At 66.3% G+C, this 55,939-nt stretch carries 54 protein-coding genes (2 of these 54 cut by a window edge); 37 read left to right on the top strand and 17 right to left on the bottom strand.

Annotated features, from left to right (window positions below; translation table 11 throughout):
- The 5 genes from BJF92_RS10650 to BJF92_RS10635 form a co-directional block, all read right to left on the bottom strand.
- Positions 1–256 carry the start of a glycoside hydrolase family 127 protein gene (locus BJF92_RS10650; RefSeq protein ID WP_075634758.1) on the bottom strand. The gene continues 1,670 nt to the left of window position 1, outside the view, so 256 of the gene's 1,926 nt are visible here — the first part of the coding sequence; its start codon is at positions 254–256; its stop codon lies beyond the left edge, outside the window.
- A gap of 89 nt (positions 257–345) precedes the next feature.
- On the bottom strand, positions 346–1,215 hold the full coding sequence (locus BJF92_RS10645; RefSeq protein ID WP_075634726.1) for a carbohydrate ABC transporter permease: 870 nt from the start codon (positions 1,213–1,215) through the stop codon (positions 346–348).
- Entirely contained in the window at positions 1,215–2,168 is a 954-nt protein-coding gene (locus tag BJF92_RS10640; RefSeq protein ID WP_075634725.1) for a carbohydrate ABC transporter permease, read from the bottom strand. Before BJF92_RS10640 ends, BJF92_RS10645 begins: the two co-directional genes overlap by 1 nt.
- 162 nt (positions 2,169–2,330) lie before the next feature.
- Complete coding sequence (locus BJF92_RS25135; RefSeq protein ID WP_143523992.1) at positions 2,331–2,639, bottom strand: hypothetical protein; 309 nt, start codon at positions 2,637–2,639, stop codon at positions 2,331–2,333.
- Between the two features lie 12 nt (positions 2,640–2,651).
- Positions 2,652–3,908 carry an ABC transporter substrate-binding protein gene (locus BJF92_RS10635; RefSeq protein WP_075634724.1) on the bottom strand — a complete coding sequence of 419 codons (1,257 nt, stop codon included), beginning with the start codon at positions 3,906–3,908 and terminating at the stop codon, positions 2,652–2,654.
- Between the two features lie 330 nt (positions 3,909–4,238).
- On the opposite strand from BJF92_RS10635, the gene BJF92_RS10630 reads away from it, so the two are divergent.
- The 7 genes from BJF92_RS10630 (at position 4,239) to BJF92_RS10600 (ending at position 10,298) form a co-directional block, all read left to right on the top strand.
- Positions 4,239–5,243: a LacI family DNA-binding transcriptional regulator gene (locus tag BJF92_RS10630; RefSeq protein WP_245294720.1), complete on the top strand. Its 1,005-nt coding sequence runs from the start codon at positions 4,239–4,241 to the stop codon at positions 5,241–5,243.
- 222 nt (positions 5,244–5,465) lie between these two features.
- Complete coding sequence (locus BJF92_RS10625) at positions 5,466–6,278, top strand: GntR family transcriptional regulator (RefSeq protein ID WP_075634722.1); 813 nt, start codon at positions 5,466–5,468, stop codon at positions 6,276–6,278.
- Positions 6,275–7,063, top strand: a complete 789-nt coding sequence (locus tag BJF92_RS10620) for a transporter substrate-binding domain-containing protein (protein WP_075634721.1) — start codon at positions 6,275–6,277, stop codon at positions 7,061–7,063. The genes BJF92_RS10625 and BJF92_RS10620 overlap by 4 nt, the downstream gene beginning before the upstream one ends.
- A gap of 76 nt (positions 7,064–7,139) precedes the next feature.
- Positions 7,140–7,811 (top strand): amino acid ABC transporter permease, encoded by a 672-nt coding sequence (locus BJF92_RS10615; RefSeq protein WP_075634720.1) that lies wholly within the window; start codon positions 7,140–7,142, stop codon positions 7,809–7,811.
- Positions 7,808–8,467, top strand: a complete 660-nt coding sequence (locus BJF92_RS10610) for an amino acid ABC transporter permease (RefSeq protein WP_075634719.1) — start codon at positions 7,808–7,810, stop codon at positions 8,465–8,467. The genes BJF92_RS10615 and BJF92_RS10610 overlap by 4 nt, the downstream gene beginning before the upstream one ends.
- Positions 8,445–9,176 carry an amino acid ABC transporter ATP-binding protein gene (locus tag BJF92_RS10605; RefSeq protein ID WP_075634718.1) on the top strand — a complete coding sequence of 244 codons (732 nt, stop codon included), beginning with the start codon at positions 8,445–8,447 and terminating at the stop codon, positions 9,174–9,176. Before BJF92_RS10610 ends, BJF92_RS10605 begins: the two co-directional genes overlap by 23 nt.
- A gap of 204 nt (positions 9,177–9,380) precedes the next feature.
- Positions 9,381–10,298 carry a cation diffusion facilitator family transporter gene (locus BJF92_RS10600; protein WP_425356464.1) on the top strand — a complete coding sequence of 306 codons (918 nt, stop codon included), beginning with the start codon at positions 9,381–9,383 and terminating at the stop codon, positions 10,296–10,298.
- A gap of 61 nt (positions 10,299–10,359) precedes the next feature.
- On the opposite strand, the gene hutC is transcribed toward BJF92_RS10600, so the two are convergent.
- Complete coding sequence (gene hutC / locus BJF92_RS10595; protein WP_075634716.1) at positions 10,360–11,088, bottom strand: histidine utilization transcriptional repressor HutC; 729 nt, start codon at positions 11,086–11,088, stop codon at positions 10,360–10,362.
- A 73-nt stretch (positions 11,089–11,161) separates the two neighbouring features.
- Entirely contained in the window at positions 11,162–12,511 is a 1,350-nt protein-coding gene (locus BJF92_RS10590; RefSeq protein WP_075634757.1) for a formimidoylglutamate deiminase, read from the bottom strand.
- Positions 12,512–12,702: 191 nt separating this feature from the next.
- On the opposite strand from BJF92_RS10590, the gene hutI reads away from it, so the two are divergent.
- The 5 genes from hutI to BJF92_RS10565 are packed head-to-tail and all read left to right on the top strand — an operon-like array spanning position 12,703 to position 18,652.
- Positions 12,703–13,953 (top strand): imidazolonepropionase, encoded by a 1,251-nt coding sequence (gene hutI, locus BJF92_RS10585; RefSeq protein ID WP_075634715.1) that lies wholly within the window; start codon positions 12,703–12,705, stop codon positions 13,951–13,953.
- A complete protein-coding gene (gene hutH, locus BJF92_RS10580) occupies positions 13,950–15,485 on the top strand; it encodes a histidine ammonia-lyase (RefSeq protein WP_075634714.1) in 1,536 nt (511 codons plus the stop codon). Before hutI ends, hutH begins: the two co-directional genes overlap by 4 nt.
- Positions 15,486–15,488: 3 nt before the next feature.
- Positions 15,489–16,289 (top strand): N-formylglutamate deformylase, encoded by an 801-nt coding sequence (gene hutG, locus BJF92_RS10575; RefSeq protein WP_075634713.1) that lies wholly within the window; start codon positions 15,489–15,491, stop codon positions 16,287–16,289.
- 13 nt (positions 16,290–16,302) lie between these two features.
- A complete protein-coding gene (hutU, locus tag BJF92_RS10570) occupies positions 16,303–17,988 on the top strand; it encodes a urocanate hydratase (RefSeq protein ID WP_075634712.1) in 1,686 nt (561 codons plus the stop codon).
- 40 nt (positions 17,989–18,028) lie between these two features.
- Positions 18,029–18,652 carry a HutD/Ves family protein gene (locus BJF92_RS10565; RefSeq protein WP_075634711.1) on the top strand — a complete coding sequence of 208 codons (624 nt, stop codon included), beginning with the start codon at positions 18,029–18,031 and terminating at the stop codon, positions 18,650–18,652.
- Between the two features lie 175 nt (positions 18,653–18,827).
- Here the strand turns inward: BJF92_RS10565 and BJF92_RS10560 are convergent, their stop codons facing one another.
- The 3 genes from BJF92_RS10560 to BJF92_RS10550 all read right to left on the bottom strand — a co-directional run bounded on the left by BJF92_RS10560 (position 18,828) and on the right by BJF92_RS10550 (position 21,741).
- Positions 18,828–19,427: a HupE/UreJ family protein gene (locus BJF92_RS10560; protein ID WP_075634710.1), complete on the bottom strand. Its 600-nt coding sequence runs from the start codon at positions 19,425–19,427 to the stop codon at positions 18,828–18,830.
- Between the two features lie 358 nt (positions 19,428–19,785).
- Positions 19,786–21,060: an NAD(P)/FAD-dependent oxidoreductase gene (locus BJF92_RS10555; protein WP_075634709.1), complete on the bottom strand. Its 1,275-nt coding sequence runs from the start codon at positions 21,058–21,060 to the stop codon at positions 19,786–19,788.
- 15 nt (positions 21,061–21,075) lie between these two features.
- The gene (locus BJF92_RS10550; protein WP_075634708.1) at positions 21,076–21,741 is read right to left on the bottom strand and encodes a haloacid dehalogenase type II; all 666 of its coding nucleotides are present in this window, start codon (positions 21,739–21,741) and stop codon (positions 21,076–21,078) included.
- Positions 21,742–22,043: 302 nt separating this feature from the next.
- Here BJF92_RS10550 and BJF92_RS10545 point away from each other — a divergent pair, with 302 nt between their 5' ends.
- The 6 genes from BJF92_RS10545 to BJF92_RS10520 all read left to right on the top strand — a co-directional run bounded on the left by BJF92_RS10545 (position 22,044) and on the right by BJF92_RS10520 (position 29,951).
- Positions 22,044–22,886 (top strand): GNAT family N-acetyltransferase, encoded by an 843-nt coding sequence (locus BJF92_RS10545; protein WP_425356463.1) that lies wholly within the window; start codon positions 22,044–22,046, stop codon positions 22,884–22,886.
- Between the two features lie 115 nt (positions 22,887–23,001).
- Positions 23,002–24,375, top strand: a complete 1,374-nt coding sequence (locus BJF92_RS10540; protein WP_075634706.1) for an aspartate aminotransferase family protein — start codon at positions 23,002–23,004, stop codon at positions 24,373–24,375.
- Positions 24,376–24,722: 347 nt separating this feature from the next.
- On the top strand, positions 24,723–26,324 hold the full coding sequence (locus tag BJF92_RS10535; RefSeq protein ID WP_075634705.1) for an ABC transporter substrate-binding protein: 1,602 nt from the start codon (positions 24,723–24,725) through the stop codon (positions 26,322–26,324).
- A 173-nt stretch (positions 26,325–26,497) separates the two neighbouring features.
- The gene (locus tag BJF92_RS10530; RefSeq protein ID WP_075634704.1) at positions 26,498–27,448 is read left to right on the top strand and encodes an ABC transporter permease; all 951 of its coding nucleotides are present in this window, start codon (positions 26,498–26,500) and stop codon (positions 27,446–27,448) included.
- Positions 27,448–28,296 carry an ABC transporter permease gene (locus BJF92_RS10525; RefSeq protein WP_075634703.1) on the top strand — a complete coding sequence of 283 codons (849 nt, stop codon included), beginning with the start codon at positions 27,448–27,450 and terminating at the stop codon, positions 28,294–28,296. Before BJF92_RS10530 ends, BJF92_RS10525 begins: the two co-directional genes overlap by 1 nt.
- Positions 28,296–29,951, top strand: a complete 1,656-nt coding sequence (locus BJF92_RS10520; protein WP_075634702.1) for an ABC transporter ATP-binding protein — start codon at positions 28,296–28,298, stop codon at positions 29,949–29,951. The genes BJF92_RS10525 and BJF92_RS10520 overlap by 1 nt, the downstream gene beginning before the upstream one ends.
- A 48-nt stretch (positions 29,952–29,999) precedes the next feature.
- Here the strand turns inward: BJF92_RS10520 and BJF92_RS10515 are convergent, their stop codons facing one another.
- The gene (locus BJF92_RS10515) at positions 30,000–30,479 is read right to left on the bottom strand and encodes an Lrp/AsnC family transcriptional regulator (RefSeq protein ID WP_075634701.1); all 480 of its coding nucleotides are present in this window, start codon (positions 30,477–30,479) and stop codon (positions 30,000–30,002) included.
- A 226-nt stretch (positions 30,480–30,705) separates the two neighbouring features.
- On the opposite strand from BJF92_RS10515, the gene BJF92_RS10510 reads away from it, so the two are divergent.
- The gene (locus BJF92_RS10510; RefSeq protein ID WP_075634756.1) at positions 30,706–32,028 is read left to right on the top strand and encodes an NAD(P)/FAD-dependent oxidoreductase; all 1,323 of its coding nucleotides are present in this window, start codon (positions 30,706–30,708) and stop codon (positions 32,026–32,028) included.
- A 25-nt stretch (positions 32,029–32,053) separates the two neighbouring features.
- Here the strand turns inward: BJF92_RS10510 and pcaQ are convergent, their stop codons facing one another.
- Complete coding sequence (gene pcaQ, locus BJF92_RS10505; protein WP_075634700.1) at positions 32,054–33,022, bottom strand: pca operon transcription factor PcaQ; 969 nt, start codon at positions 33,020–33,022, stop codon at positions 32,054–32,056.
- A gap of 119 nt (positions 33,023–33,141) precedes the next feature.
- Here pcaQ and pcaD point away from each other — a divergent pair, with 119 nt between their 5' ends.
- From pcaD to aroQ, 11 genes are all read left to right on the top strand, one after another.
- The gene (pcaD, locus tag BJF92_RS10500) at positions 33,142–33,939 is read left to right on the top strand and encodes a 3-oxoadipate enol-lactonase (RefSeq protein WP_075634699.1); all 798 of its coding nucleotides are present in this window, start codon (positions 33,142–33,144) and stop codon (positions 33,937–33,939) included.
- A gap of 1 nt (position 33,940) precedes the next feature.
- On the top strand, positions 33,941–34,390 hold the full coding sequence (gene pcaC, locus BJF92_RS10495; RefSeq protein WP_075634698.1) for a 4-carboxymuconolactone decarboxylase: 450 nt from the start codon (positions 33,941–33,943) through the stop codon (positions 34,388–34,390).
- Entirely contained in the window at positions 34,387–35,127 is a 741-nt protein-coding gene (pcaH, locus tag BJF92_RS10490) for a protocatechuate 3,4-dioxygenase subunit beta (protein WP_075634697.1), read from the top strand. The genes pcaC and pcaH overlap by 4 nt, the downstream gene beginning before the upstream one ends.
- Before the next feature lies 1 nt (position 35,128).
- A complete protein-coding gene (gene pcaG, locus BJF92_RS10485; protein WP_075634696.1) occupies positions 35,129–35,749 on the top strand; it encodes a protocatechuate 3,4-dioxygenase subunit alpha in 621 nt (206 codons plus the stop codon).
- A 5-nt stretch (positions 35,750–35,754) separates the two neighbouring features.
- Complete coding sequence (locus tag BJF92_RS10480) at positions 35,755–36,819, top strand: 3-carboxy-cis,cis-muconate cycloisomerase (protein ID WP_075634695.1); 1,065 nt, start codon at positions 35,755–35,757, stop codon at positions 36,817–36,819.
- Positions 36,820–37,233: 414 nt separating this feature from the next.
- Positions 37,234–37,902: an amino acid ABC transporter permease gene (locus BJF92_RS10475; protein ID WP_075634694.1), complete on the top strand. Its 669-nt coding sequence runs from the start codon at positions 37,234–37,236 to the stop codon at positions 37,900–37,902.
- Positions 37,903–37,912: 10 nt separating this feature from the next.
- A complete protein-coding gene (locus BJF92_RS10470) occupies positions 37,913–38,563 on the top strand; it encodes an amino acid ABC transporter permease (RefSeq protein ID WP_075634693.1) in 651 nt (216 codons plus the stop codon).
- Positions 38,564–38,639: 76 nt separating this feature from the next.
- Entirely contained in the window at positions 38,640–39,482 is an 843-nt protein-coding gene (locus BJF92_RS10465) for a transporter substrate-binding domain-containing protein (protein ID WP_075634692.1), read from the top strand.
- Between the two features lie 243 nt (positions 39,483–39,725).
- The gene (locus BJF92_RS10460) at positions 39,726–40,484 is read left to right on the top strand and encodes an amino acid ABC transporter ATP-binding protein (RefSeq protein WP_075634691.1); all 759 of its coding nucleotides are present in this window, start codon (positions 39,726–39,728) and stop codon (positions 40,482–40,484) included.
- A gap of 273 nt (positions 40,485–40,757) precedes the next feature.
- A complete protein-coding gene (locus BJF92_RS10455; protein ID WP_075634755.1) occupies positions 40,758–41,627 on the top strand; it encodes a shikimate dehydrogenase in 870 nt (289 codons plus the stop codon).
- Positions 41,624–42,061: a type II 3-dehydroquinate dehydratase gene (gene aroQ / locus BJF92_RS10450; RefSeq protein WP_075634690.1), complete on the top strand. Its 438-nt coding sequence runs from the start codon at positions 41,624–41,626 to the stop codon at positions 42,059–42,061. Before BJF92_RS10455 ends, aroQ begins: the two co-directional genes overlap by 4 nt.
- Here aroQ and BJF92_RS10445 read toward each other — a convergent pair.
- Positions 42,039–42,734 (bottom strand): TetR/AcrR family transcriptional regulator, encoded by a 696-nt coding sequence (locus BJF92_RS10445; protein ID WP_075634689.1) that lies wholly within the window; start codon positions 42,732–42,734, stop codon positions 42,039–42,041. The genes aroQ and BJF92_RS10445 overlap by 23 nt on opposite strands.
- A gap of 112 nt (positions 42,735–42,846) precedes the next feature.
- Between BJF92_RS10445 and BJF92_RS10440 the strand changes: the two genes are divergently transcribed.
- Both BJF92_RS10440 and BJF92_RS10435 read left to right on the top strand, forming a co-directional pair.
- The gene (locus BJF92_RS10440) at positions 42,847–44,748 is read left to right on the top strand and encodes a bifunctional sugar phosphate isomerase/epimerase/4-hydroxyphenylpyruvate dioxygenase family protein (RefSeq protein WP_075634754.1); all 1,902 of its coding nucleotides are present in this window, start codon (positions 42,847–42,849) and stop codon (positions 44,746–44,748) included.
- Between the two features lie 272 nt (positions 44,749–45,020).
- The gene (locus BJF92_RS10435; protein ID WP_075634688.1) at positions 45,021–45,950 is read left to right on the top strand and encodes an IS110 family RNA-guided transposase; all 930 of its coding nucleotides are present in this window, start codon (positions 45,021–45,023) and stop codon (positions 45,948–45,950) included.
- Positions 45,951–46,204: 254 nt separating this feature from the next.
- Here the strand turns inward: BJF92_RS10435 and BJF92_RS10430 are convergent, their stop codons facing one another.
- On the bottom strand, positions 46,205–46,963 hold the full coding sequence (locus BJF92_RS10430; RefSeq protein WP_075634687.1) for an IclR family transcriptional regulator domain-containing protein: 759 nt from the start codon (positions 46,961–46,963) through the stop codon (positions 46,205–46,207).
- 149 nt (positions 46,964–47,112) lie between these two features.
- Here BJF92_RS10430 and BJF92_RS10425 point away from each other — a divergent pair, with 149 nt between their 5' ends.
- The 3 genes from BJF92_RS10425 to pcaF are packed head-to-tail and all read left to right on the top strand — an operon-like array spanning position 47,113 to position 49,747.
- Positions 47,113–47,835, top strand: coding sequence for a 3-oxoacid CoA-transferase subunit A (locus BJF92_RS10425; protein WP_075634686.1), 723 nt, complete (start codon positions 47,113–47,115; stop codon positions 47,833–47,835).
- A complete protein-coding gene (locus tag BJF92_RS10420; protein ID WP_075634685.1) occupies positions 47,832–48,530 on the top strand; it encodes a 3-oxoacid CoA-transferase subunit B in 699 nt (232 codons plus the stop codon). Before BJF92_RS10425 ends, BJF92_RS10420 begins: the two co-directional genes overlap by 4 nt.
- A gap of 11 nt (positions 48,531–48,541) precedes the next feature.
- Positions 48,542–49,747, top strand: a complete 1,206-nt coding sequence (pcaF, locus tag BJF92_RS10415; protein WP_075634684.1) for a 3-oxoadipyl-CoA thiolase — start codon at positions 48,542–48,544, stop codon at positions 49,745–49,747.
- A gap of 207 nt (positions 49,748–49,954) precedes the next feature.
- On the opposite strand, the gene BJF92_RS10410 is transcribed toward pcaF, so the two are convergent.
- On the bottom strand, positions 49,955–51,574 hold the full coding sequence (locus tag BJF92_RS10410; RefSeq protein WP_075634683.1) for an LTA synthase family protein: 1,620 nt from the start codon (positions 51,572–51,574) through the stop codon (positions 49,955–49,957).
- Between the two features lie 486 nt (positions 51,575–52,060).
- Here BJF92_RS10410 and BJF92_RS10405 point away from each other — a divergent pair, with 486 nt between their 5' ends.
- Complete coding sequence (locus tag BJF92_RS10405) at positions 52,061–52,987, top strand: lysylphosphatidylglycerol synthase transmembrane domain-containing protein (protein ID WP_075634682.1); 927 nt, start codon at positions 52,061–52,063, stop codon at positions 52,985–52,987.
- Between the two features lie 27 nt (positions 52,988–53,014).
- On the opposite strand, the gene BJF92_RS10400 is transcribed toward BJF92_RS10405, so the two are convergent.
- Entirely contained in the window at positions 53,015–53,824 is an 810-nt protein-coding gene (locus BJF92_RS10400; RefSeq protein ID WP_245294719.1) for a CDP-alcohol phosphatidyltransferase family protein, read from the bottom strand.
- Positions 53,825–53,855: 31 nt separating this feature from the next.
- Complete coding sequence (gene ribA, locus BJF92_RS10395) at positions 53,856–54,962, bottom strand: GTP cyclohydrolase II RibA (RefSeq protein WP_075634681.1); 1,107 nt, start codon at positions 54,960–54,962, stop codon at positions 53,856–53,858.
- Between the two features lie 157 nt (positions 54,963–55,119).
- Between ribA and BJF92_RS10390 the strand changes: the two genes are divergently transcribed.
- Positions 55,120–55,939: the 5' portion of a zinc-dependent alcohol dehydrogenase gene (locus BJF92_RS10390; protein ID WP_075634680.1), read on the top strand. 185 nt of this gene lie beyond the right edge of the window; only the first 820 of its 1,005 coding nucleotides appear in the window; the start codon lies at positions 55,120–55,122; its stop codon lies off the right edge, out of view.

Raw genomic sequence — 55,939 nt, 5'->3', positions numbered from 1 at the left:
TGCCGAAATCGCTATCGAAGAAATGCTGCATCGACAGGCCGCTCGGCTGGATCGGCCGGGCGAGCGGGCCCGGCGGCTTGCCGAAATCGAGCACTTCGAGAAAGCCTTCCTCCTCCAGCCGCCGATGCTGGGTGGGGATCGTCACCTCGCGCACGGTGCGCGTCCAGCTGTCCCAGAAGCCGCCGGTGAAGGTGACGCGGGCGGGATCGGCGGGGATGAAGCGGGTCTTGAGCGAGGGCATGGCAGTATCGGACATGGAGGCACCTTTTTCGGGCCCGGCGGCATAGGCGGCCGCCTGCCCGTGCATGGAAGCTTGGGGGGAGGAGAGGACGGGAGAAGAGGCGCTCATTTGACGGCGCCGGCGGTCAACCCGCGCACGTAATAGCGCTGGAGGGCCAGGAAGAGCAGGATGCAGGGCAGCATGGTCACCGCGATGCCGGCCTGCAGCGCGCCCCAGTCGATGATGCCGTAAATGCCGGAGGAGACGTTCACCAGCATGATCGGCAGGGTGAACTTGTTCTGGTCGGACAGGAAGATCAGCGCCGCCAGGAACTCGTTCCAGGAATTGAGGAAGGCGAACATGGCCACCGTCGCCACGCCCGGCAGGGCGATCGGCAGCATGATCCGGCGCAGGATGGTCGCCTGCGAGGCCCCGTCGATCCTTGCTGCCTCGATCAGCGCACGCGGCACGGCGTCGAAGGCGTTGCGCATCATGAAGATCGAGAAGGGCAGCTGGAAGGTGACATAGATCAGCACCAGCCCCGTCAGGCTGTTCTGCAGCCGCAGGAATTTCAGGATCAGGAAAAGCGGGGTCAGGATCGACTGGAAGGGGATCATCATCGTCGCCATGACGATGACGAAGAGCAGCGACTGGCCGGGAAAGCGGAACTTGGAAAAGCCATAGCCGGCCGGCACCGAGACGAGAATGGTCAGCACCACCGTGCCGAGCGCGATCAGCACCGAATTGGTGGCATAGACGACCCAGCCGGCGCCCACGCCCTCCAGCCGGCGGTAGTTTTCCAGCGAGAAGCTCTTGGAAAACAAGGCGGCGGGATGGGCCAGCGCTTCCGCCGCAGGCTTGAAGGAATTGGCGAGCGACCAGACGACCGGCATCAGGAAGATCACGGAAACGACCAGACCGGCGATGACGAAGCCCCAGAAGGACAGGCGCTCAGCGAGCGGCGGCGGCGTGGGATTGCGTCGGATGCGCTCCATCACGATTCCTCCGGGCGCTGGCGCAGGAAGGCGAGCTGGACCGAGCTGATCGCCACCAGCACCACCAGGAGAACGAAGGACATGGCCGCGCCATAGCCAAGCCGATAGGAGGAGAAGGAGGCGAGATAGATCGAGAACACCGCCGAGATCGTGCTGTTGGCCGGTCCGCCCTGGGTGATGATGAAGAACTGGTCGAAGGCGAGCATGGAGGAGGTGACGTTCAGCACCAGCGCCAGCAGCAGCGAATTGCGCATCAAGGGCAGCGTAATCCGGCGAAAGCGGGAAAAGACGCTGGCGCCATCGATCTTGGCGGCCTCGATCACATCGGCCGGAATGGCCTGCAGGCCGGTGAGCAGGATGACCATGGTGAAGCCCGCCGTCTTCCACACGACCATGAGGATGATGACGCCGAGCGCCGGCCAGAAGCTTTCCAGCGGCCGGGGCGCGCTGTCGACCAGGCCCGCGCCGCGCAGCAATTGCGCGAAGACGCCGCTGTCGGGATTCAGGAGCCACATCCACAACGTGGAGGCCGCGCCGAAGCCGATGACCACGGGCATGAAATAGATGGTGCGGAACAGGCCGGCGAGCCTGAGCGGCCGATCGACCAAAAGCGCCAGCGGCAGCGCCACCGCCATAATCGCCGTCGTCACCAGCACGGTATAGAGCAGGGTGAAGCCCAGCGAATGCCAGAGCTGCATGTCATGGGCAAGCTCGGCATAGTTTGCCAGCCCTGTGAATTTCACCCGGCCGAGCAGCGGCCAGTTGTGCAGGCTCATCCACAGCGTCATGCCGAGCGGGATCAGGAACAGGCCGGTGATGAAAACGAGGCTCGGCGCCATGAAGACCAGCCCGAGCCAGCCCTTGGGCTCGGCCGGCTGGGCCGGGGGGCGCGGCTTTGTCGGTGTCGCGCCTTGCGCAACGGCAACAGGCGCTGGGGATGTGGGAAAGGCCAAGATCCGGCTCCTTCATCGGCATGAACGCATGGCTTCGCGTGGGACGGCGGGGCCGGGTGTGACGGCCCTGCATGGGGCGGGGCCCGGCGAAGGGGCTGAAGGGGGTGCTCGCGTCATGAACCACAACCATCACGCCCGTGGCGGGCGGTGTGGATCCTCGGGTCAAGCCCGAGGATGACGTCGCGCATGGGGCGTCACGCCGGGGATGGCACGCAGGGTGGGCGCAGACAGGGTGCTGTTATGACCATTTTTTACCCGGTGGAGAACAATCGACTGCGCTTGTGGCACCTTCGCGCACTCCAATCTCCCGTCATCCTCGGGCTTGACCCGAGGATGCACTGCGGGCGCAGCCGGCGAGACGGTGTTGGAGATTGCGTGCCGCGCCTGGCGACCGTCCTTGCGTCGCCCGAGCAGCGCGAAGGCAATCGATCCGACCTGCACCCCCAGCAACAGCGCCACAGCCTCGAACATCACGTCGTGCCCTTACGGATTGGTCCGCTCGAGGATCTTGGTGAAGTCGGCCTGGGCCTTCTTGATCGCGCCATCCACGTCGTCGCCGAAGATCGTGCCCTGGATCAGGTTGAGGAAGGGTCCGGTGCGGCTGACGAAGAGTTCGTCGGAGGAGAAGGTATAGGGCGTGCGCGCCTTGGACAGCACGTCATAGGCGACGAGGTTGCGCTTGTCGAAGCTGGCATAGGCATCGGCCGCCAGATCGGTGCGCGAGGGCATGCCGGATTCCTTGGTAATGTAGACCTGCTCTTCCGGCGACATGTAGAAATCGACGAAATCGAGCAGGACCTTCTTCTTCTCCGCGCTGATGCCCTTCATCACCGCCAGCGTGTCGCCGCCGGCGAAAGAGGAGACGCCGCCCTTGGGGCCGGGGATCGGCGCCACGGCGAATTTCACGTCGGGATATTTGCTCGTCAGCAGGTTGACGATGTAGGAACCGGTCATCAGCACGCCGACCTTGCCCGACGCGAAGGCCTCCACGGCATTGTTGCCATTGCCGGAGCGCGAGGTGGGATGGATGGCGCCGGCCTTCTGCATGTCGCGATAGGCGGCCACGGTCTCGCGGAAGGCCGGGGTATCGACCGTTGCCGTGCGGCCATCTTCGCTGAGGATATCGGCGCCGGCGGCCCAGAGATGCGGCAGGAAGTCATAGATCAGCCAGCTGCCCGAATTGGCGACGAAGTAGAAGCCATAGGTCTCGTTGCCGAGTGCGGTGATCTTCTTGGCGTCGGCGGCGATTTCTTCGAGCGAGGCCGGCGCCTTCGCCGGATCGAGCCCGGCCTTCTGGAACAGGTCGGTGTTGTAGGCGATGATCGAGGCGTCGGGCAGCGCCGGCACGCCGTAGATCTTGTCTTCATAGGTCGCGAGGCGGATATGCGACGGGCTCATGGCCGAGAAATAGGGCCGGCTCTTGGCAAATTCCGTGATGTCTTCGAGACCCTCGGCAGCCGCGAAGGTCGGCAGGTAGATCAGGTCGAGGACCGCGCCATCCGGCGGCTCGCCACCGGCAATGGCTGCGCCAAGCTTCGGCACCATCTGCTCGGCGGTGATCTGCGTCACGGTGATCTTGTCCGTGTGCTTGGCATTGTAATGGTCGGCCAGCCCCTGCAGCACCGCGCCCGAGGAGGTGCGCACCCAGAGCGTGACGTCGGTCGCCTGCGCCGACGCAGAGGCCAGCACCGTGCTGGCGGCGAGCGAAAGGGCGGCAAGCGCCCAGCGGATCTTGAGCATGAAGGTTCCCTCTTTTTCGTTGCCGTCAGTCAGCGGTGAATGACGTAAGGCGAACGGTAGTCGAGAAAAAAGTCGCTGTCGACACGATGAACACAGACAGATCGCGAGAATCTGCTAAAACCTTTTATCATCACGGATATTTTTTGCTAAAAGCTTTTATCAAGCGATGACCGGCCCGGAATAGGACGCGGCTGCAACATGAAAAGGCAAGGCTTTGCGGATGCAGCATCATCCTCTAAAGACGGAAGCCCAGGCAGGCGGCATCGGGCCGGCCAAGCGCACAGGGAAGATCGGGACGCCGGCAATGGCATGGGCCAAGGGAGCAGCAGCGTGAGCGAGGAACCGGGCCGCAGACGCACGATCCGCGATGTCGCCAAGGCGGCGGGGGTGAGCATCGCCACGGCCTCCAACGCGCTGAACGGCATGGGCCGGACCAATGCCGAAACGCGCGAGCGGGTGCGGCGCATTGCCGACGAGATCGGCTTTCGCCCCAATGCGCTGGCGCGCAGCCTTCTCACCCGGCGCAGCCATTCGATCGGCATCATCACCAACGACACCTATGGCCGCCTGACCCTGCCGATGAGCGCGGGCGTTTCCGAAGCGCTGGTCGATCATGGCGTCTCGGCCTTTCTCTGTGCCACCAACAATGATCCGCGCCTGGCGCAGTTGCATCTGGAAGCCCTGCTCGACAAGCAGGTGGATGGCATCATCTTCACCGCCACGCGGCTGGACCTGACCCCGCCGGTGGACCTGACGCGGCTGCCGATCCCGGTGGTCTATGCCTTCGCCATCGGGCCGGAGACCGCGCCCACCTTCATTCCCGACGATGCGCAGGGCGCCCGCCTTGCCGTGCGCCACCTTCAGGAACGGGGCTACCGCCGCATCCTCCACATCACCGGCCAGGAGGATTATCTGGCCGCGCGGCTGCGGGCCGAAGCCTATCGCGACCTCGCAGGCGAGCAGGCCGAGGTAATGTTCGGCGCCTGGAGCGAGGAGTGGGGGCATGAGGCGGTGCGCCGGCTGATCAGCAGCGGCCGGCCCCGGCCGGAAGCGATCTTCTGCGGCAGCGACGAGATCGCCCGCGGCGTGATCGACAGCCTGCGCGACCATGGGCTCAAAGTCCCCGAGGATGTCGCCGTCGTCGGCTTCGACAATTGGCAGGTGGTGGCGGCCCAGACGCGCCCGCCCTTGACCACGGTGGACATGGAGCTGAAGGAACTCGGCCGCCGCGCCGGCCTTGCCATGCTGGACCTCACCCGCGGCCTGCCGGTCGCGCCCGGCATCACCCGCCTGCCCTGCAGCCTGGTGACCCGCCGCTCCTGCGGCCTGGCCTGACCCGCTCGACCTTCAACACAACTCAAAGCTGGGCCCGACAGCCGGCTTTCGCCGCGCCACATCCCCTGTTTTGCCCTCATTCCTGCCTGAGCCCTGTCTAAAAAACAGGCTTATGTGTGCGTCTTTGGTGCACAGGCGGCACGGCTTGTAACGCTTTCCTGCACAAGCGCCTGTTTTTACAAAACCTTCACGTTTGGCATGCGGCTTGCTTTTCACTCTTGTATGCAAGTCTCGGATACCAGCACCTCGGCGCCCGCCACCATTGATGACGTGATCGTTCAGTCGGTCCTCGCCCGCCGCATCCGGCCGGGCGCGCGGCTGGGCGAGAGCGAGCTGGCGACCGTGTTCGGCGTGTCGCGCACGCTGGTGCGCGAGGCGATGATGCGGCTGGAGGCGCGCGGCATCGTGGAAGTGCGCCCGCGCCGGGGCTGGTTCGTGATCGAGCCTTCGCGCCTCGACGCCGCCCAGGTCTTCCAGGCCCGGCGCGCGCTGGAGGCCGGGCTCATGCGGGTCATGCCGCCGCTGACCGAGGCGGCCCGGGCCAAGCTGCACGCCCATCTCGACGAGGAGCGCCGGGCGATCGCCGAGGGCGACCATCCCCGCCTCGTCTGCCTGATGGGTGATTTCCACATCTGCCTGGTGGAGCTGATCGGCAATCCGGTGCTGGCCGACATTCTGCGCGACCTCACCGCCCGCACCATCCTGATCTCCATGCTCTACCAGACCGACGAGCATGCCGAGGAGTCCCATCGTGGCCATTGCCGCATTGTCGAGGCGCTGGAACGCGGCGATCCGGCGGGGGCCGCCGATCTGGCCATCCTGCATCTCGACGAGGTGGAGGCCGGCCTCGATCTCGACATGGCGACCGATCCGCTCGCGGATCTGCGCCGCTCGCTCAACCTCGCCGCCGCGCCGGGTCTGTCCGCAACCGCGGCGCCGCTTTCTCCCTCTCCTCTCGAGCTCTCCTCCCCTCCTCACCCCTCTTCCTCCTCCCCTCCTCCCTCTCCTGCACTGAAAAGGACATCCTCCGAATGATCAACCGCCGCACCCTGCTGGCCGCCGCCGGTCTCGCTTTCGCCACCCTCGCCTCGGCCGCGCCCGCCTTTGCCGATGCGCTGTCCACCATCACCGAGCGCAAGGTTCTGCGCGTCGCCGTGCCGCAGGATTTCCCGCCCTTCGGCTCGGTCGGCACGGATATGGCGCCGCAGGGCTATGACATCGACATGGCCAAGCTGATCGCCGAGAAGCTGGGCGCCAAGCTGGAGCTGACGCCGGTGACCTCGGCCAACCGCGTGCCCTTCCTGCAGACCGGCAAGGTCGATCTCGTCATCTCCTCGCTCGGCAAGAATCCGGACCGCGAGAAGGTCATCGATTTCTCCACCGCCTATGCGCCCTTCTATAATGGCGTGTTCGGCCCGGCCGATCTGGCGGTGAAGGACGCGGCCGGCCTTGCCGGCAAGACCATCGGCGTCACGCGCGGCTCGGTGGAAGATCTGGAGCTGACCAAGGTCGCGCCGGCCGACGCCACCATCAAGCGCTACGAGGACAATAACGGCACGATCTCCGCCTTCCTCTCCGGCCAGGTGCCGCTGGTGGCCACCGGCAATGTGGTGGCGGCCGCCATCATCGCCCGCAACCCGCCCAAGCGCCCGGAGATGAAGTTCCTGATCAAGAATTCGCCCTGCTATATCGGCCTGCCCAAGGGCGAGACGGCGCTGAAGGAAAAGGTCGACGCCATCATCGCCGAGGCCAAGAAGGACGGCAGCCTCAACAAGATTTCCCAGACCTGGCTGAAGAGCGACCTGCCCACCGATCTCTGATCCCGTCCCACCCGCAAAGGCCCGCCTCGCTCCCCGAGCGAGTGCGGGCCCTGATATCAAGGGGGCAAGGTCACCAATGGCCTATGTTTTCGATTTCACCTGGCTGGCGGAGTATTGGCCTCTGCTCGTCAAGGGCGTGCGCATCACGCTCCAGCTCATCCTGATCGGCGGCGTTCTCGGCGTCGCGCTCGGCATCGCCTGCGCCTGGGTGCGCGCACTCGGGCCCAAGGCGCTGCGCGTTCCCGTCGCCATCTATGTCGAGCTGATCCGCAACACGCCGTTCATGATCCAGCTGTTCTTCATCTTCTTCGGCCTGCCGGCGCTCGGCCTGCAGATGGGCGAGATGACGGCGGCCTATATCGCCATGGTCGTCAATCTCGGCGCCTATGGCTGCGAAATCATCCGCGCCGGCATCGCCGCCACGCCGCGCGGCCAGTTCGAAGCGGGCGCCAGCCTTGCCATGACGCCGTTCGAGACCTTCCGCCACGTGGTGCTCGTGCCCTCGCTGCAGCGCATCTGGCCGGCTTTGTCCTCGCAGATCGTCATCGTCATGCTCGGCTCGGCGGTCACCTCGCAGATCGCGGTGGAGGACCTGACCTTTGCCGCCAACTTCATCCAGTCGCGCAATTTCCGCGCTTTTGAAACCTATCTGGTCTCCACCGCCCTCTATCTCCTGCTCGCCATCGGCCTGCGCCAGGCGATGGGCCTGATCGGCGCGGCGATCTTTCCCAAGAGGAGCGCGCGATGATCGAATTTTCCACCTGGGACATTCTGCGCAACCTGATCTTTGCTGCCCGCTGGACCGTGCTGCTTTCGCTGGTCTCCTTTGCCGGCGGCGGGGTGGTGGGGCTGATGATCCTGTTTGCCCGCATCTCGAAGTCGAAAGCGCTGCGGCGCTTCGCCATCGGCTATATTGAGCTGTTTCAGGGCACGCCGCTCCTGATGCAGCTGTTCCTCGCCTTTTTCGGCCTCGGCCTGCTGGGCGTGGACGTACCGGCCTGGCTTGCCGCCGGCAGCGCGCTCATCCTGTGGAGCGCCGCCTTCCTGGCGGAAATCTGGCGCGGCTGCGTGGAGGCCGTGGCGAAAGGGCAATGGGAGGCCTCGGCCAGCCTCGGTATGGGGCGGCTGCAGCAGCTGCGCTACGTCATCCTGCCGCAGGCGCTGCGCGTCGCCGTGCCGCCCACCGTCGGCTTCTCGGTGCAGGTGATCAAGGGCACGGCGCTGACCTCGATCATCGGCTTCACCGAACTGTCCAAGGCCGGCACCATCGTCACCAACGCCACCTTCCAGCCCTTCACCGTCTATGGCCTCGTGGCGCTCATCTATTTCGCCCTGTGCTGGCCGCTGTCGCGCTACGCCCATTCGCTCGAAAGGAAACTCCATGTCGCTCATCGCGGTCACTGAGCTGAAGAAGCGCTTCGGCGCCAACGAAGTGCTCAAGGGCATCAATCTCGACATCATGCCCGGCGAGGTCATCGCCATCATCGGCAAGAGCGGATCGGGCAAATCCACCTTCCTTCGCTGCATCAACGGGCTGGAAACGGTCGACGAGGGCTCGATCCTGGTGGCCGGCGCCCAGCTTCTGCCCGACGAGGTGCATCTGAAGGCGCTGCGGCTGAAGGTCGGCATGATCTTCCAGCAGTTCAACCTGTTTCCGCATCTCTCCGCGGGACGCAACGTCATGCTCTCGCAGATGGTGGTGAAGAAGACGGGCAAGGCGCAGGCGGAAGCCATGGCGCGCCGCCAGCTGGAGCGCGTGGGCCTTGCCCACAAGTTCGACGCCTATCCTGACGAGCTGTCCGGCGGGCAGCAGCAGCGCGTGGCGATCGCCCGGGCGCTGGCCATGGAGCCGATCGCGCTTTTGTGCGACGAGATCACCTCCGCGCTCGACCCGGAGCTGGTGGCCGAAGTGCTGGCCGTGGTGCGCGAGCTGGCCGCCGAAGGCATGACGCTGATGATGGTGACCCACGAGATGAAGTTCGCGCGCGACGTCTGCTCCCGCGTCGTCTTCATGCATGAGGGCCGCGTGCATGAGGTCGGCCCGCCGGAAGAGGTGTTCTCCGCGCCGAAGACGGTGGAACTGCAGCGCTTCCTCGGCCACGGCCACGCCTGACCCTGCACCCTTCCTGACCCTGTACCCTAGAGAAAAGCCGCGCGCTGGCCCCGGCGCGCGGCCCTCATGCTCTCGCTTCCTGTTTCCGCAAGGGTGAGCCGAAAGCCGGTCCCTGCTTTCGCTCGGATGCGCCGGGCTTTGGCTTTTGCCGCGAAATCCCTTAAATGCCCTGCAGCAGGCAGCAGCAGAGGGGGAATTCGGGTGATGACGGAACAGGGGGTCTTGCGGATCTCGATCGCGATGACGCTGGTGGTCGCCGCCTTCGGCATCGTCTTCGGCCTGCTTTCGGGCTCCTTCGCCATCGTCTTCGACGGCATCTATGCCATGACCGATGCGATCATGACGGTGGTGGCGCTGTTCGTCTCCCGGCTGATCGCCGCCGCCGCCGGCCCGGCACAGGGCCGGCTGATGGACCGCTTCACCGTCGGCTTCTGGCATCTGGAGCCGATGGTGCTGGCGCTGAACGGGCTGATGCTGATGACGGCGGCAATCTACGCGCTGGTCAACGCCATCGGCAGCCTGATGAGCGGCGGGCGCGATCTCGCCTTCGGCGAGGCGATCGCCTATGCCGTCTTTACGCTCGCCATCACCATTTCCATGGCGCTCTTCGCCCGGCGCGCCAACCGCACGATCGGCTCGGAACTGGTGGCGCTGGACGTCAAGGCCTGGATCATGTCGGCCTCGCTCACCGCCGCTTTGCTCATCGCCTTCCTCATCGGCGCGCTGGTGCAGGGCACGTCGCTCGAATGGATCTCACCCTATATCGACCCGGCGGTGCTGATCCTCGTCAGCCTCGTCATCATTCCCATGCCGATCTCCACCGTCTGGCATGCGCTGGCCGATATTCTGCTGGTGACCCCGGCGGAGCTGAAGGCACAGGTGGACAGGGTGGCCGAGGCGACCGTCGCCCGCCACGGCTTTCTCACCTATCGCGCCTATGTGGCCAAGGTCGGCCGGGGCCGGCAGATCGAGCTTTACTTCATCGTGCCCGGCGGCTGGCCGCCCCGGCCTCTCGAGGCCTGGGATGCGCTGCGCGACGAGATCGGCGCGGAACTCGGCGAGGCCAGCCCCGACCGCTGGCTGACCATCGTCTTCACCACCGATCTGGAATGGGCCGAATAGGGCGGAGCGTCCGTCCGGTTTTCGCCTGAGATCCCGCGATCCTGCGGGATCGGCGCTCCCGTCATTGCGAGGCCGGGGTGAAGCGGGCCATCAGCGTGTGGCTGTCGCCAGGATAGGTGAGGCAGACCTGGGTGACGGCGCCCTGCCCGCTCCAGGTGCGCCGTTCGACCACGAGGCAGGCCGCCCCCTTGGCAATGGCGAGCGCAGCGGCCATGTCGGCGCCGGCATTGACGGCGCGGATCCTGTGCTCGGCGGCACTCCACGGCACCTGGCCGATCAGCCATTGGCCCGGCGGCGTGGCGGAAAAATCCGCCGTCTCCGCTTCCGGCACCGCCGCAAGGCTGATCAGCCGCTCCTCTCGGCAGAAGGGGCGCGGGCCGGCCATATGCACGCAGGACAGCGCGAGCAGCGGCGCGCCCTCGGCCACGTCGATCAGCCGCAGTTCCTCCTCGCCGGCCTTGCGCAGGGCCCGCTTCGTCAGCCGGAAGCCATAGGCCAGGTTGAGCGAGCGCACCTCCGCCTCGATATCGGTGATTTCCAGAACGGCGGACTGGGCCTGCGGCTGGGTGACGAAGCTGCCGGACTTGCGCCGCCGCTCGATCAGGCCTGATTTGGCCAGCTGCGTCATCACCTTGTTCACGGTCATGCGCGAGCAGCCATACTGCGCCGCCAGCTCCATCTCGAACGGCAGGCGATGGCCCGGCGGCCACTCGCCCGAGACGATCCGACCCTCGATATCGCCGAGAATGCGCTGGTGCAGGGTCCGCTCCCTGCCGCTGTCTTCCGTCACGCTCCAGCCCTTTCCCGATCTCAGCCCCTCTTACACGGTTTCCGGCCGATCGCTTCGCGAACCGGAAATCGTATTACAGCGCCGCCACCAGTTGCGCCATCGCCGCCTCGAAACGGGCGCGAACCGCATCGCGCGCCCGGTGCCGGCCGCCCTCGACCTGGCAGCGCCCGCCGGCCCAGACCCTGTCCAGCCGCACGCCGCCGGCGAAGATCCAGTGGTCGATCAGCCTGTCCTCTTCAAGATAGGGGACGGCTGCGCTGTCGAGCGCGACGAAATCGGCATCGCCGCCGGGGACAAGCCCGATCGCGCTTTGCAGCGCAGCATTGCCGCCGATGCGCGCTGTTTCAAGCAGATGCCGGCCGGTGGAGCCGCCGGGCGGGGCGATGACATTGCGGGCGCGTCGGGCCAGACGCTGCGAATATTCGAGCATGCGCAGTTCCTCCGGCAGCGAGATCAGCACGTTGGAATCCGAGCCGACGCCGAAGCGGCCTCCCTCGGCCAGAAACAGCGGCGCCTCGAACACGCCGTCGCCGAGATTGGCTTCGGTGATCGGGCAGAGCCCGGCCACCGCCCCGCGTGCCGCCATGCCGCGCACTTCGGCTTGCGTCATGTGGGTGGCGTGGATCAGGCACCAGCGGTCATCAACGGGCATATTGGCCAGCAGCCATTCGACCGGCCGCGCGCCGGAGAAGGCAAGGCTGTCCTCCACCTCCTTCACCTGCTCGGCCACATGAATATGCACCGGCCCGCCTTCGGCCAGCGGCAAGAGGTCGGCCAGCTCTTCCGGCGTCACCGCCCGCAGGCTGTGCGGCGCCAGGCCGAGATGGGCGCCGGGCAAGGCCCTGGTCAGGCTGCGGCAGCGCGCCATCAGCTCGGCGAAGGCCTCCGGCCGGTGGATGAAGCGGCGCTGCCCCTCGGCCGGCGCAAGCCCGCCAAAGCCGGCATGGGCATAGAAGACCGGCAGAAGCGTCAGACCGATGCCGGTCTCGGCGCTGGCCGCCGCGATTCGCCCGGCCATTTCCGCCGGATCGGCATAGGGCCGGCCATCGCGGTCGTGATGCAGATAGTGAAACTCGCCAACCCGGGTGAAACCTGCCTCCAGCATCTCCACATAGAGCTGCGCCGCCACGGCCTCGACCTGCTCCGGCGTCATCGTCAGCGCCATGCGGTACATGATCGTCCGCCAGCTCCAGAAACTGTCATCGGCGGGGCCGCGTAGCTCCGCCAGCCCCGCCATGGCGCGCTGGAAGGCATGGCTGTGGAGATTGCCGAGGGACGGCACCACCACGCCGCAGCGCGCGTCGCCGGGCTCGGCCGCCCGCTCCGTCTCGATCGCGGCAATGCGTGCGCCGTCGAGCCTGATCAGCACATTGCGCGCCCATCCCTGCGGCAGGAGCGCCGCCTCTGCATGGATCCTCGTCATCTCAAGCCCCTCCAGTGTCATCGCCGCCGGCCGCCGGAAAGGCGGCGCCATCAGGCTGTTGTCGCAGACGGACAGCGGTCCCGTCCATCAAGCAGGCAGGCCGCGCCCGGCGTGGCCGACGCGAAATTCCGTCTTGCCAGCCTCGTTATTATGTATATACATGATGACAGCGAATGTTAAGGGGCGAGACGATGACAAGCGCGGAAAAGAGGATGGACAATCCGGATCAGCCGACCCTTTGGACGGGCGCGCGGATCGCGACGCTCGACCCGGCACGCCCGGGCCTCGGCGTGATCGAGGATGGCGCGATCCTGGTCGAGCATGGACGGATCGCCTGGATCGGCGCCCGTACCAATCTGCCGGAGGCGGCAGGCCCGGCCGTGGCGCAGGATCTCGGCGGCCGCTGGGTTACCCCCGGCCTGATCGATTGCCACACCCATCTCGTCCATGGCGGCAACCGCGCGCGCGAATTCGAGCTCAGGCTGGAGGGCGCAAGCTACGAGGAGATCGCGCGCGCCGGCGGCGGCATCGTTTCCACCGTTGCGGCCACCCGCGCGCTCGATGTCGAGGGCCTCGTCGCCACCGCCCTGCCGCGTCTCGACGCGCTCCTGGCCGAAGGCGTGACGACGCTGGAGATCAAGTCCGGCTATGGTCTGACGGTCGCCTCCGAACTTGCCATGCTGCGCGCGGCCCGGGCGCTGGAAGCGATGGCGCCGGTGCGGGTGAAGACCAGCTATCTCGCCGCCCACGCCACCCCGCCGGACTATAAGGGCCGGCAGTCGGACTATCTCGACGCGGTCGTTCTGCCGGGGCTGGAAGCCGCCCATGCAGAAGGTCTGGTCGATGCCGTCGACGGCTTCTGCGAGGGCATCGCCTTCTCCGTTGACGAGATGCGCCGGGTCTTCGACGCCGCCGCGCGGCTCGGCCTGCCGGTCAAGCTGCATGCCGAGCAGCTTTCCAATCTCGGCGGCGCGGCCATGGCCGCTTCCTATGGCGCGCTCTCGGCCGATCATCTGGAATATCTCGATGCCGAGGGGGCGGCCGCCATGGCGCGGGCCGGCACCGTGGCCGTGCTCCTGCCCGGCGCCTTCTACACGCTGCGCGAGACGCGCCTTCCGCCCGTGGAGGCCCTGCGCGCCGCCGGCACGAGGATCGCGGTGGCAACGGATTGCAATCCCGGCACCGCGCCGCTCACCTCGCTGCTGCTTTCCATGAACATGGCCGCCACCTTCTTCCGCCTGACGGTGGAGGAATGCCTTGCCGGCACCACGCGCGAGGCAGCGCGCGCGCTCGGTCTGCTGGCCGAAACCGGCACGCTGGAACAGGGCAAATCCGCCGATTTCGCCGTCTGGGACATCGAGAGCCCGGCCGAGCTCGTCTACCGCATCGGTTTCAACCCGCTCCATGCCCGTGTCTTCAAGGGAAAGAGAACAGCGCCATGACCCTGATCCTCCATCCCGGCCAGGTCGCCCTGGCTGATCTCGCCCGCATCTACTGGGAGGGCGAAAGCGCCCGGCTCGACCCCGCCTTCGATGCGGGAATCGCCCGCGCCGCCCGGCGCATTGCCGCGATCGCCGCCGGCAATGAACCCGTCTACGGCATCAATACCGGCTTCGGCAAACTGGCCTCGATCAAGATCGACGCGGCCGATGTCGCCACGCTCCAGCGCAATCTGATCCTGTCGCATTGCTGCGGCGTCGGCGCGCCGCTGGCGGAGAATGTCGTGCGGCTGATCATGGCGCTGAAGCTCGTCTCGCTCGGGCGCGGCGCGTCCGGCGTGCGGCTGGAGATCGTGCGGCTGATCGAGGCGATGATGGAACGCGGCGTCACCCCGGTCATCCCGGAAAAGGGCTCCGTCGGCGCCTCGGGCGATCTTGCCCCGCTCGCCCATCTGGCGGCGGTGATGATGGGCCATGGCGAGGCCTTCTTCGAGGGCGCGCGCCTGCCCGGCAGCGAAGCGCTGCAGCGGGCGGGTCTTGAGCCGGTGGTGCTGGCGGCCAAGGAAGGCCTGGCGCTGATCAACGGCACGCAGACCTCCACCGCGCTGGCGCTGGCCGGCCTCTTCCGCGCCCACCGCGCCGCGCGCGCAGCGCTCGTCACCGGCGCGCTGTCGACCGATGCGGCCATGGGCTCCTCCGCCCCGTTCCATCCCGATATTCACACCCTGCGCGGCCACAAGGGCCAGATCGATGCCGGCGCGGCGCTGCGCAAACTGCTGGCGGGCTCCGCCATTCGCGAGAGCCATGTGGAAGGCGACGAGCGGGTGCAGGATCCCTATTGCATCCGCTGCCAACCGCAGGTGGACGGCGCCTGCCTCGACATTCTGCGCCAGGCCGCCCGCACGCTGGAAATCGAGGCCAATGCGGTCACCGACAATCCGCTGGTGCTCTCCGACGACACGGTGGTTTCCGGCGGCAACTTCCATGCCGAGCCCGTGGCCTTTGCCGCTGACCAGATCGCGCTGGCCATCTGCGAGATCGGCGCCATTGCCCAGCGCCGCATCGCCCTGCTGGTCGATCCAGCGCTCTCCTATGGCCTGCCGGCCTTCCTGGCGAAGAAGCCGGGGCTGAATTCCGGCCTGATGATCGCCGAGGTCACCTCCGCCGCGCTGATGTCGGAAAACAAGCAGATGGCCCATCCAGCCTCGGTGGATTCCACCCCAACCTCCGCCAACCAGGAGGACCATGTCTCCATGGCCTGCCACGGCGCACGCCGGCTGCTGGCCATGAGCGAGAACCTGTTCTTCATCCTCGGCATTGAGGCGCTGACCGGTGTGCAGGGGGTGGAACTGCGCGCGCCGCTCACCACCAGCCCGGAGCTGACCCGGGCGGCGGCGGCGCTGCGCGCCATCGTGCCCGCGCTGGAGGAAGACCGCTACATGGCCGGCGATCTGGCCGAGGCCGGCGCTTTCATCGCCTCGGGCACGCTGGATGCGGCGATTTCCCCCGGCATCCTGCCGGACCTGGAGGGCTGAGACATGAACCCCGTCGACATTCACCAGGGCAGCTCGCCGATCATTCTCGGCCTGCCGCACACCGGCACCCATGTACCGCCCGAGATCTGGGACAGGCTCAATGACGAGGGACGGCGGCTGGCCGATACCGACTGGCACATTCACAGGCTCTATGACAGGCTGCTGCCAGAGGCGACGACGGTGCGCGCCACCTTCCACCGCTATGTGATCGACGCCAATCGCGGGCCGGAGGACGAGAGCCTCTATCCCGGCCAGAACACCACGGGCCTGATTTCCCGGACCGATTTCGACGGAAGGCCGATCTGGAAGGAGGGCGCCGCCCCCGACGCCGCCGAGACGCAAGGACGGCTGGCCGCCTTCCACGCGCCCTATCATGCGGCCCTTGCCGCCGAGATCGCCCGCGTCAAGGCGCTGCACGGCGTCGCGGTGCTCTATGACTGCCACTCGATCCGCGGCACCATTCCCTTCCTCTTCGAAGGGCGGCTGCCGGATTTCAACATCGGCACCGACAGCGGCCGCGCCTGCGATCCGCGCATCGAGGCGGCGGCGGCCGAAATCGCCGGGGCGGCGGACGGCTATACGTCCACCGTCAACGGCCGCTTCAAGGGCGGCTGGACCACCCGCCATTACGGCCGGCCTGACGACGGCGTGCATGCCATCCAGATGGAGCTGGCCCAGGCCACCCATCTGGAAAGCGAGGCCGAGCCTTTCGCCTATGACATCGCCAAGGCGGACCGCCTGCGCCCCCATCTCAAAGCCATCCTGGAGCGGATCGAATCCATCGCGCTCACCCTGAACTCTTGAGGGAGACCCTGACATGACCAATTCGCGCCACAATATTCGCGAGATCCGCGCCGATCGCGGCACCACGCTGAAGGCCAAGAGCTGGCTGACCGAAGCGCCGCTGCGCATGCTGATGAACAATCTCGACCCCGACGTCGCCGAAAACCCGCATGAGCTGGTGGTCTATGGCGGCATCGGCCGCGCCGCCCGCACCTGGGAGGATTTCGACCGGATCGTCGCCGCGCTGACCGATCTGAACGAGGACGAGACGCTGATGGTGCAATCCGGCAAGCCGGTGGGCGTGTTCCGCACCCACAAGGATGCGCCGCGCGTGCTCATCGCCAATTCCAACCTCGTGCCGCACTGGGCCACCTGGGACCATTTCAACGAGCTGGATAAGAAGGGCCTGGCCATGTATGGCCAGATGACCGCCGGCTCCTGGATCTATATCGGCACGCAGGGCATCGTCCAGGGCACCTATGAGACCTTCGTCGAGGCCGGACGCCAGCATTATCAGGGCAATCTCACCGGCAAGTGGATCCTCACCGGCGGGCTCGGCGGCATGGGTGGCGCCCAGCCCTTGGCTGCCGTCATGGCCGGCGCCTGCTGCCTGGCGGTGGAATGCGACGAGACCCGCATCGATTTCCGCCTGCGCACCCGCTATGTCGACGAGAAGGCGAAGACGCTGGACGAAGCGCTTGACATGATCGACCGCTGGACCAAGGCGGGCGAGGCCAAGTCCGTCGGCCTGATCGGCAATGCCGCCGAGATCTTCCCGGAGCTGGTGCGCCGCATGGAGACCGGCGGCCCGCGCCCCGACATCGTCACCGACCAGACCTCGGCCCACGACCCGGTCCATGGCTATCTGCCGCTTGGCTGGAGCATCGCCGAATGGCGCGCCAAGCAGGAGAGCGACCCCAAGGCCGTTGCCGCTGCCGCCCGCGCGGCCATGCGCATCCATGTCGAGGCCATGGTGGATTTCTGGAATGCCGGTGTGCCGACGCTCGACTATGGCAACAACATCCGCCAGGTGGCCAAGGAAGAGGGCTTCGAGAACGCCTTCGCCTTCCCCGGCTTCGTCCCGGCCTATATCCGTCCGCTCTTCTGCCGGGGGATCGGCCCCTTCCGCTGGGCGGCGCTCTCGGGCGATCCGGAAGATATCTACAAGACCGACGCCAAAGTGAAGGAGCTGCTGCCCGACAATGCGCATCTGCACAACTGGCTGGACATGGCGCGCGAGCGCATCGCCTTCCAGGGTCTGCCGGCGCGCATCTGCTGGGTGGGGCTGGGCGAACGCCACCGCCTCGGCCTCGCCTTCAATGAAATGGTGCGGAACGGCGAGCTGAAGGCGCCTGTTGTGATCGGCCGCGACCATCTGGACTCCGGCTCCGTCGCCTCGCCGAACCGCGAGACGGAAGCGATGAAGGACGGCTCCGACGCCGTCTCCGACTGGCCGCTGCTCAACGCGCTCTTGAACTGCGCGTCCGGCGCCACCTGGGTGTCGCTGCACCATGGCGGCGGCGTCGGCATGGGCTTCTCGCAGCATTCGGGCATGGTCATTTGCTGCGATGGCAGCGAGGAGGCCGACCGGCGGGTCGAGCGCGTGCTCTGGAACGACCCGGCCACCGGCGTCATGCGCCATGCCGATGCCGGCTATGATATCGCGCTCGACTGCGCCCGGGAAAAGGGCCTGCGTCTGCCCGGCATTCTGGGCAATTGAGGGCTGGGCAATCGATGGCTCGACAGATGAGGGCTCGCGCATGACCATCCGGCCGACGCTCCGCCTGCAGCGCTTCGCCGATCACCGGCTGATGCCCTGGAAGAACGGCAAGGGCGAAACACGGGAGGTGGCATCCTCGGAGGATGCCGCCAGCGGCCTCCTCTGGCGGCTCAGCCTGGCCACGGTCTCAGGCTCCGGCTCCTTCTCCGCCTTTCCCGGCATCGACCGCACCATCGCGGTTATGGCCGGGGACGGCATGGTGCTGACGGTGGGGGGCGAAAGCCAGCCGCCGCTCACCACCGACACCGAGCCCTTCGCCTTTTCCGGCGATGCAGAAGTGACGGCGGAAAGTCTCGGCGGCGAGACCACCGACCTCAACCTGATGACCCGGCGCGGCGTCTGGCACCACCGCCTCACCCGCCGGCGCCTGACCCGCCGGCCGCTCGCGGCACCGCTGACGCTCGAGGTGCAGGCTTCGACCGCGGCGCTCGTCTTCAGCGGGGCGGCGCAGGTGTCGGTAAACGACGCGGCTTTCACCGGCGCCTTCGGCGATGTGCTCCTGGGCCTGACGCAGGGCGACCGCATCACCCTCACCGAGGCAAAGAGCGAGGGATACCTGTTCATCGCGGAATTCGCGCCGGTGGCGGAAGGGTGGGCGCGCTGACGCTACCCAGATTACGCGCAATCAGAACAGCCGGCTGCCGCTCTTGAGGGCAGGTCAGAAGCCGGCCAAAGCCTGGCCGGCATCACGCGTCTGCCCATCATCTTCCAGGAGCCTAACCTTGATCTGCTCGCAGTGTTCGGGCGGGATCCGGTAAAGACCGGACCCGGATCGCCCCTCAGAGCACCCCAGCCAGCAGGCCGACGCCGGCGACCGCGACCAGGCCACCGGCCGAGCGGACGGCGAGAGCGCCCTTGCGCCCCTCGAAGCGGCCGAGCGACAGGCCGAGCGCGAGACCGGCGCCGTGCAGCAGGGCGGTCGCAAGCATGAAGCCGGCGGCATAAGCGAGGCCACCGGCATCCTCCGGCATTTCCGCGCCATGGGCATGGCCGTGGAAGATGGCGAAGAGGCCGACCAGGCCCATGGCGGCCGCCGTCGGAGCCTTGACGTTCAGCGCGACGACGGCGCCCAGCACCAGCACCGAAAGCGCAATGCCGGTCTCGACGAAGGGAACGGTGACGCCGGCCACGCCGAGCGCGCCGCCGAGCGCCATGACGGCGACGAAGGTGATGGGCAGCAGCCACAGCGCCCGGCCGCCGAGCCGCGCGGCGAAGAGACCGACCATGACCATCGCCAGAATATGGTCCAGACCCGAGACGGGATGGGCGAAGCCATGGACGAAGCCGCTCGCATGGCCGACACCCGTATGGGCAAAGGCGGCGCCGGGCAGAAGGACAAGCGCGGCAGCGCCGGCGCGAAGGACGGTTTTCTGGAGCATGGCATGGTTCCCCGTGATGTAATGTCCCGCACTCTATCACCCTCGATTCCCGGGAAAAGGGGGGCAGTGCAACATCGAGACAATCCCCAAGAAATTGGCCCCAGGAAATGGTGCCGCAAGACATGAGGCCCCGGGCGATCTGGGCCCCATGACGCAGGGCCCGGGGAAAAAAGGGAAAATCATCTCTTAGCAGGCATGGGACGCGATGACACGCCGCAGGGGTCGGCCTTGCGCGCCATCCGGCGAACGACCGATCGCTCCCGCAGCGCATCATGGGGGCCCGGCGCGCCTCTGCCGGACGCCGTCCGCCGGGAAAGGCCGGTAAACCGAGGCATCGCCGCAGGACGCAGCGCCTGCCTTACTGAAACCGGTCGAGCATCTTGTAATATTGTCCCACCAGCGGCAGGAACCAGGGCTTGCCGAAATGGCCGGGCACGGCGGGCCAGGGATAGTCGCGCATGGGATTGCGGTCGGCGCGGCCGAGAATGGCATCGGCGACCATCATGCCCAGCTGGGTGGAGAGCTGCGCGCCATGGCCGGAATAGCCCATGGCGTACCACAGCCCGTCATGAAAGCCGGCGCGGGGATAGCGGTCGGCAGTCATGTCGACGAGACCGCCCCAGCAATAGTCGATGGCGATGCCCTTGAGCTGGGGGAAGATCCGTTCCATGCTCTCGCGCAGGATCTCGCCGCTCTTCTCGTCCGAGCGCTGGTCCGAGCTGGCGGAAAAGCGCGCCCGGCCGCCGAAGATCAGGCGGTTGTCCGGCGAGAGGCGCCAGTAATTGCCGATGTTCATCGTGTTGACGCAGGTGCGGTTGCCCGGCATCACCGCCTGAACCTCCGCTTCCGTCAGAGGCCTCGTCGCGATCAGGAAGCTGCCGACGGCAATGATGCGGCGGCGAAACCAGGCGAAATTCTTTGAAGTGTAGGCGCCGGTGGCCATGATGACGTCGGACGCCATGACCGTGCCGCGCGCGGTGTTCAGCGTGTGGATGCCGTTCGCCTGGCTGTGCGCCGTGACCGCCGCGCCCTCGAAGATCGTCGCGCCATGGCGCGCGGCGGCCTCGGCCAGGCCCGCGACATAGCGGCCCATATGCATCATCGCGCTCTTCTTCGACAGCATCGCCCCATGAAAGGGCGCGCCGACCTCGGCGCGCAGATCCTCGGGCGACAGCAGCGCCGTGTCGGGATCGCATTCCCGGTTCAGTGCCTCGAAATTGCGGGCGATGCCCTCGAAATGCTTGGGCTTGGAGGCGAGCTTCAGCTTGCCGGCGCGGCGGAAGCTGCAGTCGATCCCTTCCTCCGCGATCAGCGTTTCGATGGTGTCGATGGAATCGTCCAGCGCCTTGTAGAGCGCGATGGCGCGCTCCTGGCCAAGCTCGGCCTTGGCGCCGAGATAGCTGTGCGCCAGGCCATTGTTGAGATGGCCGCCATTGCGACCGGACGCGCCGAAGCCGACGCGCTCGGCCTCGAGCACGACGACCTTCGCCCCCGCTTTGGCCAGCTGCCGCGCGGCCGCCAGCCCCGTGAAGCCGGCGCCGATGATGGCGACATCATAGCGGCCGCTGACCGGGCCCGTCTCGCCACCGGAAAAGACCGGCGCCGTATCGTGCCAATAGGAGACGAATTTCATCGCGCGTCCTCTGGTTTAAAGGCCGACGACGCCGGGCAGGCCGGAAATATCGGCGATCTCGGTATAGCCGTAATAGGGATTGGCCGGCTCGTGGCCGCGATTGACCCAGACCTTGTTCTTGATGCCGAGATCATGGGCCGACATCAGGTCGTAGCGGAAGGAGGAGGAGACATGCAGCATGTCTTCCGGGTTACAGCCGAGCATGTCGAACATATATTCAAACGCCTTGAAGCGCGGCTTGTAGGCCTGGGCCTGCTCGGCGGTATAGACCTTGTGGAAGGGCGCGCCGAGCTTCTCGACATTCGACATGATCTGCGAATTCATGGCATTGGAGAGAATGACCAGCGGAATTTCCTTGGCGACCTTGGCGAGGCCGGCCGGCACGTCCGCATGCGGGCCCCAGGTCGGAACGCGTTCATAGACCATCTGCGCGTCCTCGTCCTTGAAGGTTACACCATTGGCCTTGCAGGTGCGCGACAGGGCATTGTGCACCACTTCAGCATAGGGCTTCCAGGCGCCCATGACTTCGTCCAGCCGGTAGGCGGAGAAATTGCGGATGAAGGTCTGCATGGCCTGCTCGTCGAGGCGGTCGCCATAGAGATCGCGCGCGGCGCCCGCCATGTCGAAATGAATCAGCGTGCCGTAGCAGTCGAAGGAGATGTATTTCGGGCGAAAGGCCATGACGTTCTTCCTCTGGCGTTCTGTTTGCTGGCCCCGATCATAGGCCGGGTGCGCCGGTGCCGGCCGCGCGAATTGCCCCTCCGGAAAGCAGAAACTGTTTAATCTGCCGCCCCGTTTGGCAGACTATTGCACGAAGCGCCGTCTTCGGCCGCCGGGACGGGGCCGGCGGGGAAGAGGTGCCCCGGGGCCGCAGCATAAGATGCGGCGGCGCCCGCAGGCTTCGGCGAAAGATAGCGCGCCGGCCGCACCATTCAGACGAATAGCTTCCGCGCGATGGCGGACAGTTGTGGGCAGGAAAGGACATGCCCATGCAAAACCAAATCGACATCGTCGCCTTCGGGCCCGAGCACCTCGACGGTGCCGTCGTGCTCTCGCGCGCCGAAGGCTGGCCGCACCGCCGCGAAGACTGGATGATGATGCTGCAGCTGAGCCTCGGTGCCGTGGTGACCGACACCGATGGCCGCGTCGCCGGCACCATCCTCGTCACCCCGTTCGGGACGGATTTCGCGACGATCAACATGGTCATTGTCGACAAGTCGCTGCGCGGCCTCGGCCTGGGCCGCAAGCTGATGGAGCGCGCCTTCCAGCTTGCGCAAGGACGGCCGCTGCGCCTCGTGGCAACGAAGGAGGGCCTGCCGCTTTATGAGAAGCTGGGCTTCGTCGCCACCGGCACGATCCGCCAGCATCAGGGCGCGGTTGAGGCCGTTGCGGCGCCTGATGGCGTGGAAGAGATGCAGCCCGGCGATGCCGATGCGATCAGGGCGCTCGACCGGCAGGCGCAACAGGCCGACCGTTGCGCGCTGATCGACACGCTGATCGAGCGCGGCCGCATCGCCGTGATCCGCAAGGGCGGGACCGTTGAAGCCTTCGCGGCGATCCGCGCCTTCGGGCGCGGCGAGGTCATCGGTCCGGTCGTTGCGCCGGATGTGGAGACGGCCCGCAGGCTGATCGCCCATTTCGCCGCCTCCCGCACCGGCGCCTTCCTGCGCGTCGACACCGGCAGCGATACGGGGCTTGCGCCTTGGCTGGAAGAGATCGGCCTTGCCCATGTGGGCGGCGGCGTCACCATGCGCCGCCCGCTGACGCAGGACGCCGGCACGGGGCAGGCCACGATCTTCGCGCTGGCCAGCCAGGCGCTGGGCTGAGCCCTATCCGGCCGGGGCGCTGACTCCCTGCGCAGAAACATCCCTGAAAACAGCGGCGTCCACCCTCTCCGGTGCCCCGCTCTCCCCCGATATGCCGCCCCCACGGAGATTGATAATGCTCGCCAATTCCCTGATCGAACTCGACCGCGCCCACCTCATCCACCCGGTCTCCTCCTATCGGGGGCATGAGCGCCAGGGCGTGCGCGTGCTGAAATCCGCCCATGGCGCAACGGTGACGGAGGCCAATGGCCACCAGCTGGTCGATGGCTTTGCCGGCCTGTGGTGCGTCAATGCCGGCTACGGCCATGACAGCATCGTCGAGGCCGCCACGCGGCAATTGCGCGAGCTGCCCTATGCCACCGGCTACTTCGATCTGGGCTCCGAACCGGCGATCCGGCTGGCGGCGGAGCTGGCGGAGCGCGCGCCGGGCGACCTCAACCGCGTCTACTTCACCCTCGGCGGCTCGGATGCGGTCGATTCGACCATCCGCTTCGTGCGCTACTACTGGAACGCCAAGGGCCAGCCGCAGCGCGATCAGTTCATCTCGATCCAGCAGGGCTATCACGGCTCCTCCACCGTCGGCGCGGGCCTGACGGCGCTGCCGGCCTTCCATGCCGGCTTCGGCCTGCCCTTCGACTGGCAGCACAAAATTCCGTCGCCCTATCCCTATCGCAACCCCGTGGGCATGGACGACGCGGCGATCACGGCCGCCTCGCTGGCGGCGCTCAAAGCCAAAATCGAGGAGATCGGCGCCGATCGCGTCGCCGCCTTCTATGCCGAGCCGATCCAGGGATCGGGTGGCGTGATCGTTCCACCCAGGGGCTGGATCAAGGCGATGCGCGATCTGTGCAAGGAGCACGGCATCCTCTTCATCGCCGACGAAGTCATCACCGGCTTCGGCCGCACCGGCCCGCTTTTCGCCTGTGCTGATGAAGGCATCGTTCCCGATCTGATGACGGTCGCCAAGGGGCTGACCTCGGGCTATGTGCCGATGGGCGCGGTCTTCATGTCCGATGGCGTCTATGACGTGATGGCGGAGGGCGCGGGCATGGCGGCCATCGGCCATGGCTACACCTATTCCGCCCATCCCGTCAGCGCCGCGGTTGGGCTCGAGGTTCTCCGGCTTTACGAGGGCGGCCTGCTCGAAAACGGCGTGAAGGCCGGCGCGCGGCTCAAGGAAGGCCTGACCAGCCTCGCCGATCACCCGCTGGTCGGCGATATCAGGGGCCGGGGTATGCTCTATGGCGTGGAGCTGGTCACAGACAAGGCGAAGAAGACGCCGCTTCCGGCCGAAAGCCAGCCGGCGCGCCATATTTTCGACCGCGCCTGGGACAATGGCCTTGTCATCCGCGCCTTTCCGCAGGGCGTTCTGGGCTATGCACCGCCGCTCTGCTGCACCGAGGCCGATATCGACGCCATCGTCGAGCGCACCCGCAAGACACTCGACCAGACGCTGGAAGACCCCGCCATCCGCCAGGCCATGGCCTGAGGATCGTCCTGAGCATTGCGGGCAATGCTTCGCCCCGCCATCCGCCGAAATGTCGGCGCGGGGACGAAGTTCGACATTTTATGCTGCCGGGTGCGACCAAATCGAACGATCCCTCCCGGCAGACATGCGAGACTGCAAGGCATGACGTCGATGGAGAAGACGGCCTCCTGACAGGGCCGGATCCACGAAGATGACGGGCCACAGGCGCTATCGCAGCCCTGGCCGGATGAAGACCGCACCGGCCCGCAGGCGCGCTGAAGCAGGCAGCCGCGTGAAGACAGCAGCCAACAGGGCAGCAACTCCGCGCAAGACGGAGGCCCACCAACCAAAGCAAGAAGGGGAATGCCATGATCGACAAGATAACCAACTGGACGAAGTCCGACGACGCCCGCGTCGAAGATGCGATCCGCCGCGGCGCCTCGCGCCGCGAGCTCCTGAAGATGATGCTGGCAGGCGGCGTTGCCCTGTCCGCCGGCGGTGCCGTCTTCGGCCGCGCCGAGCGCGCGCTGGCCGCCACGCCCGTTTCGGGCGGTCATCTCAAGGCCGCCGGCATCTCCGCGTCGAATGCCGACACGCTCGACCCGGCCAAGGCCTCGCTCGGCACCGACTATGTCCGCTGCTGTTCGCTCTACAACCGCCTGACCTTCATCGACGTCACGGGCGTTCCGCAGATGGAGCTGGCCGAAAAGCTCGACACCAAGGACGCCAAGACCTGGACGGTGACGCTGCGCAAGGGCGTGACCTTCCATGATGGCAAGGCGCTGACCTCCGCCGACGTGGTCTATTCGCTGAAGCGTCACCTCGACCCGGCGGTCGGCTCCAAGGTCGCCAAGATCGCGGCCCAGATGACGGAGATCAAGGCCGTCGACGCCAACATGGTCGAGATCGGCCTGAAGGCCGCCAATGCCGACCTTCCCTTCATCCTGGCGCTGCATCACTTCATGATCGTCCAGGACGGCACCACCGATTTCTCCAAGGGCATGGGCACGGGCGCCTTCGTGCTGGAAACCTTCGAGCCGGGCGTGCGCTCGATCGTCAAGAAGAACACGAACTACTGGAAGCCGGGCTTCCCGCATCTCGACTCCTTCGAGTTCTTCGCCATCACCGACCCCAATGCCCGCGTCAACGCGCTGCTCGCCGGCGATGTCCACTTCGCCTCCGCGGTCAATCCCCGCTCCGCCAAGATGATCGAGGCGCAACCGGGCTTCGAGCTGGTCAAGTCGACCGTCGGCGCCTATACCAACCTCAACATCCGCCTCGACATGAACAAGCCCGACTTCATCATGGGCATGAAGCACATCGTCGATCGCGAACAGATCATCATGGCGGCGCTGCGCGGCTTCGGCGAAGTCGGCAATGACCAGCCGATCTCCAAGGCCAATGTCTATCACAATGCCGACCTGAAGCCGAAGGCCTTCGATCCCGACAAGGCCAAGCACCACTTCCAGAAGGCCGGCGTTCTCGGCCAGTCGATCCCGGTCATCGCCTCCGATGCCGCCGACTTCTCGGTCGACATGGCCATGATCATCCAGGCCTCGGCCGCCGAGATCGGCATGAAGCTCGACATCCAGCGCGTTCCCTCCGACGGCTACTGGGACAAGTACTGGCTCAAGGCGCCGATCCACTTCGGCAACATCAACCCGCGCTCCACGCCGGACATCTACTTCTCGCTGCTCTACGCGTCCGATGCCCCCTGGAACGAAAGCCAGTACAAGTCGCCGAAGTTCGACGCGATGATGCTGGAAGCGCGCGGCTCGCTCGACGACGCCAAGCGTCATGCGATCTACAACGAGCTGCAGACCATGATCTCCGACGAAGCCGGCACGATCATCCCCGCCTATACGACCAATGCCGATGGCATCTCCAGCAAGGTCAAGGGGCTGCAGGTCAATCCGCTCGGCGGCATGATGGGTTATGCCATGGCCGAATATCTCTGGCTCGAGGCCTGATTGGATCGCAGGGTCCGCAAGGCCACCGCCTTCCGGACCCCGTGTCCCTTCGTCTATCATGCTGCGGCCGGGCCGGCTGTGCCAAGGGTGCGGGCTTGTTGCAGCCCGTCCCGTGCGGGCGCAGGTCGAGCCGCGTGGCCGTCGTCCCTCTTTGCGGGGGCTGGAGATCTTCAATGAATGCTGACATTGCAAGCATGATCGGAAAGCGGCTTGGCCTTTCCGCACTGACGCTCCTCATCGTCTCCTTCGCCGTGTTCGTCGCCACCAACCTGCTGCCCGGCGATACCGCCACCATCCTGCTGGGCCAGGCCGCGACGCCGGAAGCCGTGGCGGGTCTGCGCCAGGCCATGCATCTGGACGACCCCGCCGTCTTCCGCTTCCTGCGCTGGCTCGCTGGCGCGGTGACGGGCGATTTCGGCACCTCCTATGCCAACAACATGCCGATCGCGACATTGATCGCCGGCCGCTTCGTCAACACGATGGAACTCGCCGGCCTGACGGCCGTGATCGCCGTCCCGCTCGCCTTGACGCTCGGCATCACCGCCGCGGTGCTGCGCGGCACGCTGTATGACCGCATCGTTGCCGTCTTGACCATCGGCGTGATCTCGGTGCCGGAATTCGTCGTCGCCTCGACCGCCGTTCTGCTCTTCGCCGTCTATCTGAAATGGCTGCCGGCGATTTCCTTCGTCAACGAGGTGCATTCGCTCACCGATCTCCTGCGCATGTATGCCATGCCGGTGGTGACGCTGACCTTCGTCGTCTCGGCCCAGATCATCCGCATGACGCGCGCCGCCGTGATCGAGACGCTGTCCATGCCCTATGTGGAAATGGCGCTGTTGAAGGGCGCCTCGCGCAGCCGCATCGTGCTGCGCCACGCGCTGCCCAATTCGCTCGGGCCGATCGTCAATGCGCTGGCGCTGTCGCTCTCCTATCTCATCGGCGGCGTGATCATCATCGAGACGATCTTCAACTATCCCGGCATCGCCAAGCTGATGGTGGATGCCGTGGCCACCCGCGACCTGCCGCTGATCCAGACCTGCGCGCTGATCTTCTGCCTCGGCTATCTGATCCTGATCACGATCGCCGACATCATCGCCATCCTGTCCAATCCGAGGCTCCGCTGATGACGCAAAGCGCTCCGACGAAATCCGCCGGCCTTTTCGGCTACCGCCTCAGCCCTGTCGGCTCGATCGCCTTCCTGGTCATCCTGTTCTGGGCCGTCATCGCCATTTTTGGTCCTCAGATCGCCCCCTATCCGGTCGGCAAGATCGTTGACATGGACTATTTCGGCCCGATGAGCGCGAAATTCTGGCTGGGCTCCGACTATCTGGGCCGGGACATGCTCTCGCGCATCATTCTCGGCGCACGCTACACGCTGGGCATTGCATTGGCCGGCGTGCTGATCGCCTCCACCACCGGCGTGGTGCTGGGCATGGCGGCGGCGGTCGTCGGCGGCTGGTTCGACACTCTCCTCAGCCGCCTGATGGACGCGCTGATCTCCATTCCCAGCAAGCTCTTCGGCCTGGTCGTGGTGGCGGCCGTCGGCTCCTCGCTGCCGGCGCTGATCCTGACGCTCGCCGTCATCTATGTTCCCGGCGCCTACCGCTTCGCCCGGGCACTGGCGGTCAATGTCAACACCATGGATTTCATCACGGTCGCGCGCATCCGCGGCGAGAACACGCTCTATCTCGCGATCTCGGAGATCCTGCCGAACATCATCCGCCCCGTGTTGGCCGATTTCGGGCTGCGTTTCGTCTTCATCGTCCTTCTGCTCTCCGGCCTCTCCTTCCTCGGCCTCGGCGTGCAGCCGCCGCTGGCCGACTGGGGCGCGCTGGTGCACGAGAATATCCAGGGCCTTTCGCTGGGGGCTGCGGCGGTCATCGCCCCTTCGCTCGCCATTGCCAGCCTGACGATCAGCGTCAACCTGCTGATCGACGACCTTCCCCGCAAGATCCGCGATCGGAGCGCCTGATGACCAAGCTCGTCGACATCAGAAACCTGCGCGTCGAGGCCACCACGGATGCCGGCCGGCGCATCGAGATCATCAAGGGCGTCGATCTCGATATCGCCAAGGGCGAGATCGTCGCGCTGATCGGCGAGAGCGGTTCGGGCAAGACGACGATCGCGCTGACGCTGATGGGCCACACGCGCCCCGGCTGCCGGATCTCCGGCGGCACTGTCCTGGTGGACGGCAAGGACATGGCGGCGCTGCCGGAACGCGAACGCGCGGCTCTGCGCGGCTGCGAGGTCGCCTATGTGCCGCAAAGCGCGGCTGCCGCCTTCAATCCGTCGCAGACGATCATGGATCAGGTGATCGAGGTCACGCAGATCCACGGATCGATGCCGCGCGACAAGGCGCGTCAGCGCGCGATCGAGCTGTTCAAGGCGCTGTCGCTGCCCTCGCCCGACACCATTGGCGGGCGCTATCCGCATCAGGTCTCCGGCGGACAGCTGCAGCGGCTCGCCGCCGCCATGGCGCTGATCGGCGATCCCAAGCTCGTCATCTTTGACGAGCCGACCACGGCGCTCGATGTCACCACCCAGATCGACGTGCTCAAGGCCTTCAAGTCGGTGATGAAATCCGGCGGCATTGCCGGCGTCTATGTCTCGCATGATCTCGCCGTCGTCGCGCAGATCGCCGACCGGATCGTCGTGCTCAAGGGTGGCGAGGTGCAGGAGGAAGGCCGCACCCAGGCCATTCTCGCCACGCCCGCCCACCCCTATACACAGGAACTCCTCGCCGCCTTCGAGCCTAAGGAAACCCAGTTCGCCGCCGCGCCCGCGGAAAAGGCCCGCCCGCTGCTGGAGGTCGAGAACGTCATTTCCGGCTATGGCGTTGTCCAGTCCGATGGTCTGCCGCTGGTCAAGGCGGTGCGCTCGGTCAATCTCTCGGTGGAAAAGGGCCGCAATCTCGGCATCATCGGCGAGTCCGGCTGCGGAAAGTCGACGCTGGCGCGCTCGATTGCCGGCATCCTGCCGGCCAGCGCCGGCAACATCATCTTCAACGGCCACGAACTCGACTATGCCGCCCGCCGGCGCACGCATGACCAGCTGCGCGAGATGCAGATCGTCTTCCAATATGCCGACACCGCGCTGAACCCGGCCAAGCCGATCGAGGAGATCCTCGGCCGTCCTCTGACCTTCTATCACGGGCTGAAAGGCCAGGCCCGCAGCGCCCGCGTGGACGCGCTGCTGGACATGGTGCGCCTGCCGAAATCGCTGCGCCATCGCCACCCTTCGGAGCTGTCCGGCGGGCAGAAGCAGCGCGTCAACTTCGCCCGGGCGCTGGCCGCCGACCCCAGGCTGATCATCTGCGACGAGATCACCTCGGCGCTCGACACCGTCGTGGCCGGCGCCGTGATCGAGCTCTTGAAGGAGCTGCAGCGCGAGCTCGATCTCTCCTACATCTTCATCAGTCACGATCTCTCGGTGGTCGAGGCGATCTGTGACGAGGTCATGGTCATGTATCGCGGCGAGAAGGTCGAGCACCTCACGCGCGAAGACATCGCCTCGCCCCGGCACCCCTATTCCAAGCTCCTCTTCGCCTCCGTGCCCAAGCTCGACCCGACCTGGCTCGACAATCTCGTGCTGGAGCCCGAGCTGGTGCGGCAATATGGCGGGGCCTGAGGCTTCAATAGAAAAGCGACGCCTCCCGCCGGCACAGGCGTCGGCCTCTCACACCGGAAACAGGCTCGTCAGCGGCAGGTGCGATTTCACGATCGGCGACTTCAGCACGACGAAGCTGAAATATTTGTCGATGCCGATGTCCATGTCGGTCAGCCGTTCCATGATCGTCTGATACTCGCCGATGCCGGCGGTGACGAATTTCAGGAGATAGTCGTATCCGCCGGAAACGAGATGGCATTCGATCACCTGGTCGATCTTGTCAGCCACGGCGAGGAAGCGGGCGAAATCAACCTGGCGATGGTTCTTCAGCGTGATTTCCGTGAAGACGGTCAGCGTCTGGCCGAGCTTGGCCAGATTGATCTGGGCGGAGTATCCCTCGATATAGCCTTCCGCCTGCAGGCGCTTGACGCGCATCAGGCAGGGGCTCGGCGACAGATGCACGAGTTCGGCCAGCTCGACATTGGTGATCCGCCCGTTCTTCTGCAGCTCGTAGAGGATCTTGATGTCCGTCCGGTCGAGTTTGAGCATCCCTCTGGCCTTTCCGCAAAAACAGCTTGCAGCATAAAATGCCGCCGCTTATCGACGGCGACGTTAGCACAGGCGGCAATCCTGTAAAACAACCGGCCGCTTCGCAGGTGGCATAGAAGATTTCGATGCGCGACCCGCGAAAAGAATTTTCTGCCGTGACGGCGGCAACTGCGGTGCCGCATGCGCGGCGCAGGCCTCTATTCTGGGGTCAGAAATGGAGATTGCCATGCCTGCACCCTTGACGCTTGTCGAGACCCCCTCACGCCCGCCGCAGGAGGCCGATGTCGTCGTGATCGGCGGCGGCATCGTCGGCGTTTTCACGGCTTATTACCTGACCCAGCGCGGTTTCAAGACCGTGCTGATCGAGAAGGGGCGCATCGGGGCGGAACAGTCGAGCCGAAACTGGGGCTGGTGCCGGCAGCAGAACCGCGATGCGCGCGAGCTTCCCATCTCCACCAAGAGCCTCGATCTGTGGGAACGTTTCGTCGCAGAGACGGGCGAGGACGTCGGCTTTCGCCGCTGCGGCCTGCTCTATCTCAGCAATGACGAGGCGGAAATCGCCGGCTGGGCGCGCTGGCGCGACTTCGCCAGGACCGTCGGCGTCACCACCCACATGCTCTCCGCCGCGGAAGCCGCCGAGAAGGGCCGGGCGACCGGGCGTTCCTGGAAAGGCGGCGTCTTCTCGCCGAGCGACGGCATTGCCGATCCCTCCAAAGCGGCGCCGGCCGTGGCGCGCGCCATCCTGAAGCTGGGCGGCACCGTCGTGCAGAACTGCGCGGCGCGCGGCGTGGAGACCGAAGGCGGGCGCCTGAGCGCGGTGGTGACCGAGCACGGCACGATCCGCACCAAGACGGCGATTCTCTCCGGCGGCGCCTGGGCCTCCTCCTTCTGCCGCCAGCTCGGCATCCGGTTTCCGCAGGCCACCATCCGCGCCTCCATCGTGGCCGTCTCGGGCGTCGAGGGCCTGCCGCCGGCGCTGCACACCAGGGACATCTCCGTGACGAGCCGCAGCAATGGCGGCCACACGCTGGCGATCAGCGGCCGCGCGCGCGTCGATATCACGCCGCAGCAGCTGCGGTTCGCGCCGCAGTTCCTGCCGATGTTCGCCCGCCGCTGGCGGCTTCTGTCGCCGGGCGGCCTGGAGGGCGTCAAAAGCGGCCATGAATCGCTCGGCCGCTGGCGGCTGGACCGGCCGACGCCGATGGAGCGCATGCGCATTCTCGATCCCGCGCCGACGCCTGGCACGCTGCGGCTCATCCATCAGCGCGCGCTGGAGCTTTTGCCGGACCTGAAACGCTCGACCATCACCGGAAACTGGGCCGGCTATATCGACTCCACCCCTGATGGCGTTCCCGGCATCGGCGAGACCGAGAACCTGCCGGGCTTCATCCTGGCCGCCGGCTTTTCCGGCCATGGCTTCGGCATCGGCCCGGGCGCCGGGCACCTGATCGCCGACATCGCCTCCGGGCAGACGCCCATCGTCGATCCCAAGCCCTATCACCCCTCCCGCTTTGCCGGTTCCGCCTGGGGCAAGGTGGCAGAGTTCTGAGCAGCAGAGCGAGGGGGCACGGGGATCAGATCTCTGCGCCTCTAGGGGGTCTGCGCGCGGTCACAGGCCCTTCGACCGGCGCCAGATTGCCGGCGGTCTCGCGGATCGCCTGCATCAACAGCGCCAGCGGCAGGGAGGCTTGCGTATCGGCGCGCATGGTCAGGCCGACGGGGCCGCTGGTGTCGCCGGTGTCAACCGGCAGGATCGCCAGCGTGCCGTCGGCGACATCGGCCGCCACCACGCCTTCGGAAATGATCCAGACCGCGTCGCTGATGCGCAGATAGGCGCGGCCGAAGGCATCGGAGACGGTCTCGATCGGCGTGGCGATCGCCGGCACACCCTGAGCGATCAGGAACTGCTCGACCACAGGCCCGATCACCGATTGCCGCGTCGGCATCAGCACCGGATAGTCGTGCAGCCGGGCAAAGATCGCGCCGGCATCCTTTAACAGAGGATGCCCCGCGCGCACGACGAAGCGCACCCGCTCGGAATAGAGATGCTCGAAGGAGAAGCCCGCCATCTTCTCTGGCGCCGCGAGACGGCCGACCACCAGATCGAGCTCGCCCAGGCGAAGCTGCTCCAGCAGCACGGCATTTTCCCCCGTGACGATCTTCACCCGGCTGCCGGTCTTTTCCTTGAGAAAGCTCGCCATGGCCTGCGGCATGATGCGCACGGAGACCGTCGGCAAGGCGCCGATGCGCACGGGCACGCCGGCCTGCGCGGCCGCCTGCGAGACCGAATCCACCGCCTGGCGCAGCGCCGTCATCGTGGCACCGGCATGGCGCAGGAAAACATCGCCATAGCGGCTGATGCGGATGCCCCGGCCCTCGCGCTCGAACAGCGTGACGCCAAGCGCCTCCTCCAGCTCGCGGATGGTCTTGGTCACCGCCGGCTGGCTGACATTGAGCGCACGGGCCGCGCCCATCACGCTCTTCTGCCGCGCCACCTCGACGAAGGTCTGCAGATGCCGGAACTTGATGCGCGGATCGACCATGCCCCCTCTCCTGACTGGCCTTTGGTGATACCATAACTCTATGGTTATGAATATTGCCGAAAATCTCATTTTACTGAACCGTCCCGCCGTTGCACAGTGGTGTTCAGGAGGAGACGGACATGGACTTCATGCAGATCGGCGATGCCGCCATCCATTATCGCGCCGTGGGCCTCAATGGCCGGCGCCCGGTGATCGCCTTCATCAATTCGCTCGGCACCGATTTTCGCATCTGGGACGCGGTGGTGGAGCGCCTGTCCGGCACCTATGGCATCGTGCTGCATGACAAGCGCGGCCATGGCCTGTCCCCGTCAGGCTCTGAGCCCATCTCGATCGAGCGGCATGCTGCGGATCTTCTCGCGCTGCTCGACCATCTCGGCGTGGCACGCGCGGTTTTCTGCGGCCTGTCGGTCGGCGGGCTGATCGCCCTGAGCATGGCGGCCACGGCGCCGGAGCGCGTGCGCGCGCTCATCCTGTCCAACACCGCGCCGAAGATCGGCACGGCCGAGAGCTGGGCAGCGCGCATCGCCGCCATCGAGGCAGAAGGCCTGCCGGCGCTGGTGGATCCGGTGATGGAGCGCTGGTTCACGCCGGCCTTCCGCCGGGCCGACAATCCGCTCTATGCCGGCGCGCGCACCATGCTCGCCCAGCAGAACGAGGCCGGCTATGCCGCGACCTGCGCGGCCATCCGCGATGCCGACTATACCAAGGCCGCAGGGCGCATCGCGGTGCCGACGCTGTGCATTGCCGGCGCAGGCGACGGCTCGACGCCGCCGGATCTGGTCCGGGCCATGGCGGCGCGGATCCCCGGCAGCCGCTTTGTCGAGATCCCCTCTTGCGGTCACATTCCCTGCCTCGAACAGCCGGCGGCCCACGCCGCCACCCTCACCGATTTTCTCGCTGGCCTGCCGGAGCACTGACATGACGACGACGCCACGCTATCAGCAGGGCATGCAGACGCGCCGCGCCGTTCTGGGCGATGCCCATGTGGACCGCGCCAGCGCCCAGACCACGGCCTTCGATGCGCCGTTCCAGACGCTGATCACCGAGGGTGCCTGGGGCAGCGTCTGGTCCGGCACGCACTGGACCCGGCGCGAGCGCTCCATGGTGACCATCGCGCTTCTGGCGGCCCTGGGGCAGGATGAGGAAGTGGCGATGCATGTGCGCGCGACCGTCAATACCGGCGCGAGCGCGGAGGATATTCGCGAGGCGCTGATGCATGTGGCGATCTATGCCGGCGTGCCGGCCGCCAACCACGCCTTCAAGATCGCCAAGCGCGTTCTTGCCGAAAATGGCCGCCTGGAGGATGGGCCGGCCGAACAAGGATTGGCCGGGCACGCGGGTGCCGAGCAGGAGGAGCAGGACCGATGAGCAACCATGCGCCCGAAACGGGCCCCTTCTTCGCGCGCAACCGTGACCTGCATCCGCCGGCCTATACGCCCTGGTACAAGACCAGCATCCTGCGCTCGCCGCAGCGCGCGCTGATCTCGCTGGAAGGCACGAAGAGCGAGATCACCGGCCCGGTCTTCGGCCACGGCATGCTGAACCCGCTCGACAACGACCTGATCCTCAACTATGCGCGCCCCGGCGAAATGCCGGTGGGGCCGCGCATCCTGGTTCACGGCCGGGTGCTGGACGAGCGCGGGCGCGGCGTGGCCGGCGCACTGCTGGAATTCTGGCAGGCCAATGCCGGCGGGCGCTATCGCCACAAGAAGGAAAGCTATCTCGCCGCGATCGACCCGAATTTCGGCGGCGTCGGCCGCACGATCACCGATGAAGACGGCGGCTACTGGTTCAAAACCATTCAGCCCGGCCCTTATCCCTGGCCGAACGGCGTCAACGACTGGCGCCCGGCCCATATCCACTTCTCCGTTTTCGGCCATGGCTTCCAGCAGCGGCTGATCACGCAGATGTATTTCGAGGGCGATCCGCTGATCGCGCTGTGTCCGATCGTGCGCACCATTCCGGATCCGCAGGCGATCGACCGGCTGATCGCGCCGCTCGACATGAATGCGACGATCCCGATGGACATGCGGGCCTACCGCTTCGACATCGTCCTGCGCGGCCGCCGATCCACCTTCTTTGAAAACCGCCCGGAGGGCAACTGAGATGGCCCAGCCGCTTCCCTATCTCCAGGAAAGTGCCTCCCAGACCGCCGGACCCTATGTCCATATCGGCTGCACCCCGAATTTCGTCGGCATTCACGGCGTGTTCGACAAGGATCTGGGCGCGGGCCCGCTCTATAGCGAGGCCGCGCGCGGCACGCGCATCATCATCCGAGGCGCGGTCATCGATGGCGGCGGCTATCCGCTGAAGGACGCGCTGGTGGAAATCTGGCAGGCCGATGCCGAGGGGCTCTACAACAGCCCGGCGGAGACGCGCGGCGCGGCCGACCCGCATTTTGCCGGCTGGGGCCGCTCGCCCGGCGATATGGACACCGGCGAGTTCCGCTTCGACACGATCAAGCCCGGCTGCGTGCCCTTCCGTGATGGCCGGCCGATGGCCCCGCACATCACCTTCTGGATCGTCGCGCGCGGCATCAATCTCGGCCTGCACACGCGCATGTATTTTCCAGACGAAGCCGAAGCCAATGCGCAGGACCCGGTGCTTGCCCGCATCGAGCACAAGGACCGCATTCCCACGCTGATCGCCCGTCCCGATGGCGAGAAGGCCTATCGGTTCGACATCCGCCTGCAGGGCGAAGGCGAAACCGTGTTTTTCGACATCTGACCGCCATGAGCCTGTCGCCCTTCGATCATCCCTTCCTGTCCGGCCTGTTCGGCGATGCCGAGCTCGCCGCGCTGTTTTCGGCGGAGGCCGACCTTGAGGCCATGCTGCGCTTCGAGCGTGCGTTGGCGGCCGCGCAAGGAGACTGCGGCGTTCTACCGGCCGAGCTGGCCGGCGCCATCGTCTCCGGCCTCGATGGCTTCCTGCCCGATATGGAGGGCCTGAGGGCCGGAACGGCGCGCGATGGCGTGGTCATTCCCGAATTCGTGCGGCAGCTGCGCGCCGTGCTCGGCGGCGCGGCGGCGGAGAAGGTGCATTTCGGCGCGACCAGCCAGGATGTGATCGACACCAGCCTGATGTTGCGGCTGAAGGCGGCGTCCGCTCTGCTTGCCCAGCGGCTTGCGGCCGTGACGGAGGCTCTTGAAGCCCTGTCTCACCGCGATGGCGGCCGGGCGCTGATGGGCCATACCCGCATGCAGGCGGCCATTGCCATCACCGTGGCGGACCGCATCGACAGCTGGCGCGCACCCCTGCTGCGCAGCGCCGGACGGCTGGCGGCACAGAGTTTTGCCGTGCAGCTGGGCGGGGCGGCGGGCACGCTGGAAAAGCTGGGGCAAAAGGGCGCGGCCGTGCGCGCCAGGCTCGCCGAAAGGCTTGGCCTTGCCGACCGGCCGCAATGGCACAGCCAGCGCGATGCGCTTGCCGAGCTGGCCGGCCTGCTCTCGCTCGTGACCGGCAGCCTCGGAAAGTTCGGCCAGGATGTCGCGCTCCTGGCGGAGCTCGGCAGCGAGATCCGCCTGTCCGGCGGCGGCGGCTCCTCGGCCATGCCGCACAAGCAGAACCCGGTCACGGCCGAACTGCTGGTGACGCTCGCGCGCTTCAACGCCACCCAGCTTTCCGCCATGCATCAGGCGCTGGTGCATGAGCAGGAGCGCTCCGGCGCGGCCTGGGGACTGGAATGGCTGGTGCTGCCGCAGATGGTGGTGGCGACAGGCGTGGCGCTTCAGACCGCGCAGCGCCTGACCGGCCAGATCGAGCGCCTTGGCCGTGACGGGCAGGATGATCGGCGCTGAGGAAAATGCGAGACGCAGGACGGGGCAGCCGCAAATCTGCCAGAACCGAAAGAAATGCGACGCCATGTCATGAAAGGCCGGGCACCGCCCTGCAATCAGGATATGCGGCAAGACAATGACTTGATGCGCGGGGCGACTTGATGTGCGGGAAACGAGGCTTGGACATCCTTTCCCGCGTCAAGCCGACGAGATGCAGGCCGGAGCCCGGCAGCCAGAGACCGAATATCGACTTTTGCTTGACTTCGGAATGAACTAACCAGTACAAACATTCACAGGGATTGATCTTGGCCAGGAGGAGACCGGGCCAGCGTCACAACCAAAGCTCCATCGGCAAGAAGACACGGTCCTCACGAGGCCCGCTGCGCAACGGTCTGGCGATCCGTTCGCGAACCGAGCCCGGAGCCCGGAGGAACCATGTCCTATACACTCGATTTCTCGGCCGTGATCGAGCGCCTGCCGGAGCTGCTGCTGGCATCGCTGGCGACGATCGGCCTGGCGCTTGCCGGCATGTCGCTGGCCACCGTCATCGGCGTTCTCGGCGTCATCGCCCGGCGCTCGCGCTTCAAGCTGCTGCGCGGTCTGGTGATCGGCTTTGTCGAGGCGATCCGCAACACGCCGTTCCTGGTGCAGATCTTCTTCATCTTCTTCGCCCTGCCGCAGATCGGGGTCAGGCTGAACCCCACGGTCACGGCGATCATCGCGCTGGCGCTGAACGGCGGCGCCTATGCGATCGAGATCATCCGCGGCGGCGTCGATGCGATCCCCAAGGGCCAGGTGGAGGCGGGGCTGGCGCTCGGCCTGCATCGCGGCCAGATCTTCCGCCACATCATCCTCAAGCCGGCGCTGCGCACGGTCTATCCCTCGCTCACCAGCCAGTTCGTCATGCTGACGCTGACGACCTCGGTCTGCACCTCGATCGCGGCCTATGAGCTGACTTCGGTGGCGCAGAAGATCGAGGCGGACACCTTCCGCTCCTTCGAGGTCTATTTCACGATCACGCTGATCTACCTCGTGATCTCCTCGCTGATGATGGGCGTTTTCGGGCTCATCTCCCGCATCTCCTTCAGCTACCCGGTCAAGTGAGGCGGCGACCATGGCATCCATCGGCTTCAACGAACTCTTCTTCCTGGCGCAGGGCCTGAAATGGACGCTCGCGCTCACCCTCATCGGCTTTGTCGGCGGCGGCATTTTCGGGCTGCTCGTGGCGCTGGCCCGCACGGCCGAGATCACCTGGCTGCGCCGGGTAACGGCGGGATATATCGCCATCTTCCAGGGCACGCCGCTGCTGATGCAGCTCTTCGTGGTCTATTACGGCGTGGCGCTGGTGGGGCTCAACATCGATGCCTGGCTGGCGGTCGCCATCGCCTTCACGCTGCATGCCAGCGCCTATCTCGGCGAGATCTGGCGCGGCGGCATCCAGGCCGTGCCGAAGGGGCAGACCGAGGCCGCCAAGGCGCTGGGCCTGCATTATGCCTCGACCATCAAGGACGTGATCCTGCCGCAGGCCTTCAAGATCTCGCTGCCGGCCACGATCGGCTTCCTGGTGCAGCTGATCAAGGGCACCTCGCTCGCCGCCATCGTCGGCTTCGTCGAGCTCTCGCGCGCCGGGCAGATCGTGTCGAACCAGACCTTCCGGCCGCTGACCGTCTTCGCCCTCGTCGGCCTCGCCTATTTCCTGATCTGCTGGCCGCTCTCGCTCTGGGGCGCCCGCACCGAACGCCGGCTGCAGACCGCCGCGCGCTGATCCCGTTCCCTTTCGCGTCGTCACAGTGTGCCGCCGCGCCCATCATCGCATCGACTTTGCAAGGAGGAAGCAAAAGATGACGCAGACCAAGAAAACCAACGGCTTCGGCCGCCGTGCCTTTATCGCGCTGGCCGCCGCCACGGCCGCGCTCGGCCTCATGCCGCTTGGCGCTCAGGCCGCCAGCGTGGCGGACGCCAAGGCCAAGGGCAAGGTGGTGATCGGCATCCAGGGCGACAACGCCCCCTGGGGCTTCGTCAATTCCAGCGGCGTGCAGGACGGGCTGGACGCCGATATCGGCAAGGCCTTCGCCGATTATCTCGGCGTCAAGCCGGAATTCGTGCCGCTGGCCGTGGCCAACCGCATTCCCGCGCTGATGACCGGCAAGGTGGACGTGCTGTTCGCCACCATGGGCATGACCGCCGAGCGCGCCAAGACCATCCAGTATTCCAAGCCCTATGCCGGCAACGTTCTCTCGGTCTACGGCCCGAAGGACAAGAAGATCGCCGGCTATGATGATCTCACGGGCATGTCCGTCGGCGTGCCGAAGTCCAGCGCCATGGATACGGCGATCACCGCCGGCGCCGGCTCCAAGGCCAATATCCTGCGCTTCGACGACGATGCCGCCAATATCCAGGCGCTTCTCTCGGGCCAGGTCGAGGCTGTGGGCGGCAACCAGTTCTATGGCGACCGGCTGAACGCTGCCGCCCCGGACAAGTACACCAGCAAGTTCGACCTGACGACGCTCTATAACGGCGCCGGCACCCGCCCGGGCGAGAAGGACTGGAACGAGACGATCAACGCCTTCATCGACAAGATCAAGGCCGATGGCGAGCTCGCCAAGATCTATGCCAAGTGGATGAAGCGCGAGGTTCCGAAGTTCCCCGAGGAACTGCCGAACATCCCCTTCACCGTGAAGTAAAGCAACAAGATCGACGCGATCCACCGCTGAGACAACTTTGCTTCATCGGTGGATCCTCCAGACGAGACCACACGAAGACGCGGTCCGGTGACCTCTTTTGCCGGATTGCCGCAGATGGCGGCCGAGCACCGCACCCATAGCCGTACGCCGAAAGACGGACCTTGCCGAGACGCCGCGCCCCTGCGCCGCGTCATCGGCGACCCCCGTGAACCGCGACCGCCGCCCCAGCCGGGAGACCCTTCCATGCCACAGACCACCACCCAAGAGCCGCTGATCGCCCTGAACGGGGTCGGAAAGTGGTATGGCGCCTATCACGCGCTGAAGAATGTCAACATGACGGTGCGCAAGGGCGAGAAGATCGTTCTGTGCGGGCCCTCCGGCTCGGGCAAATCGACCCTGATCCGCTGCATCAACCATCTGGAGGAAATCCAGGAGGGGAAGATCACGGTCGAAGGCACGACGCTGACCGATTCCGCCCGCGCCATTGATGCTGTCCGGCGCGAGGTGGGCATGGTGTTCCAGAGCTTCAACCTCTTCCCGCACAAGACCATCATGGAAAACTGCACGCTGGCGCCGATGCGGGTGAAGGGACTTTCCAAGGCGGAGGCCGAAACCATCGCCCGCAAATATCTGGAGCGCGTGCGCATCGTCGATCAGGCCGACAAATATCCGGCCCAGCTCTCCGGCGGCCAGCAGCAGCGCGCGGCGATCGCTCGCGCCCTCTGCATGGAGCCCAAGGCCATGCTGTTCGACGAGCCGACCTCCGCGCTCGATCCAGAGATGGTCAAGGAAGTGCTCGACACCATGATCGGGCTCGCCCGCGACGGCATGACGATGATCTGCGTCACCCATGAAATGGGCTTTGCCCGGCAGGTGGCCGACCGCGTGGTGTTCATGGCCTCCGGCGAGATCATCGAAGAGGGCCCGCCGGAAACCTTCTTCCGCAATCCCCAGCATGAACGCACCCGCACCTTCCTGGGCGAGATCCTGGCGCATCACTGAGAAGACCAGGGCCTGCGCATCAAATCACGGCGCGACGAGGCCCCCTCACCCTGCCCTCTTCCCAACGGGGAGAGGAGGCCCCTGCCGGAAGCAACGGCCTCAATCGGGGTCGAAAGGCGGCGGCGGGATCTCTTCTCCCCGGCGGGGGTCCGCAGGAACGGTGCCGGCGGGCGAATGCGGGGGTTTCCCGGCCCGTTCGGCATCAAGACTGCCATTGCGATCCCCCATCCCGAGCCGCGCCTGGCCCGTAAGCTGAACAAACGGACATCGAAGATGACAGAGACACAGACGTTCAAGGTCGGCCTGATCGGCGCCGATATCCAGCTGTCCAAGACGCCGGCGCTGCACATGCGCGAGGGCGCGGCCCATGGGCTGGACTATCGCTATGAGCTGGTCGACATCCACCAGCGCCATGTCGACGAAAGCGCCCTGCCCGCCCTTCTGGACGAGCTGGAGACGCGCGGCTTTGCCGGCGCCAACATCACCCACCCGTTCAAGCAGGCGGTCATCGCCCATCTGGACGACCTTTCGGAAGATGCGCGCATGCTCGGCGCGGTCAACACCGTGGTGCTGCGCGAGGGCAAGCGCTTCGGCCACAACACCGACTGGTCGGGCTTTTACGAGAGCTTCCAGCGCGGGCTGCCGGATGCCCGGCGCGAACGGGCGCTGCTGGTCGGGGCCGGCGGGGCCGGCGTCGCCGTCGCCCATGCCGCCTTGAAGCTCGACATCCGCAGGCTGGACATCTTCGACCAGGACAAAGCGCGCGCCGAGCGGCTGGCCGGGCAGCTGAACGAGCGCTTCGGCGCCGGCCGCGCCCAGGCCGTCGATGATCCCGCAGGCTCGCTGCCCGAGGCCGACGGGCTGATCCATGCCACGCCCGTGGGCATGCCGGCGCATCCCGGCATTCCCGTCGCGCCCAACCTGATCGCGCCGCATCACTGGGTGGCCGACATCGTCTATATGCCGCTCGTCACCGCGCTTCTGTCGACCGCCAGCGCCAAGGGCTGTCGCATCCTGCCCGGCGGCGGCATGGCCGTATTCCAGGCGGTCGGCGCCTTTCGCCTGTTCTGCGGACGCGAGCCGGATGCGGCGCGCATGAGCGCGCATTTTACCGAACTCTGCCAGACGGAGGGTGTGGCATGAGCCTGTTCTTCATCCTCAGCGGGCCGAACCTCAATCTCATCGGCCAGCGCCAGCCGGAGATCTATGGACGCGACACGCTGGCCGATGTTGAGGCGCGCTGCGGCGCGCTGGCGCAGGCGGCGGGCCACACGATCTTCTTCGCCCAGAGCAACCGCGAATATGAGCTGATCGACTGGATCCACGAGGCCCGGACGAAGGCGGCCGGCATCGTCATCAATCCCGGCGCCTTCACCCACACCTCGGTCGCGATCCTCGACGCGCTCCACGCCTTCGACGGTCCGGTGATCGAGGTGCATATCTCCAACATCCACAAGCGCGAGGCCTTCCGCCATCACTCCTATGTCTCGATGCGCGCCGAGGGCGTGATCGCGGGTCTGGGGGTCGAGGGCTACGAGCTGGCGCTCGGCCACCTCATCCGTCGCTCGGGGAGATAGCGCCGACATGGCCGGGCGAGAGCACATAGCGCAGCACCATCTCCGCCACATGGCGCGAGAGCTGCTCCTGCCCGTCTGCCGTGAACAGGCTGTCGCCGAAGATGGCCGAAAAGGTGGCGACGTTGGACACGTTGAAGAAGGAGAGCGCGCTGATCTGCCAGTGCAGCTCCAGCGCTTCCACGCCCGCGCGGAACACGCCTTCCGCCTGGCCGCGCCGCAGCACGCTCTCAAGCGCCTCGATCGCAGGCCGGTTCAGCCCGCGAATGGCCTCGGAATGCAGGAGATGCCGGCCGTGATGGATGTTCTCGATCATCACCATGCGGATGAAGGCAGGGTTGGCCCGGTGATGGTCGAAGGTGAAGCGACAGAGCTTGGTCAGCGCTGCGACCGGGGCCAGCGCATCGAGCCCGAGATCGCTCTCGCCGCCGCGCACCTTGGCATAGGCTTCCTCGAGCACGCGCTCGTAGAGCCCCTCCTTGTCGCCAAAATAATAGTAGATCATCCGCTTGGAAGTGCGCGTGCGCGCGGCGATCTCGTCGATCCGCCCGCCCGAAAGCCCGTTCAGCGAAAACTCCTCCATCGCCGCCGACAGGATGTCGCGCCGCACGCCCTCCGGGTCGCGCTTGGCCTGCCGGACCTTCCCGTCTTCGTCCACGGACACGCTCCGCCGCATCGGCATGATCCTCCCGCAGGGCCGGCCTCCCGCCGCGCCCATTATTAACCAACCAGTACATAAAGCCCGAAAGGAAGGCAATATGGCCAGCCAGACCTCAGGAAATCCGGCGATGCGGACGTCGATCGCGACCGTTTCGATCAGCGGCGAATTCCCGGAAAAGCTTGGCGCCATCGCCAAGGCGGGCTTTTCCGGCGTGGAAATCTTCGAGAACGATTTCCTCACCTATGACGCCTCGCCCCGCGAGGTGGCGGCGATGGTGCGCGATTTCGGGCTGGAGATCACCCTGTTCCAGCCGTTTCGCGATTTCGAGGGCATGCCGGAGCCGCACCGCGCCCGCGCCTTCGAGCGGGCCGAGCGCAAGTTCGACGTGATGGGCGAGCTGGGCACCGACCTGATGCTGATCTGCTCCAACGTCTCGCCGGTCTCGCTGGGCGGCATCGACCGGGCGGCGGCCGACTTCCACGAACTGGGCGAGCGCGCCGCCCGCCATGGCGTGCGCGTCGGCTATGAGGCGCTGGCCTGGGGCCGGCACATCAACGACCATCGCGACGCCTGGGAGATCGTGCGCCGGGCCGACCACAGGCAGGTGGGCCTGATCCTCGACAGTTTCCACACGCTCTCGCGCAAGATCGACCCCAATTCGATCCGCTCGATCCCCGGCGACAAGATCTTCATCGTCCAGCTGGCCGATGCGCCGCTCTTCGACATGGACCTGCTCTACTGGAGCCGGCATTTCCGCAACATGCCCGGCGAAGGCGACCTGCCGGTGGTGGACTTCATGCGCGCGGTGGCGGCGACGGGCTACGCCGGGCCACTGTCGCTGGAAATCTTCAACGATCAGTTCCGCGGCGGCTCCGCCCGGGCTTTGGCCGAGGACGGCCACCGCTCGCTGGTCTACCTCATGGACCAGGTGAAGCGGCTGGAGCCCGACATCCGCATCGACGTGCCGGACATGCCGGACAGGATCGCGGTTGAGGGGGTGGAGTTCGTCGAATTCACCACCGGGCCGGAGGAGAAGGCCAATCTGGCCGCGCTGCTCGAAACGCTGGGCTTCGCGCGCACCGGCCAGCACCGAAACCGCGCGGTGGAGCTGTTCACCCAAGGCGCGATCCGCATCGTCGTCAACACCGATGTCGAGGGCAGCAGCTTCGCCGGGGCCTCCTATTCCGTCCATGGCACCAATGCCTATGCCTTCGGCCTGAAAGTGGACGATGCCCATAACGCGCTGAGGCGGGCGCAGGCGCTGGATGCCACCCGCTTTGCCGAGCCGCGCGCATCCGGCGAGACCGCGATCCCCGCCATCCAGGGCGTGGGCAATGGCGTCATCTATTTCCTCGATGGTTCGCCGGCGCTTGCAAATGTCTGGGACAGCGAGTTCGCGGCGGTCGCGCCGGCATCGCAAGGCACGGATGCCGGCCTCACGCGCATCGACCATCTGGCGCAGACCACGCGCTATGACGAGATGCTGACCTGGCTCCTGTTCTATACCTCGATCTTTTCGACCCGGCGCACGCCGATGGTGGATGTGGTCGATCCCGGCGGCCTGGTGCGCAGCCAGGCGATCGAAAGCGCGCCGACCCCGTCCTTCCGCGTGACGATGAACGGGGCCGACAACCGCAAGACCTTCGCCGGCAAATTCCTGGCGGAGGGCTTCGGCACCAGCATCCAGCATATCGCGCTGGCCACCGACGATATTTTCGCCACGGCGGCGCGGCTGGCCGGGCTCGGCTTCCAGGCGCTGCCGATCTCGCGCAATTACTACGACGATCTGGAGGCCCGCTTCGGGCTGGAGCCCGCCTTTTCCGACGCGCTGCGCGCCGCCAGCATTCTCTATGACCGCGACGACCAGGGCGAATATTTCCAGATCTACAGCCGCACCTTCGGCGAAGGCTTCTTCTTCGAGATCGTCGAGCGGCGCGGGGCCTATGCCGGCTATGGCGCCATGAACGCGCCCTTCCGCATCGCCGCCCAGCGCCGCCTCGCCCGGCCGGACGGCATGCCAAAGGTTTAGGGCGTCGGACCAATTCCTGATCGTGGTCCACGACACAAAGGTTTTACGGCTTGGCGGCCCCCTTCATCTGACCCTTTGGGCCATCTTGTAACTTCCCAAACGCCGCATTCGAAGCTGTAATGGCAAGTGCGGTGGCGGATGGAAGACCGATGCACCTTTGGGACACCAAGCCCGTGGGAGAGCGTGGATCTCCGTCCGCCGTTCCATCGAACCCGAACAGTCGCCAGGGCCGCTTGCGAGAGCAAAGCCCGCTTAGGCAAGGATGGGATCAGATGGAAACGGTCGTTGGTATCGATGTTTCGAAGAACCGGCTCGACGTGGCGATCATACCGCACGGCGACGCTTTTGCCGTCGGCAACGACGATGCCGGCATCAACGCGTTGATCGGGCGGCTGAAGGCGATCGGGGCCGACGCGGTGGCGCTTGAGGCGACCGGCGGTTTCGAGACGCAGGCGGTGGCCGGGCTGTCGTCGGCGGGGTTGACTGTGCTTGTCGTCAATCCGGGACAGGTGCGCGCCTATGCCAATGCCATAGGTCGCCGGGCAAAGACCGATCCGATCGATGCAGCCGTCATCGCCGCCTTCGTGTTGGCGACCAAGCCCGAGATCCGGCCGCTGCGTGATGCCGAGACGCAGGCTCTTTCAGAACTCGTCGCCCGCAGGCGCCAGATCGTGCAGATGATCGTGGCCGAAGAGAACCGGTTGCGCATGATCCTGGCCAAGCAGGCGCAGAAAAGCATCAAGCGCTTGCTGACAGCCTTGCGGCGCGAGCTCGCAAGCCTCGATGCCGATCTCGACGGCCATATCCGTAAGTCGCCGATATGGAAGGTGCGCGAGACGCTGCTTGTCTCGGTGCCTGGCGTCGGGCCGACCACAGCCCGCACCCTTCTGGCCGAACTGCCTGAACTGGGCAGCCTCGACCGGCGTCAGATCGCTTCGCTGGCAGGGCTTGCACCTTGGACGCGGCAGTCGGGCACGTGGAAGGGCAAGAGCTTCATCGGCGGCGGCAGGGGCAAGGTGCGCGCAGTGCTGTTCATGGCAGCCCTGGTCGCCAGCCGGCACAACCCGGCCCTCAAGGCCTTCCGCGATCGTCTCGTCGCACAAGGCAAGCCGAAGATCGTCGCAACCGTCGCAACCATGCGAAAGCTCCTCACCATCCTCAACGCCATCATCAGGGGCAAAAAACCATGGCAAAGCGCTTGACCGGAAAGACAGTCGCTCTCCCCGATGGGGAGAAGAAACGCGCCGCGCCGCCCGATGCTGCCTTGGGCACCGCAAAGCCGGACATGCCTTTTTCTTGCCGCTCGATTGAGGCGCCACCTATCGCCTCGGTCTCTTCTCCCCATCGGGGGTCCGAAGGACGGGACGAGACCCGTGGCTCGTCCCCGGTCGGGTGCCGGCAGGCGGATGAGGGGGCCGCCAAGCCCCTAAAACGTCAGCGTCGTGTCCTGTGAGCTTCAGGTGAGCATGCCCGCAAGCTCCGCCTGCACGGCTTTCAGCGCCGGCAGATAGCGCGCAGCCAGCGCCTCCATCGGCTCGCCACGCGCGGCAAGACCGACATTCAGCGCCGCCACCGCGCGCCCGCGCATGTTGACAAGCGGCACGGCGATCGAGCGCAGGCCGATCTCGACCTCCTGGTCGATGGTGGCATAGCCCTGTCGGCGCACGAGGCCAAGCGCGTCCATCAGCGCGTCGATCTCCGTGATCGTATGTTCCGTGCGCGCAGGGCGGGGGCTTGCCTCCAGAAGGGCGCGGGCCTCGCCTTCCGGAAGCGCGGCCAGAAGCACGCGGCCCATGGAGGTGCAATAGGCCGGCAGGCGTGAGCCGGGCATCAGCGCGATCGACATGACCCGCTGCTGCGCGGCGCGCGCCACATAGACGATCTGCCCCTCATCGAGAATGGAGACGGAGGAACTCTGGCCGATCTCGTCCGAGAGCCGATCGAGCGTCGGCTGGACGATGCGCGGCAGCGGCATGGTGGCCAGACACCCGGTGCCCAGCCGGAGCACGCGCGGCGTCACGGTGAAGAACTTGCCGTCATAGGCGGCATAGCCGAGTTCGGCCAGCGTCAGGAGGCAGCGGCGCGTCGTGGCTCGGTCGAGCCCGGCGATCTCGGCTGCCTCGGCAATCGACAGGCGCGGCCGTTCGGCGCTGAAAGCCTCGATCACCTTCAGCCCCTTGGCCAGCCCGCCCATCATGTCGCGCCCCTCGACCATTGCGGCCCTCCTTCGTGATTTGTGCGATAATCGAACAAAGATCGTATAACGCACAAATTCCTTGCCGTCGAGCCGGCCCTCCCCGTATCGTCGCGGTCAGACGGTGCTTGCGAGGAACGAGCCAAGGCGCCGGCGACGAGGAGATTTCCATGGACAAGACAATCGCGAGCCTCGCGGAGGCCGTGGCCGAGATCGGCGATGGCGCGACCGTGATGATCGGCGGCTTCGGCGGCTCCGGCGCGCCGATTGAGCTCATTCACGCGCTGATCGACAGGTTTCAGAAGACGGGAAGCCCCAAGGGCCTGACCGTCATCAACAACAATGCCGGCAATGGCCGGATCGGCATTGCCGCGATGATCGACGCGGGCATGGTCAAGAAGATGATCTGCTCCTTCCCGCGCTCTTCCGATCCGCGCGCCTTCACCGACCGCTATCTGGCCGGGCAGATCGAACTGGAGCTGGTGCCGCAGGGCACGCTGGCCGAGCGCATCCGCGCCGGCGGGGCGGGCATTCCCGCCTTCTACACGCCGACCGGCTTCGGCACGGAGCTGGCCGAGGGCAAGGTGATCGCCGAGTTCGACGGCCGCAGCTATGTGCAGGAACGCTGGCTGAAGGCGGATGTCGCCATCGTCAAGGGCCATCTCGGCGACACCATGGGCAACCTCACCTACCGTCTGGCCGGGCGCAACTTCAACCCGCTGATGTGCATAGCCGCCACGCGCACCATCGCGCAGGTTTCCAGGCTCGTGAAACCCGGCGAGATCGACCCCGAGCAGGTCATCACCCCCGGCATCTTCGTCGACGGCGTCGTCGAAGTCGCCGAGCCGCAACAGGAAGAAGCGCTGATCCGCGCCGGAGTGGCCTACGCATGACGACCGCAACGCTCGACACCCGCGACGACATCAAGCTCACCAACGCCCAGATCGCCTGGCGCGCCGCGCAGGACATTGCCGACGGCGCCTATGTCAATCTCGGCATCGGCTTCCCCGAAATGGTCGCCAAGTTCCAGCCGCCCGGCCGCGAGGCGATCTTTCACACCGAGAACGGCGTCTTGAATTTCGGCGAGGCTCCGCCCGCCGGCGAGGAAGACTGGGATCTGATCAATGCCGGCAAAAAGGCGATCACGCTGAAACCCGGCGCGGCCTTCTTCCACCATGCCGACAGCTTCGCCATGGTGCGCGGCGGCCATCTCGATGTGGCGATCCTCGGGGCCTATCAGGTGGCCGAGAATGGCGACCTCGCCAATTGGCGCGTCGGTTCCAAGGGCGTGCCGGCGGTCGGCGGGGCGATGGATCTGGTGCACGGCGCCAAGCAGGTGGTGGTCATCACCGAGCATGTGACCAAGGACGGCAAGCCCAAGCTGGTCGAGCGTTGCAGCTTCCCGCTGACCGGCGTCGGCTGCATCACCCGCGTCTATACCAGCCATGCCGTGATCGACATCGTCGACGCCAAGTTCGTGGTGCGCGAGAAGCTGGCCGCCATGACCATGGACGAGCTGCAGGCCATGACGGGTGCGACTCTGCACACCGACGGCCCGGTTGCCGATCTCGTCGTGCCGGCCTTGTAAGGATTGAACCGATGACCGAAGCCTTTCTCTGCGCCTATATCCGCACCCCCATCGGCCGCTTCGGCGGCTCGCTCGCTTCCGTGCGCGCCGACGATCTCGGCGCCGTGCCGCTCAAGGCCCTGATGGCGCTCTATCCGACCGTCGATTTCGAGGCGGTGGAGGACGTCATCTATGGCTGCGCCAACCAGGCCGGCGAGGACAACCGCAACGTTGCGCGCATGTCGCTGCTGCTCGCCGGTCTCCCCGTGTCGGTCACGGGCACGACCATCAACCGGCTGTGCGGCTCCGGCATGGATGCCGTGATCACGGCCGCGCGCGCCATCAAGTCCGGCGAGGCCGAGCTGATGATTGCCGGCGGCGTGGAGAGCATGAGCCGCGCGCCCTTCGTGCTGCCCAAGGCGGAAACCGCCTTCTCCCGCCATGCCGAGATCCACGACACCACCATCGGCTGGCGCTTCGTCAATCCGCTGATGAAGAAGCAATACGGCGTCGATTCCATGCCGGAGACCGGCGACAATGTCGCCATCGACTTCCAGATCGCCCGCGAGGATCAGGACGCCTTCGCCGTGCGCAGCCAGGCCAAGGCGGCCGCAGCGCAGGCAAGCGGGCGTCTCGCGAAGGAGATCACTCCGGTGAGCGTGGCCCAGAAGAAGGGCGACCCCATTCTGGTGGAGCGCGACGAGCATCCGCGCGCGACCTCGATCGAGGCGCTGGCCAAGCTGAAGCCGGTGAACAAAATCGAGGGCGGCACCGTGACCGCCGGCAATGCCTCGGGCGTCAATGATGGCGCGGCAGCGCTCATCATCGCCTCGGAAGCGGCGGCGAAGAAGCATGGCCTTACCCCCATCGCCCGCATTCTCGGCGGCGCGACGGCCGGCGTTGCCCCGCGCATCATGGGCTTCGGCCCGGCCCCCGCCTCGAAAAGGCTGATGGCCCGGCTCGGCATGACGCAGGAGCAGTTCGACGTGATCGAGCTCAACGAGGCCTTCGCCTCGCAAGGATTGGCGACCCTGCGCGATCTCGGCATTGCCGATGACGATCCGCGCGTCAACATCAATGGCGGCGCCATAGCGCTCGGCCATCCGCTCGGCATGTCGGGCGCGCGCATCACCGGCACGGCTGCGCTGGAACTGGCGCTGTCGGGCGGACGCTATGCGCTTTCCACCATGTGCATCGGCGTCGGCCAGGGCATCGCTATCGCGCTCGAACGCGTGTGAGCGAGCGGGGGATACGAAATCCTGCGGATCACGTCGGAATTCTGATTTCCGGCAGAGACGATCATCACGCGCGACGTCATCCTCGGGCTTGTCCCGAGGATCTGCCAAGGTCGCTGATTCGCAGAGATATCAGGCGCTTGCAGATATCAGGGACAAGCCCGAGCATGACGAAACGAGGCCTTTCCCCGCTCCTCTTGTGCTGATCGGTCAAGATGCCCTGTTTCCAGAAAACAGATCGATCAGCAGCTGGCGCAGCGCGTCCATCCGCCATTCGCGACCGGCCGTGCCCGGATGCAGGCCGGCGGCAAAGCCTGCGGCCTGAAAGCGGGCGATCAGGTCCCTATCGGCGGTCACGATATGGATCGGCACGGCCCGCGAGGCATCCGGGCCGGTGACGATCGCGGCCGGCTGGTGGTCGCCGAGAATGACGAAAACCGTCTGCTTGCCGAAGCGGGCTATGTAGCTGCCGAGCGTTTGCAGCGAATAGTCGATGGTCGCGATATAGTGCTGGCGCACTTTTTCCGGATCGGCCCAAACCACTGGTGGCGTCGCGTCGCCCTCGGTCTGCGGATTGAAGACGGTGCCGTCGCCGACAGCGTCCCAGTCGATCAGTGTCGGCACCGGCGTCCAGGGCGCATGGCTGGAGATCAACGCCATCTCGGCCATGACCTTTTTGCCCGCCGCATGGGCCGGGGCGCGCACCAGACGCTCGAAAGCGGCAAGCGTAAACTGGTCCGGCATGGTCACCCAGTTGAAGGGCTTGCCGCGATAGCCAAGATCGCCCGCCGCCAGGATCCTGTCGTAACCGTAATAGGCGGCCTCTGGCCAATCGCGGGTGATCGCCGGCATCACCGCCGCGCTGAGCCAGCCGGCCTGGGCGAACAGGCGGTTGAGGCTGGGCTGGCCGCTGATCATCAGCCGATCATGGCGCGCCTGGCTATCGACCCACAGCCCTGAAAGCAGCGTGCCGTGCGCAAGCCAGCTCAAGCCTCCGACCGTGGGCGAGGTGACCCAGCCGCTGGCTGAGGCGAGACCGACGGCGCCAAGCTCCGTCTCGACCGCCGAAAGCCGCGCCCCCGTGCGGGCGGCATAGCGCGGATCCTCGATGGCCGAGCGACCATAGGACTCGAAGAAGATGAGCACGACATCCTGCCCCTTCAGCCCTGAAAACAAGCCCTCTCCGCGCTTCGGGCCGATGCCGGCGGCAAGCGTCGTCTCGAAGTGCTGCATGTCCCTTGCCGAGCGCACCATCAGCGCCAGCCGTTCCGTCAGATAGGCGGGTAGTGCAGGCGTGGCGAAGGAGGATGGGGCCAGAAGGCCGATCAGCGCGATGATCGCCAGGGCAGTCACCAGGCGAAAGCGCGCCGGCCGGGGTGCCGCGCAGAAGAGGAGCCCCGCCCGCAGGAACAGAAACAGGAGAAGACCGAAGGCCGTGAGCACGGCGACGACCGCGACCAGCGCCACAAAGCTCCCCAGCGTGCCGGAGAGAATGTTCCAGCCATCCGCCAGCATCTTGCCATCGAGATAGGGATTGAAGGGCCGCTGAAAGGCGGCTTGCGTACCGAGATCCGCCAGCTTCAGGAAGAGCACGAGGAAAAGCGCGAGGCCCGAGACCATGAGAAAGGGCCGCCGCAGTGGCCGGGGCGTGACCAGCATCAGCAGAAGCAGCAGCGGCCATTCGATCGGCAGGCGGACGAAGCTGCGCCATTGGAGCGCATCGGGATGCTCCGGCAACCCCGCGATGAGAATGATCAGCACCGAGAGGATCACGCCGGCGGCAAGCGGCCCTATCCGGCGACGGCCGGTCTGATGATGCGGGTTCAGCATGCGCTGTTCCCCGTTCTGGCAGGGGCGCGTGGGAGCAGACAACGGGAGTTGGTTTCCCGGCCATGCCGATGCTTTAAGGGATTTTTCTGAGAAAAATCATAGGGCCTGATGCGCTTGGCGGACCCCCTCATCCGCCTGCCGGCACCTTCTCCCCGAGGGGGAGAAGAGACCAGGACGATCACGCCCGGCCTCAAACCGCCCTGTTTCAAACCGCCGTTGAAAACTGTGCGAGCGAAGCGCGTTCTGTGTCGCATGGGAGCGCGCGCGACGGCGCCGCATGTCTCTTCTCCCCCTCGGGGAGAAGGTGCTGGCAGGCGGATGAGGTGGCATTTGACCCGGTCGATCCCATACATCCCGTGATAGGATGGCGACGCCCGATCCGATCGCCCGGCGCGGCACGACAGGTCGGAGAGAGCCTGCCTGCGTAAGGAGCCCCTCTGCGGAGCGCCGAGACAGGCCCTTCGCCCGACTGATGAAAGCGCTGACGTGTTCATTCTCCGCATTCTGGCTCCGCTCGTCCTGCTGGCGCTCGTTCTCTGGTTTCTGAAGACCGCCGATCTCGCGCCGCTGGAACGGGCGCTGTCGCAGGTCTCGCCCCTGCCGGTTATCGCAGGGCTGATCCTGGTGCAAATCCAGATCGTCGCCTCGGCGCTGCGCTGGCGCTTCACCGCCGCGCGGCTGGGGCAGGCGATCGCGCCCGGCCGGGCGATCGGGGAATATTATGTGGCAAGCCTGCTCAACCAGAGCCTGCCGGGCGGCATGGCGGGGGATGCGATCAGAGCCTATCGCATGCGCCGCGCCGGTGGCTGGCAGGCTTCGGCCAAGGCGGTACTGTTCGAGCGGCTCTCCGGCCAGATCGCCTTCTTCACCCTGGCGCTTGGCGGCGTCTTCGCCTGGCCCTCGCTTCTGGCCGGCCGAGCACCCGGCGCACCCTCCGAGCTGGTCTCGGTCGAAGTGCTCGGGCTTGGCGCGCTGGCGCTCGTTCTCGTCATCGCCGCCGGCCTGATGCTGGCCGCGCGTTGCTTTGCCCGCGCAGCGAGTCTGGTAGCCGAGATCCGGCAGGTGTTTCTGGACCGGGGCGCCTGGGCGGTCCAGGCGGGCCTGAGCGTGACGATCGTGCTGACCTATGTCGTCACCTTCTTCATCGCCAGCCAGGCCGTGGGAGCGCAACTCGGCTGGCAGGGCGCGCTGACCGTCATTCCGCTCAGCCTCCTGGCGATGCTGATCCCCGCAGGTCTAGGCGGCTGGGGCACGCGCGAGGCGGCGGCCATGGCGCTCTGGCCGCTTTCAGGCGCCAATCCGCAACAGGGCCTTGCCGCCAGCCTTGTCTATGGCCTCCTGTCTCTGGCGGGCGCCCTGCCGGGCCTTGCCGTGCTCCTTGCCGACGCGCTCCAGCGCCGCAGCGCGGCCTGAAAGCGGAGCTTGCCCGCCCCGGCCGCCTCAGCCTGTCGTCGTCCAGCTGAGCAGAAAGCGAATATCCACCGCGAAGGAATAGACCAGGCCCCCAAGAGCGGCGGCCGCGATCGCCGAGGACAGCGGCGGCGCGACGATCGGCATGAGGATGGCGCAGAGGCAGGCGATCTGCAGCACGCACACGGCCTTGCGCCGCAGCGACGGGAACAGCGGACCGTTCAAGCGGGGAACGAACCATCCGGCGGCGACGAAACCGTAGCGCATCAGCCCGATCAGCAGCACCCAGGGCCCCGCCTTGTGCAGAAATAGAGCCGCACCCGACAGGATCAGGATAAAAAAGGCATCCACCTCCATGTCGAACCGCGCGCCGAAGGCCGATTCCTGGCGGAAGCGGCGTGCGAGATAGCCATCGACGCCATCGAGCGCCAGCGTCACCACCACGGTGGCCACCAGGCACCAGAGCATGGCCTGTTCGTGGGCAAGCCCCTGAAAGCGAAAGAAGGTTGCGGCCACCAGACAGACCAGCGCCGCGCGAAAGGCGGTGACGACATTTGCCGGCCCGAAACGATCATGCGGATAAGCCCGTAGGCCCCGCAGGGTCAGGAGATAGATCCAGGCGAGCGGCGCCAGAACCCAGGCCACGAAGGTCCAGTCGAAGTGGGGCAGGAAAGTGGCCGCGCCGGCCACCACCGCCGTTCCGGCGAGCAGGCTGGAGAGAATGGTCAGGCTGTCGTCGAACAGCGCGTCACGCCCCGGCGGCGGTCCGATCCAGTCCCAGAACCGGCCAGCCGTGCCCAGCGTCAGCTCCCCCTTCACCAGGGGAGCCGGTCTGCTCAATAAGCCATCCTCTTTGCCGGGCATGGTGTGCTCACTCGGCGGCGACGAGCTTGTCGAGATCCAGCATATGGCCGGCCCGCAGCGTCTTTGTCCTCAGATAGTTCTGGTTTTCCGCTGTCACGCGGCCGATCACGGCAGCGCGGGCATCCACCAGAATGCCGCTGGCGCGAAGCGCAGCGATCTTCGAGGGATTGTTAGTGTAAACCGCGACCTTGGCAATACCCAGATCGCGCAGCATGGCCACGGCAGCCTCATAGCGGCGGTGATCCTCCGAAAGGCCCAGCTCCGCATCGGCGTCGATCGTGTCCAGGCCGAGATGCTGATAGCCATAGGCGCGCATCTTGGCGCCGATGCCGGTTCCGCGGCCTTCCTGATCGAGATAGAGCAGAACGCCGCCGCCGGCCTGCCTCAAGAGCGTGAGACCGTTGCGCAGCTGGTCACCGCAATCGCATTTCAGCGAGCCGCAGAGATCGCCGGTGAGGCAGGAGGAATGAATGCGGATCGGCACGGTGGCGGTCAGATCGGGATTGCCGACGATGATCGCCACCTGATCCTTCTGCGCCAGCCCGCCGCGGAAGACGACGAAATCGGCATCGCCCAGATCCTTCAGCGGCACGCGGGTGCGCACCACGCGCTCGAAGCGCTGGCGGGCGACATCCGCGCCTTTCAGCCTGCTGGCGGCGATCTCGCAGCAGCCGCCGAATTTTTCGGCCTGCGCCGAGACGTCGGCCACCACCATGGCCGGCAGCAGCAGCGCGAGCCGTGCGAGTTCGGCGGATTGCCGCGCCAACATGTCCGCCGGCTGCCATTGCTGCGGCGCCTCGGCGCCCAGCGCATAAGACAAGCGCGCGGCCTCATCGAAGCCGACGCCGGCCAGCGGGGTGATGACATCCTGCGCGAGCGGCAGCCCCAGGCGCTGGGCGCGTGGCGCGGTCAGCAGCAGCTGATGACGGTTGCCGACGACGGCGGCGAACTGGTCGTAGAGGCTCGGCGCCACGCAGTCGATCGCGACGGCCGCCAGCTTGCGCGCGCCCTCGCTGATCAGCACGGGGCGCCCGTAGCGAAGCTCGGACGTGGCCCGCTCCACCATGATCGCGTCGGTTGAAAACTCGAAATTCTCTGGGTTCAATGCAGACATGACACGCGCTCTCGTTCGAAAACCGTCGAGATTACGTCGGTGCGCGGCTTCTGGTTCTCCAGAGCGTGGCAAATATATTTTTTCATCGGAGGGGCACGGAAACGCCTGTTGCGCGTTAAATGGCGCCTTCTGAGGGTCGATGCGAGGCAAATTTTCCATGAATGACGGGGAAGGAAGGCCGGCACCGGCGCAGCCGGCAGGAGCCGTTGCGCTCTGGATCGAAGCGGCCGGCCGCTGCGGACTGCGCGCCGAGACGCTGCCGGCGCCCTCGGGCGACGAGGTGCTGGTGCGCATGCTCTATAGCGGCATCAGCCGGGGCACGGAGTCGCTCGTCTTCAAGGGTCTGGTGCCCGAGAGCGAGCATGAGCGCATGCGCGGGCCGAACATGGGCGGCAGCTTCGCCTTCCCGGTCAAATATGGCTATGCCGCCGTCGGTGTGGTGGAAGAGGGGCCCGAGGATCTCACGGACAAGGCCGTCTTCGTGCTGCATCCGCATCAGGATCGCTTCGTCGTGCCCGCTGCCTCTATCCGCCCGCTGCCGGCGGGCCTGCCGCCGCGCCGCGCGGTGCTGGCCGCCAATATGGAAACCGCGCTCAACATCGTCTGGGATGCCGTCCTTCAGCCGGGCGACCGGGTCGCGGTGTTCGGCGCGGGCGTCGTCGGCACGCTGGTGGCGCATATCGCATCGCGGATTGCCGGAACGCAGACGGTTCTTGTCGATCGCGACGAGAGCCGCAGCGGCCTTGCCGGCGATCTCGGCCTCGCCTTTGCGCCGGCTGAGGCGCTCACGGGCGAATTCGACGTGCTGGTCAATGCGAGTGCCGCCCCGGAAGCGCTTGAGAGCGCCATTGCCCATGCTGGCTTCGAGGCGCGGATCGTCGAGGCGAGCTGGTATGGCGGCCGCATGGTGCCGGTGCCGCTCGGCGGCGCTTTCCACTCCAGAAGACTGTCGCTGATCAGCTCGCAGGTCGGCGCCC

The organism is Xaviernesmea rhizosphaerae (assembly GCF_001938945.1).
Classification (GTDB): domain Bacteria; phylum Pseudomonadota; class Alphaproteobacteria; order Rhizobiales; family Rhizobiaceae; genus Xaviernesmea; species Xaviernesmea rhizosphaerae.
This window is presented reverse-complemented; position numbering and strand designations above follow the sequence as displayed.

What these genes read in the sequence shown, in the direction of transcription:
- BJF92_RS10645 (WP_075634726.1), bottom strand. Translation starts at nt 1,215, where the DNA reads ATGGAGCGCATCCGACGCAATCCCACGCCGCCGCCGCTCGCTGAGCGC.
- BJF92_RS25135 (WP_143523992.1), bottom strand. Translation starts at nt 2,639, where the DNA reads ATGTTCGAGGCTGTGGCGCTGTTGCTGGGGGTGCAGGTCGGATCGATT.
- BJF92_RS10635 (WP_075634724.1), bottom strand. Translation starts at nt 3,908, where the DNA reads ATGCTCAAGATCCGCTGGGCGCTTGCCGCCCTTTCGCTCGCCGCCAGC.
- BJF92_RS10625 (WP_075634722.1), top strand. Translation starts at nt 5,466, where the DNA reads ATGCAAGTCTCGGATACCAGCACCTCGGCGCCCGCCACCATTGATGAC.
- BJF92_RS10620 (WP_075634721.1), top strand. Translation starts at nt 6,275, where the DNA reads ATGATCAACCGCCGCACCCTGCTGGCCGCCGCCGGTCTCGCTTTCGCC.
- BJF92_RS10615 (WP_075634720.1), top strand. Translation starts at nt 7,140, where the DNA reads ATGGCCTATGTTTTCGATTTCACCTGGCTGGCGGAGTATTGGCCTCTG.
- BJF92_RS10610 (WP_075634719.1), top strand. Translation starts at nt 7,808, where the DNA reads ATGATCGAATTTTCCACCTGGGACATTCTGCGCAACCTGATCTTTGCT.
- BJF92_RS10605 (WP_075634718.1), top strand. Translation starts at nt 8,445, where the DNA reads ATGTCGCTCATCGCGGTCACTGAGCTGAAGAAGCGCTTCGGCGCCAAC.
- BJF92_RS10600 (WP_425356464.1), top strand. Translation starts at nt 9,381, where the DNA reads ATGACGGAACAGGGGGTCTTGCGGATCTCGATCGCGATGACGCTGGTG.
- BJF92_RS10590 (WP_075634757.1), bottom strand. Translation starts at nt 12,511, where the DNA reads ATGACGAGGATCCATGCAGAGGCGGCGCTCCTGCCGCAGGGATGGGCG.
- hutI (WP_075634715.1), top strand. Translation starts at nt 12,703, where the DNA reads ATGACAAGCGCGGAAAAGAGGATGGACAATCCGGATCAGCCGACCCTT.
- hutH (WP_075634714.1), top strand. Translation starts at nt 13,950, where the DNA reads ATGACCCTGATCCTCCATCCCGGCCAGGTCGCCCTGGCTGATCTCGCC.
- hutG (WP_075634713.1), top strand. Translation starts at nt 15,489, where the DNA reads ATGAACCCCGTCGACATTCACCAGGGCAGCTCGCCGATCATTCTCGGC.
- hutU (WP_075634712.1), top strand. Translation starts at nt 16,303, where the DNA reads ATGACCAATTCGCGCCACAATATTCGCGAGATCCGCGCCGATCGCGGC.
- BJF92_RS10565 (WP_075634711.1), top strand. Translation starts at nt 18,029, where the DNA reads ATGACCATCCGGCCGACGCTCCGCCTGCAGCGCTTCGCCGATCACCGG.
- BJF92_RS10560 (WP_075634710.1), bottom strand. Translation starts at nt 19,427, where the DNA reads ATGCTCCAGAAAACCGTCCTTCGCGCCGGCGCTGCCGCGCTTGTCCTT.
- BJF92_RS10555 (WP_075634709.1), bottom strand. Translation starts at nt 21,060, where the DNA reads ATGAAATTCGTCTCCTATTGGCACGATACGGCGCCGGTCTTTTCCGGT.
- BJF92_RS10550 (WP_075634708.1), bottom strand. Translation starts at nt 21,741, where the DNA reads ATGGCCTTTCGCCCGAAATACATCTCCTTCGACTGCTACGGCACGCTG.
- BJF92_RS10545 (WP_425356463.1), top strand. Translation starts at nt 22,044, where the DNA reads ATGCCCATGCAAAACCAAATCGACATCGTCGCCTTCGGGCCCGAGCAC.
- BJF92_RS10540 (WP_075634706.1), top strand. Translation starts at nt 23,002, where the DNA reads ATGCTCGCCAATTCCCTGATCGAACTCGACCGCGCCCACCTCATCCAC.
- BJF92_RS10535 (WP_075634705.1), top strand. Translation starts at nt 24,723, where the DNA reads ATGATCGACAAGATAACCAACTGGACGAAGTCCGACGACGCCCGCGTC.
- BJF92_RS10530 (WP_075634704.1), top strand. Translation starts at nt 26,498, where the DNA reads ATGAATGCTGACATTGCAAGCATGATCGGAAAGCGGCTTGGCCTTTCC.
- BJF92_RS10525 (WP_075634703.1), top strand. Translation starts at nt 27,448, where the DNA reads ATGACGCAAAGCGCTCCGACGAAATCCGCCGGCCTTTTCGGCTACCGC.
- BJF92_RS10520 (WP_075634702.1), top strand. Translation starts at nt 28,296, where the DNA reads ATGACCAAGCTCGTCGACATCAGAAACCTGCGCGTCGAGGCCACCACG.
- BJF92_RS10515 (WP_075634701.1), bottom strand. Translation starts at nt 30,479, where the DNA reads ATGCTCAAACTCGACCGGACGGACATCAAGATCCTCTACGAGCTGCAG.
- BJF92_RS10510 (WP_075634756.1), top strand. Translation starts at nt 30,706, where the DNA reads ATGCCTGCACCCTTGACGCTTGTCGAGACCCCCTCACGCCCGCCGCAG.
- pcaQ (WP_075634700.1), bottom strand. Translation starts at nt 33,022, where the DNA reads ATGGTCGATCCGCGCATCAAGTTCCGGCATCTGCAGACCTTCGTCGAG.
- pcaD (WP_075634699.1), top strand. Translation starts at nt 33,142, where the DNA reads ATGGACTTCATGCAGATCGGCGATGCCGCCATCCATTATCGCGCCGTG.
- pcaC (WP_075634698.1), top strand. Translation starts at nt 33,941, where the DNA reads ATGACGACGACGCCACGCTATCAGCAGGGCATGCAGACGCGCCGCGCC.
- pcaH (WP_075634697.1), top strand. Translation starts at nt 34,387, where the DNA reads ATGAGCAACCATGCGCCCGAAACGGGCCCCTTCTTCGCGCGCAACCGT.
- pcaG (WP_075634696.1), top strand. Translation starts at nt 35,129, where the DNA reads ATGGCCCAGCCGCTTCCCTATCTCCAGGAAAGTGCCTCCCAGACCGCC.
- BJF92_RS10480 (WP_075634695.1), top strand. Translation starts at nt 35,755, where the DNA reads ATGAGCCTGTCGCCCTTCGATCATCCCTTCCTGTCCGGCCTGTTCGGC.
- BJF92_RS10475 (WP_075634694.1), top strand. Translation starts at nt 37,234, where the DNA reads ATGTCCTATACACTCGATTTCTCGGCCGTGATCGAGCGCCTGCCGGAG.
- BJF92_RS10470 (WP_075634693.1), top strand. Translation starts at nt 37,913, where the DNA reads ATGGCATCCATCGGCTTCAACGAACTCTTCTTCCTGGCGCAGGGCCTG.
- BJF92_RS10465 (WP_075634692.1), top strand. Translation starts at nt 38,640, where the DNA reads ATGACGCAGACCAAGAAAACCAACGGCTTCGGCCGCCGTGCCTTTATC.
- BJF92_RS10460 (WP_075634691.1), top strand. Translation starts at nt 39,726, where the DNA reads ATGCCACAGACCACCACCCAAGAGCCGCTGATCGCCCTGAACGGGGTC.
- BJF92_RS10455 (WP_075634755.1), top strand. Translation starts at nt 40,758, where the DNA reads ATGACAGAGACACAGACGTTCAAGGTCGGCCTGATCGGCGCCGATATC.
- aroQ (WP_075634690.1), top strand. Translation starts at nt 41,624, where the DNA reads ATGAGCCTGTTCTTCATCCTCAGCGGGCCGAACCTCAATCTCATCGGC.
- BJF92_RS10445 (WP_075634689.1), bottom strand. Translation starts at nt 42,734, where the DNA reads ATGCGGCGGAGCGTGTCCGTGGACGAAGACGGGAAGGTCCGGCAGGCC.
- BJF92_RS10440 (WP_075634754.1), top strand. Translation starts at nt 42,847, where the DNA reads ATGCGGACGTCGATCGCGACCGTTTCGATCAGCGGCGAATTCCCGGAA.
- BJF92_RS10435 (WP_075634688.1), top strand. Translation starts at nt 45,021, where the DNA reads ATGGAAACGGTCGTTGGTATCGATGTTTCGAAGAACCGGCTCGACGTG.
- BJF92_RS10430 (WP_075634687.1), bottom strand. Translation starts at nt 46,963, where the DNA reads ATGGTCGAGGGGCGCGACATGATGGGCGGGCTGGCCAAGGGGCTGAAG.
- BJF92_RS10425 (WP_075634686.1), top strand. Translation starts at nt 47,113, where the DNA reads ATGGACAAGACAATCGCGAGCCTCGCGGAGGCCGTGGCCGAGATCGGC.
- BJF92_RS10420 (WP_075634685.1), top strand. Translation starts at nt 47,832, where the DNA reads ATGACGACCGCAACGCTCGACACCCGCGACGACATCAAGCTCACCAAC.
- pcaF (WP_075634684.1), top strand. Translation starts at nt 48,542, where the DNA reads ATGACCGAAGCCTTTCTCTGCGCCTATATCCGCACCCCCATCGGCCGC.
- BJF92_RS10410 (WP_075634683.1), bottom strand. Translation starts at nt 51,574, where the DNA reads ATGCTGAACCCGCATCATCAGACCGGCCGTCGCCGGATAGGGCCGCTT.
- ribA (WP_075634681.1), bottom strand. Translation starts at nt 54,962, where the DNA reads ATGTCTGCATTGAACCCAGAGAATTTCGAGTTTTCAACCGACGCGATC.